At 73.9% G+C, this 57,671-nt stretch carries 11 protein-coding genes (1 of these 11 running past the window's edge); 2 read left to right on the top strand and 9 right to left on the bottom strand.

Annotated elements, in window-relative coordinates:
- The 5 genes from Vau01_RS50545 to Vau01_RS50525 form a co-directional block, all read right to left on the bottom strand.
- Nucleotides 1-620, bottom strand: partial view of a DUF6406 domain-containing protein gene (locus Vau01_RS50545; protein ID WP_204008380.1) — the 5' portion only. It extends 649 nt beyond the left edge of the window; 620 of the gene's 1,269 nt are visible here — the first part of the coding sequence; its start codon is at nucleotides 618-620; its stop codon lies beyond the left edge, outside the window.
- Complete coding sequence (locus Vau01_RS50540) at nucleotides 617-1,195, bottom strand: hypothetical protein (RefSeq protein ID WP_204008378.1); 579 nt, start codon at nucleotides 1,193-1,195, stop codon at nucleotides 617-619. The genes Vau01_RS50545 and Vau01_RS50540 overlap by 4 nt, the downstream gene beginning before the upstream one ends.
- A gap of 11 nt (nucleotides 1,196-1,206) precedes the next feature.
- Nucleotides 1,207-47,286 (bottom strand): C2 family cysteine protease, encoded by a 46,080-nt coding sequence (locus Vau01_RS50535; RefSeq protein WP_204008376.1) that lies wholly within the window; start codon nucleotides 47,284-47,286, stop codon nucleotides 1,207-1,209.
- Between the two features lie 93 nt (nucleotides 47,287-47,379).
- Complete coding sequence (locus Vau01_RS50530) at nucleotides 47,380-47,709, bottom strand: hypothetical protein (protein WP_204008374.1); 330 nt, start codon at nucleotides 47,707-47,709, stop codon at nucleotides 47,380-47,382.
- Nucleotides 47,702-48,064, bottom strand: a complete 363-nt coding sequence (locus Vau01_RS50525; RefSeq protein ID WP_204008372.1) for a YbaB/EbfC family nucleoid-associated protein — start codon at nucleotides 48,062-48,064, stop codon at nucleotides 47,702-47,704. Before Vau01_RS50525 ends, Vau01_RS50530 begins: the two co-directional genes overlap by 8 nt.
- Before the next feature lie 193 nt (nucleotides 48,065-48,257).
- Here Vau01_RS50525 and Vau01_RS50520 point away from each other — a divergent pair, with 193 nt between their 5' ends.
- The gene (locus tag Vau01_RS50520) at nucleotides 48,258-49,382 is read left to right on the top strand and encodes a hypothetical protein (protein WP_204008370.1); all 1,125 of its coding nucleotides are present in this window, start codon (nucleotides 48,258-48,260) and stop codon (nucleotides 49,380-49,382) included.
- A gap of 53 nt (nucleotides 49,383-49,435) precedes the next feature.
- Nucleotides 49,436-51,682 carry a hypothetical protein gene (locus Vau01_RS50515; protein ID WP_204008368.1) on the top strand — a complete coding sequence of 749 codons (2,247 nt, stop codon included), beginning with the start codon at nucleotides 49,436-49,438 and terminating at the stop codon, nucleotides 51,680-51,682.
- A gap of 54 nt (nucleotides 51,683-51,736) precedes the next feature.
- Here Vau01_RS50515 and Vau01_RS50510 read toward each other — a convergent pair whose 3' ends face one another.
- From Vau01_RS50510 to Vau01_RS50495, 4 genes are all read right to left on the bottom strand, one after another.
- On the bottom strand, nucleotides 51,737-53,683 hold the full coding sequence (locus Vau01_RS50510) for a hypothetical protein (RefSeq protein ID WP_204008366.1): 1,947 nt from the start codon (nucleotides 53,681-53,683) through the stop codon (nucleotides 51,737-51,739).
- Nucleotides 53,680-54,912 (bottom strand): type VII secretion protein EccE, encoded by a 1,233-nt coding sequence (locus Vau01_RS50505; protein WP_204008364.1) that lies wholly within the window; start codon nucleotides 54,910-54,912, stop codon nucleotides 53,680-53,682. Before Vau01_RS50505 ends, Vau01_RS50510 begins: the two co-directional genes overlap by 4 nt.
- 126 nt (nucleotides 54,913-55,038) lie before the next feature.
- On the bottom strand, nucleotides 55,039-56,298 hold the full coding sequence (locus Vau01_RS50500) for an SEL1-like repeat protein (RefSeq protein ID WP_204008362.1): 1,260 nt from the start codon (nucleotides 56,296-56,298) through the stop codon (nucleotides 55,039-55,041).
- A gap of 9 nt (nucleotides 56,299-56,307) precedes the next feature.
- A complete protein-coding gene (locus tag Vau01_RS50495) occupies nucleotides 56,308-57,426 on the bottom strand; it encodes a uroporphyrinogen decarboxylase/cobalamine-independent methonine synthase family protein (protein ID WP_204008360.1) in 1,119 nt (372 codons plus the stop codon).
- Between the last annotated feature and the right edge of the window lie 245 nt (nucleotides 57,427-57,671).

Raw genomic sequence — 57,671 nt, 5'->3', positions numbered from 1 at the left:
GCGAGCAGCCCGCCGGTCGCGACGGCGATCACGACGTGGTCGCGGATGAGCCAGGCCGGTGCGCGGCGCGGGCCGAGGCCGAGGTCGACGTGCGGCTCGTCGGGGTGGACGCCGAGCAGCGGACGCACGGGCGACAGCTGGAACCGGAACCCGGGCACGTGCACCGGTTCCGGCGGGGTGGCGCCGTTGTTCTCGGCCAGCCAGCGCCGGTAGACGGGCGGCAGGTCCCGTCCCAGCCGCCGCTCCGCCGCGGCGACGGCGGCCGCGTCGACCGGCCCGGACGGCCGCAGGTCCACCGTCGTCCAGTCCCGGTCGCCGGTGAGCGGCGGCGGCGTGAACGGCGCGGCACCGGGCGGCACCGACCGCACGGTGGCCTCCCACAGGTCGGGGTTGGCGAACCGGACGTCCTCGAACCGCCAGGTCGTGTCGCCGAACTCGACGGTGTCGCCGAGCCCCAGCCACCGCGGTTCGAGGTCGGCGCCGCCGACATGGGCCATGAGCAGCATCCGCGGCGGCGCGTGCTGCATGCTCTGCACGCCGAACGCCACCGCGCCGTCGCTGCTGAACGCGGGCGCCGACGGGCGCAGCGTGACGGTCTCCACCGGGTTCTCCTCCGTCATGAGAGCCTCGTCGACTCGTCGAGCCACTGCCGGACGTCGTCGATCGGGCCCGCACCTGTCAGGTACGGCGCGAGCAGTTCCAGGTCGGGCAGCAGCCACCGGATCTCGTCGAGCGCGTCGGCCTCCGGGTCGTCGGTGCCCGCGTCATCGCCCGCACTGTCGCCCGCATTGTCGCCCGCCGCGCGCAACCGGGCCGCGACGGCCACCGCCTGCCCGGGGTCGAGCCGGAACGTCGCCAGCATGCGCCGGGCGACGCGATCGGGGTCCACCTGCGGGGCCTCGACCGGTTGCCCGGACCGCGCCAGGCTCGACGCCAGCATGGCCAGGCGGCCGGCGGCGTAGTGCCGCGGCATGCCGTCGCGCTCGGCCAGGTCGATCAGGTCGACCACCAGGTCGACGCTGTCGCGCAGGCCCTCCGGTGACGCGGTGTGCGCGGGGCTGGCGTCGAACTCGGCCCGTTCGATGAACGCCAGCCACCAGTGCCCGCGCAGCTCACCCGGTGCGCGGTCGCTGAGCCACAGCCACCGCCGCGCCGGTTCCACCGCCCGCAGTTCGCGGTACAGCTCCTCCGTCACCCGCATGTCCCTCAGTACCCGTACTGCTTGATCGCGCGCATCGGCACCGGCACCCCGGCCAGCGTGAACGCGTCGACGCCCACCTGGAGGTCCGTTCCGCACGGGCAGCTCGGCGTGTAGTGCCCGGTCTGGTTGTTGATCTCGGTGACCATGCCGCCGCGACCGAACATCACCATTCCGGCGCCGAGCACCGCCTCCCCGTTGTTCAGGGTCGGATGCGTGACGACCATGTGGATGAACTCGGCGATGCGCAGCTTGCCGTCCACCGACACCGACCAAATGTACTTTCCACCGGCCCGGACGGCGGCGCGGAACGCCGGAGTGCCGGCCTCGATCGGCTCCACCCCGACGGCGCGGGCGGCGAACGTCTCGGATTCGAGCCTGTCCGGGAAGATGTTGTCGACCGGGCCGCAGTACGGCGGCGGCTCCTCGCCGAACGCGTGGCCAAGCAGGCGCGCCGCCTGCGCCGGCACCGGTGGCGGCGCGGCGGGCGGGTCCATGTCCTGGGTGATCCTGGTGATCGTGATGTGGACGATCGTGGTGTCCAGCTCCGGGTATCTCGGATGCGGCTCCTCGCGCATCTCCAGCGGCGGGAACAACCGGTAGACGTCCGCCGGCATGGTGAGCTTGCGCCAGTGGTCCGACCACGCCACCAGGCCGGGCGCCGTCCTCATGCCGCTGTTCGGGACGTCGTCGGTGTAGAACTCGAACCCGATCGTGCCCTCGCGCAGCGGACCGCGGTGGGCCTCGACCGTCGGGTCCGGCATGCCGCGCACCAACTGCCCCCACAGCTCGCCGGAGTCGTGGATCTTCCGCATGACCGCGCCGTCCTGGTTCTTGTACGCGGTGCGGTGGAACGGCCCGAACAGAGCGGGTGACCCGGGCGGCGCGAGCCACTCCAGCATCCACCGGTTGCCCCGCTCCTCCGCGAGCGCGAGCACCTCCTCGCGGGAGTTGATCCGGTCCGGGGGCGCGTTGAGTTCGGCCGGGAGCTTGTCGACCATGCTCCGGTCGGCGGGAGCCAGCAGGCCGAGCCGGAACTCCAGGTCGTCGGCGTCGCTCGTGGCGGGGTCCAACCCCATGTCCCGGAGGTGACGCGCGACCAGGTCGCCGAACCGGGTCAGCTCGGCGCGGGCCGGATGACCGTACCGACGCGCGCCCGGCACCTCGGCCATCCGCCGGAACTCCGCGACCAGCGTCCGCAGCGCGTCCAAAATGGATTCGTCCGCCGGGCTGAGCCCCTTCGCGGACCGGTCGGCCGGGTCGCCGGTGAGGACGTCCGGCGGCGGCGGGTCGCTCCGCCGGCCCGGCCACCGGATCGCCTCGGTCGGCGGAGACGGGCGGCGCGGTGCCAGGTTCAACCAGCGCATCGCGGCGGACCCGAGCACGTCGAGGTGCACGAACTCGGGATCGAGCAGCTTCACCAGCTCGGCGAACGGGATCGGCGACGTCGGATGCAGCTCCCCCCACGGGTTGTCAAGCACCACGTTCCCGTCGTCGTCGATCGAGACGATCTCGTAGCCGTGCCGGGAGATCAGGCCGTAGGGCGGTGCGGTGCGCGTACCGGCGGCCCTCGTGGTGACCGTCACCGGGCTGCCGGCGGCGAGCAGGTCGCGGATCGTCTGTTCGACGTGCCGCGGTGTGACACCGAGGATGTTCAGGTACGACACGCGCGCCGGTACCCCGGTCAGCGCGGTCAGCAACCGGGCCCGTTCGATGGCGCTGTTCCCCGAACCGATCTCGGCGTATCCGGTCGGTGGCGCCGTCGTCCGGTCGGGAAGCGGCCCGACGTCGGGCTTCTGGCCGCGCAGGCGCGCGTCACGCAGGTACTCGGCGCGCATCCGCGCCCGGTGCTCACGCCAGGTCCGGTTCCAGGCGGCGCGCTGCTTCCGGTCCCAGAGCTGACCGAACCCGGTGAGGCTCTTCTCCAGGATCGGACCCCACGCGGCGTTGTTGTGCGGCCGGCCGTAGAGGACGGTGCCGTGCTCGTCGACCGGGAGGTCCGGGGTCACGACGAACTCGAACATCACGGCGGTCGGAACCACCCGGTTCCCGCGCACCTCGGTCCCGTGCAGCCGGACGGTGTACGTGCCGTCGGCGTTCCCGGTGATCACCCACCGGATGTCGTCGGGCCGCGTGCCGGCGACGGACCGGATCGTCGAGATGTCACCGCAGTCCGAGAGGACGCCCTGGGCCAGGTCGGTCCGGCCGGCCGTCTCCGTACCGAGCGGCATCCGGCGCCCGGACCGGTTCAGCGGATAGCCGTAGGTGGCGTCGAACTCGTCGTTCGGCGCGACCGGCGGCCGGTGGACCGTGAGCCGCACCGGGTCGCCGTCGACGGCCGGAAGCCGCGGCCGCCGCACCGGTCCCCGGATGCCGACGGGCTCCGGCGCCTCGGGTCCACCGATCGCCCGGAACGCGTTCACCAGCACCGCCGGAACGAGGCGCATCGAGCGGCCGTCGCCCACGTGGTAGGGCACGTTCCCGGACAGCAACGCGGCCGCCGCCCCGCGGGCGACCTCCGCGTACGTCGCCTCGGCCCGCCGGCCGTCCTCCCACACCTGTGCCGCCCGGCCCGCCGACGTCGACAGGTCGAAGTCACCGGAGACAGGGCCCAGTTCCACCCGCGGCCAACCGGACACCGCGTACGGGGCGAGGTCGATCACCCCGTTCAGGTCGACGTACACCCCGTGCTGGTGGACGCGGTGCGCGAGCGCCTTGTCGACGAACCCGATCCGGGTGATCGCCACGTGCGACAGCCGGATGACGCGGCCGGCGCTTTCCGGCAGCCGTGGCAGGACCGTCGCGCGGAACTCGCCGTCGACCGCCGCCGCGCGCAGCCGCTCACGCACGTGCTCCGCATCAATGCCGGTGCCGGCTGGTCCGGTGCCGAACACGCGCCGGTAGTCGGCGGCGCGGGCGAGCAGGTTCGGCCGGTCCGACGGGACCGGCGTGGCGAGCACCCGCCGGACGTCGGCGTCGGTGATCGCGGGCAGCCGCAGCGCGTCGAGGAACCGTCCGATGTCGGCCGGCACGACGTCGGCGTCGGGCTCCTTCTCCGTCGCCTGCCTGGTCCGGTACGCCTCGTACCAGTCCAGCAGGTCGGCGAGGGACCGGCGCAGGAGGAGCCGGCCGGCGCGGTCGGCGGTGGCGTAGGAGCCGATCTCCGCCCGGATGTCGTCCGGGTGCGGCGGCATGCCGAGCGCGGGCAGCAGGGCGGTGAGCCGGCCGTACAGGTCGGGCTCGTCGGTGGCCAGTCGCGCGGCGGCGGACGGCGTGAGGCTCCGCAGGAAGCCGTCGGCGAGCACCGCCCCCCGGATGCCGTCGGCCAGCCCGTCGGCGATGGCGAGCAGGGCCGTGGCGTGCCGGGCGAGCCGGTCCGCGCCGCTCGTGAAGCCGTGCATCGACAGCGCCCGGTGCGCCACCGAGAACACGTACGGGTCCGACCGGTTGGTCCACTCCAGCGCGTCGAGCATGGCCCAGGTCGCCGGCGCCAGCAGGCCACGGTCGCGGAGTTCCTTCCGGAACCCGACCGCGCGCGGGTCGGTGCCGTTGATGCCCAGGCGCTCCATGACCTCGACCGCCGTGAACAGCGTCCGCACCCACGGCCAGCCGGTCTGCGGCAGCGCCCGGAACGCCGCGCCCAGGTCGTTGAGCCGCTTCAGGCCGTCGGGGTCCAGGTGCGGCGCGGTGACCCGTGACGCCGGCCCGGCGGGCGCCGTCACGGGCGTGGCCGCCGGCGTCGGGGGACCCGTCAGCGGCGTCTTGATCGGCAGGTCGAGGTGGACGAACTCGTTTTGCAGGAGGACGAGCGCCTCGTCCCACGGGATCGGGGACTTCGGGTGCATGAAGCCCCACGGGTTGCGGAGCGTGACCTTGCCCTCGTCGTCGATCGCGACGATCTCGTACGCGTGACCGGCCATGAGCCCGTACGGCAACGGATCGCCGATCGGGGCACCGTTCAACGTCCGGTTCTGGTAGGACGCCTTGGACCGGGTGGACACGGTCACCGGGCTGCCCGCGGCGAGCAGTTCGCGGATCGCGTCCGGGATCTGGGTGGGCCCGGCCTGCTGGAAGGTGAGCGGCGACGTGCGGGCCGTGATCCCGGTGAGGGCGGTCAGCAGCTCTGCCTGCTCCACACCCAGGCCGCCGCTGCCGATCGTCGCGTACCCGCCGGCGGGCGCGACCATCTTGTCGGGCAGCGGCTCGGCGGTGGGGGTGACGCCCTTCTTCCGCTCCGCCTCCTCCCATGCCTGGCGGTGCCTGAGGCGGGAGGCGCGGTGCCTCGCCTGCCATTCGCTGCGCCGGATCCGGTCCCACAGCTGGGAGGTTCCGATGAAGGCCTTCTCGAGGATCGGGCCCCACGCGGCGTTGTTGCCCGGCCGGGCGTAGGCGAACCCGCCCGCGCCGTTGACCGGAAGGTCCGCGGTGACCGTGATCTCGATCTTCTCGCCGGTCGCGATCGCCCGGTTGCCCTTGATGACGGTCTTGAACAGCCGGACGGTGTAGGTGCCGTCCAGGTTCTCCGTGACCGCCAACCGGATCGTCTCGGGCCGGTGCCCGGCGACCGACTGCATCGTGATGACGAGCCAGCAGTCGCCGAGCGCACCCTGGCTGACGTCGGTGCGCTTCGGCGACCCGGTGCCCAGCGGCATCCGTCCGGACGGACCGTCCAGCGGCTGGCCGTAGGTGGGCTTGAGGTCGTCGGACGGTGCGAGCGGGGGGTGGTGCACCGACAGCCGGATGGTGTCGTCGACGGGCGCGGACGGGTCGTCGTCGGGGCCAGCCGCCGTCGAGGCGGACTGCGACCCGCCACCCGCCGCCACGGGCTGGGACGGGCCCGTCGTCGGCGCCGACCCGGCCTGGGGCTGCGGCGTGCGCGGTCGGGCGTCGACCGGTCGCAGCGCCTGCACCAGCACCGCCGGAACCGGCATCATCGACCGTCCGTCGGCGACGTGGTACATGAGGTTGACGGCCAGCATCGCGGTCAGATGGTCGGCCAACTGCGGGGTGATGTGCTCCGTGTAGGTGGCCTCGGTCCGCTGGATGTCCTGCCAGACCTGCGCGTCCTGGCCGGCGGCCGTCCGCATGTCGAGGTCCTCGTTGATCGGGCCGAGCTGCACCGGTTTCGTGCCCTTGAGCACGTACGGGTTCAGGTCGACGACGCCGCGCAGGTCGACGTAGACCCCGTCCCGCGCGATCCGCATCGCCAGGGCCGGGTCCACCGCAGTGATCTGCGCGAGCTGCGCCGGCGACAGGTGGATCACCTGCCCGGCCTGGTGCGGCATGCGCGGGAGGACGGTCGGCGTCAGCTCACCCTCGACGGCCGCCGCCTGCAGCGCCTCGCGCACCTGCGCGTCGGTCAGCCCCTTCGGGTCGGGTGCGGGCTGGCCGTCGGCGTGGCCGAGGAAGGTCCGGCGGTAGTCCTGGACGCGCGCCGCCGCGGGGGGACCGCCGCCGCCCTTCGGGTCTTTCGGGTCGGTGGCGAGCACGGCCCGCACGTCGGCGGCGAGCATCGGCGGCACCAGCAGCGAGTCGAGGAACGCGCCGACCTCGCCGCCCAGGATCACGCCGCCGTCCCGGAGCGGGCGCAGCGCCTCGTACCGGGCGACGATGCCGGCCAGCGACTCGCGCAGGGCGACCCGGCCGGCGCGGTCGGCCTCGGCGTACCGCCGCGCCGCCTCCTGGATGTGCGCGTCCTTCCACCACACGACGGCGTCCGGCGCCAGCGCGGTGAGCCGGGCGTGCAGGGCGGGTTCGGCGGTGGCGAAGTCCGTCACGGCCGGGCCCAGGTCGGCGAGGAAGCCGGCGACGATCGCCGACCGCCGCACCGGGTCAGACAGGTGCTGCACCGCTTCCAGCATCGCGACGGCGTAGTGGACAGTGCGGCTCGCCTCGTCGGGGAAGCCGTGCAGGCGGTACGCCTGGCGTAGGGCGGCGGCCACGTACGGGTCGTCGTGCGGCTTGCCGTCGAGCTGCTCGATCAGGTCGTCCGCGGCGCCCGTCAACAGGTCGCGCGTCCGGAGGTCCCAGCGCCGTTGCGACGCGTCCTCCTGGGACCCGTGGATCCCCAGCGCCACCAGGAGGCCGGCGGTGTCGAAGAGCGACCGCAGCCACTGCCACGACGCCCGGGGCTGCGTGTGTGCGTCGGCGGCCAGGTTGTTGAGGCCGTTCAGGCCCTCGTGGTCGAGGTGCGACCCCGGCGGCGGTGGCGACTGGGGCGGCTGGGGCGGGGTGGTTCCGCCGGACATGGCCCGGCTCGGCACCGTCAGCGTCCGCAGCGAGATCCCGTTGGCGACCATCGCGTCGGTGACGTCGACGACCGGAACCACCGGAACCCCGGCGAAGATCGCCGCCTGCCGCCGGTGCGGCCCGTCCGCCAGGTACAGGCGGTTCTGGAACCGCACGACGTGCAGCGCCGCCGACGGGCGGGACCAGTCCCACAGGCCGGCCCGCATCTGGTCGGTGAACCGCCGCAGCGTCGGGCTGTCGGCGTCGATCTCCCACGTCGGGACGATGGAGGCCGGCGGCACCCACTCGACCGGCTGGCCCGCGTGACCGCCGGGCTCCTCCAGGACCTGGTCGACGTCGTTGCCCCGGCTGTAGAGCGCCCGCACGATGTCCTTGCCGTCCGGCCGCGTCATGAACAGCCGGATGACCACCTTGACCTCGACGTCCTGCTCGGACACCAGCAGCCAGGCTGACTTCGGCACCAGCCGCTTCGCGGCCTCGGCGAACGCCGACACCGGCGGGTCCGCCGCCCCGTCCGCCAGCGGGTCCGCCCCGCGACGCAGCAGCGCGACGACGAACTCCCGCTGACGCAGGTACGCCGGCAGTTCCCGGTCCAGCCGCAGCCGCGCCATGGCGAGCTTCAGGCTCTCCCGGTCGGTCGCGGCCTCCTGGATCGCGACGACCTGGTCCCACCGGTTGGGCTGCCGGACGTGCTCGGTCTCGTGCACCATCGCGACGAGAACGTCGAGGTACGCCCGGCCGGTCCGGATGAAGACCCGGTCCAGCGACCCCTTGTAGAAGGCGCCGTGCGCGGTCTTCGTGTCCTTCTCCTCGCCCAGCTGCTCCAGCACGGCCTGGCGACCCGCCTGGCCGTCGACGGCCGCGGCGTGCTCGGGGTCGAGCGGAACCGCCCGGGCCGCGTGCCGGATCAGGTCGGCGGCGAAGTCGGCGGGCAGCAGTTCCTCGGCCAGCGCGCCGATGACGGCCTGGTCCACGACGTGCAGGTGGTGGCCGTCGACGCTGATCGCGAAGCGGGCCAGCTGTTCGGGTCCGAGCGGGTCGGCGACACCGGCGCCGTAAGCCGCCGTGTACTCCCGGACCAGCCGGCTCAGCTCGCGCAGGGCCGCGCGCAGCGGTGCCGGGTCACCGGCCCGGCGGGCCGGTTCCACCAGCGCGGAGACGGTGTCGGCCTGGGCCCGGATCGCCGCCAGTGCAACCGCCGCGTCGCCGCCGACCGCGTCGCCGACCGCCGCGCGTTGTACCGCCTCGACCGCCGCCCGGACCAGGTCCGGGATGCCTTCGGTGGTGGGCCGGCCGGGTGCGGGCGCGGGCACCCCACCCGGTTCGAGGACGGCGTCGACGTCGGCCTGCGGTGCCGGTCCGGCCGCGGTCGCGGCGTCGACGGTGTCGGCGAACGACGTGTCGCCGTTGGGGACGGCGGTGTGGTGCCGCCACAGGTCGCGCAGGTCGTGACGGCCCGCGACGGCGGGCGCGACCACGTCGGCCGGCAGCGCCGCCCGGTCAACGGCGAAGCCACCGTCCGGGAACTCCGGCACCAGCACACCGCCGGGCCGGGCCAGGTACCGGTGCACGCCGCCGGGCCCGGTCACCTCCACGAGGACGTCGATGTCGCGCAGCGTCGCCAACCCGAGCGCGGCGGTGATCGGGTCGAGCCCGCCCGCGGTGGCCGGTACCGTGCCGGACATCCGGGCCGCCGGGACGGGAGCATCGTCGTCGACGGCCCAGACCGCCCGGCCGGAACCCGCCGCCTGCTCCGCCCGGAGCTCGTTGAGCTCGTGCTGGAACAGCGTGAACGTGGCCTCGCCGACCGCGGGGTGCGGGAACGGCTCCGTGCTGGTCACCGTCTCCCGGCCGGTGACGCTGTCGATCGACAGCCGCCGCAGCGTGGCCTGGAAGATGACCTTCACGGTCGCCTTGGCGCCGGGACCGGTCTGCGCGTTGTAGCTCTCGTCGCGGTCACCGGCGACGGAGCGCTTCTGCTCGGCGGCGCCCGCACCGCGCGCGGCCCGGCCGATCGCGTTGTCGAGGCCGTACTCGTCGGCGTCCAGGGCGTACCCGCGGGTCGTCGGCGCCGGCCGGGACAGCTCGTCGGCCGCGCCCGTCACCCGCTGTCCGGCGTCGAACTCCTCCAGTTCGACCCCGGGCAGGTTCTCGTCGTCGACGCGCAGGTCCACCAGGATCGCCCGGACCCAGACCTGCAGCATCCGGCCGGGCTCGTCGGGCACGGTCACGTTGACGGTCGGGTGGCCGCCCGGACCCGCCATCCGCTCCAGGCCGGCGAGCCCCGACAGCGCGGACAGCTGGTGGTTGAGCTGGCCCTCCACCCGGGCCAGGTCGGCCTTGCCCAGCTCCCTGCGGAGCACCTGCCGGCTCAGCGCGGCCACGTCGTCGAGCAGGTTGACGTCGGGTGCGAAGAGCCGCGACAACGGCACCGCGCGCGGGTCGAACGGCCGGTTCGGGTCGACCGGCGGCCGGGCGGCGTCGACCATCATGACGGCCGGCACCATGTCGACGATCGTCGTCTCGAACTCGACGACCGACACCGACTCGGCGTCGCGCCCGATCGCCGCACGCGTGGCGGCCCGGCCGCCCCGGGCCAGCTTGACCGTGGTCTGGTTGCCCTTCCGGGTCGCCTCGATCCGCACCTTGAGCGGCCGTTCGACCAGATAGGCGCCGGTCAGCCCGCTGCCGAGCATGCGGATCCGCTGGCCGCTGACCGAACCGGTGCTGGTGCTGCCGCGGCTCGATCCGGCGCTCATCTCCGGGGTGTCCAGCGCCGCGCCGGACGACGCGGCGCTGCCGCCGTACGACCAGCCGGTCATGTCGGCGAGGTCGTGCGTGGCGTACCCGTAGCTCATGTCGTACTGCAGGACGTCGTCGCGGTACCCGATCACGCGGCCGGCGCCGAGAACGGCGTGCATCCCGACGGTGACGCGTTCGCTCAGGTACCGCCCGACCGGCACGTCGAACGACAACCGCTCACCGGCCGGCGACAGCATGTTGTCGAGGCGGTCGACCCATTTCTGGCCGGCCAGCGTGGCGTCCAGGCCCTGCGCCAGCCCGGGCAGCCGCGCGAGCGCGTTCGGCGACACCCGCTCGATCCGGTCGGTGACCAGGTCGACGAACTCGGCCGGCCGGCCGTCGACGGTCAGCGACACCGGTTCCACCGCGCCCTGGCTGCGCACCCCGGCCAGGTAGTCCGGCGGCCGCTTCGCCGCGACCTCGGGCAGCACCGGCGCGATCGGTCCGGTGTGGTCCATCAGCCCGGTCAACCGCGACACCGGTGCGATGCTCCGGTCGACGGCCGGCAGGTCGGCGAACGTCTCGGAGATCCGGTCGGCGAGCCGCTCGGCGAGGCCGTCGGCGGAGACGAAGTTCTCGTCGGGAACGTCGGGACGCGGGTGCCGCCGCACCTCGTCGCGGTAACGCCGCATGACCGCCACGACGGTCAACCGGTCGAGCTGGACGTGCCCGCCCGCGTACCGGCGCAGGGCGTCGGCGACCTGTTCCAGCGGCACCGGGAGCAGGTCCCGCGCGTAGAGGTTCAGCGCCTCGCGCTCCGAGATGGCGTACACCATCGTGCGGTCCCCGACGGTCCGCTCCTCGACCGACCCGTGGTCGAGCAGCCACGGGTTGTGCCGCGTTCCGGTGACGGTAAACGTCACCGGCACCTTGTACACGTACCGCGTCGCGTAGTCGAGGAGCAGGCGCTCCCGCCCGTACATCCGCGCGGTCGAGCGGGACCGGCCCTCCAGCCAGGTGCGTCCGAAGGCGACCCGGCCCGCCCCGTCCGGGTCCTCGGCCGCGGCGTCGACCCCGCCCGGAAGGTCGTATCCGCCGGTGACGAACGCGTTCACGTCGGTGGCCGCCACACCGCCGAAGCTGGCCGAGTGGGTCGACATCGCGGTGGCGCTCTCGCGCATCGACACGAACGCCGCGCCGACGAACTCCGAGGCACCCGCCCGCCCGCTGATCGTCAGGCTCGACCGGCTCGGCGTGAGCCCGCGCGGGTCGACCGCGAGGTCGGTGCGCCGCGGCGAGAAGAACCAGTGCGGCGACCCGACCAGGGACCGGATGTTCGCGAAGGACGCCAGGTGGGCGAAGCTCGCGGCGCCGGGCCGGCTCGCGTCCGGCAGCACCTCCTCGACCGCTTCCCAGACCCCGGACGCGTCGAGGTGCAGGATCCGGGCCCAGCGCAGGGCCTCCATCGGGGTGTCGGCCGGTTCGGTTCCCGTCACCGGCACCGGCGCCCGGAACGGAACCGCCGACGGAAGCAGGTCGACCGGGATGGTGATCTCGACCCGGCCGCCCGACGAGCCGATCCGCCGCTCGCTGCTGTCCTCGTCGAGGTAGTACGCCTCGATCGTGATCGGGACCTGGAACACCGCGGTGTGCCGGGCGTCCAGGACGCTGGCCCGGATGACCATGTCGCCGGCCGACGCCCCGGAACTGCGGGTGCCGGTCTGGCCGGTGTTGGCGTTCAGGCCGCCCGGCATCACGGCACCGGGCGTCGTGTCCTGGTCCATGCCGGCCTGAACCCGGCCGGTACGGGCCCTGGTCTGGCCGCTGGTCTCGGCGAACGTGCCCACCCCGGCATCGGAGAGGTACACGTTCTCGGCCGACGACGTGCCGACGAACCGCTCCTGGCCCATGGTCACCCGCAGGCGCAGCGTCGTGTGCCGGGTGACGCCGCCGCGGCGTTCCGACACGAGCGGCAGGTCGAAGCCGCTGCTCTGGGCCAGCTGGTCGAACCTCGCCGCGAACTGTGCCGGAGCGAGTTCCTGCATGACCGCCATGTTCGCCAGCTGGCTCAGCCGGACCCGGCTGTTGCCGGACAGCGCCGGTTTCCCGTTCTCGAGGGGCGGCAGGACGCCGTCGTCGCGGAGCTTCTCCTCCACGATCTCGCGCAGCGTCTTCGGTCCGATCTCCTTCAGCCGCCGCACGGACGCCGGGCCGGCGCCGGGGATGCCGGTCGGGCCACCCAACCAGTCCGGGAACTGGCCCAGCTTGCCGTCGGGAACGCCCGGAACCGGGTCGTCCCGCAGGACGACGGTGCCGTCGGGGTTCCGCGCGATGATGGCGGCGTCCTCGACGGGTACGCCGAAGTAGTACGCGTCGGGCTCGGTCAGGAGCATCACGACCGAGCCGTCGACCTTCTGCGGCTGTCCGTCGAACGGCAGGTCGCCGGCGATCTCGTCGAGCGGCTGCACGGTGACCGTGTGCTCGACCGTGAACTCGTATCCCTGGGTGTGACCGGCGAACCGCTGCATGTTGGTGCGGCTCGCGGTCTCGCTGGCGGAGATGCCGGACCGGCGGCCGAGGCGCGGCGAGTAGGTGCCCCGCGCGTACAGGTCGACGTCCTCGTGGGGCAGCTTCACCCCGCCGGCGTAGTCGAAGCCGCGGTTGCCGCCGGAACTGGTGCTGCCGGACGCGCTGGCGTAGTTGACCACCCGCCGCTCGAAGTGGTTCAGGTCGCTGGCCCGGCCGATCATGTCGACGGTGCGCACGAGCTCCGTCTTGATCGTCACCAGCGTCGCGGGGCGGCCGTCGACCTGGATGGTCCGCTGGAACCCGACCGGGTCGTTGACGGCGTCGAGCAACCGGGCCGGCAGCTCCTCCAGCACGAACGTGCGGACCTGCTCGCGGACGGTCCCGCGCAGGCTGTCCTGCCCGTACGGGAGCATCTGCAGCACCCGCTCGTTCAGCGCCTCCAGGTTGTGCAGCGCGATGACGCTGTGCTCGGGCAGGTCCGGTTCCGGTACGGCGGTCGGCTGCTCCTCCGCCAGCGAGGTGCGCTCGGCGTCCGGCACCGCCGGCTCGGTGTACGGGTGCGACACCCACAACGACACGCTCGACGCGTCACCCGGCTGCGGCTCGTCGACCCGGTCCCAGCCGCTCCACGTCGCGCCCGGCCCACCGAGCCGGACCTGCGTCTCCCAGTGCCCGCTGGCGTCGTAGACGTCGGACGGGCCGAGGTTGTCGACCACCGCGCCGGTCATGGCGAAGTCGTAGCCCGACCCCTGCACGGCCCACTGCCGGCGCAACTCGCCGCCGAGGTTGACGATCGCGTGGCTCAGCACCGCCCGGGTGACCCCGAGCGCGCCGTCGGCGTCCGGCTGGATCACGGCGACGACGGCGTCGGCGGCCGGGAACACCCCGCCGCCGCCCAGCAGCCGGTTCGCGGTGGCGCCGATCACGTGGCTGCCCTGGGGGAACATCGGGTTCTGGCTCTGCGTCAGCTCCGACCCGGTGGTCGGCGGGTTGAGCAGCTCGACCAGGTCGCGCTGGTGGAACCGGATGCGGACCTCGACGGTGCCGAGGCCGAGCGGGAACACCACGCCGTCGTTGATGACCACCCAGCGCCACTGCGACCGGATCATCCGCCACAGCTCGTCGGGCTGGAGCGTGACGTTCCCCTCGAGCCCGGCGATCGCCTCGTTGATGTTCTTCGTCAACGCCCCGATCAGCGGCGCCTTGCCGGCGGGCACGGCGGCGGCCAGCGCGCGTTGCTCGGGCAGGGCCTCCCGCGTCTTCTCCGCGAAGGCCACGAACGCGTCCCCGGCGGCGGTGGTGACGCCGGTGAGCTCGCTGTCCGGCCACGGCCGGGCGGCCACGTCGGGATCCGCGGCCGTCGTGCCGACGGTGCGGTACCCGGTGGCGGCGGCGCGCGCCAGCGCCTCGGCCTGTTCGTACCGGGCGGCGATCCGGAGGTGCCGCTCGGACTCGTCCTTCGCCCGATCGGCCTTCTGCAGCGCCCGGCGGCGCCGCTCGCCCGCCTGCAGATCGGCGCCGGCCCGCTGTTCGGTGGCCGCGGTTGCGGCGGCCGCGAGCTCGTCGCGCTGCCGCTGCTCGGCGTCGACCGCGCGACCCAGCCGGGCGGCGGCCCGCTCGCCGAGCGCCAGCGCGGCGCGGTCGAGCATGGCCGCGAGCTCGCCGGCCTCCCGCGCCAGGTCGGCGGCCGGCCGGGCCGGGTCGACGGTAAGGCCGAGGACGCGGTGCGCGGCGGCGGTCAGCGACTCGATCCGCAGGTCGGCATGTGTGTCGACCCGCGGGGCCGGTGTCGGGTCCAGCCCGACGAGCATCGCCTGGGCCGCCGCCGGCAACGCGGACCGGTTCCACCGGTCGGCCGGGTTGTCGGTGATGACGCGGCCGGCAAGCTCCCGCGCCGCCGTCCTCGTCTCGGCCGGCAGCGCCGCGGCCTGCCACACCTCGCCGAGCGCGACCAGGACCCGCTCCACCCCGCTCAGGCCAGCGCCGGCGGGACCGCCCGCCAGCGAGCCGAGCGTCGCCGCGGCCTCGGCCCGGATGCCGTGCACGTCGAGGCCGTCGGCGGACCGGGCGGCGAGCCAGTCGCGCACGCGGGTGACCAGATCGGCCGGCACCGTCGCCAGGTCGACGCGGATCACCGGCGCGATCTCGGCCAGTGTCGCCTCGGCCAGCGCGCCCGCCACCTGCCGCCGCGTGACGTCCAGCAGGTTCTCCGGCGGCACCGCGGCGAGCTGCGTCACGGAGAGCCCGGGCAGCAGGTCGGCGAGCACGTGCCGCCACTCGGCCCGCACCAGTGCGGGCGCCGTCGCGTGCCCCCGGGCCAGCACCAGCGCGGCGGCCAGGGCCGGGTCGCGGTGCCACGGCTCGCCGGGCGTCCCGCCGACGAGGTCGTTCACCAGGCGGGTCAGTCCGGCGGCGGCCAGCGCCCGCAGCCGCTCCCCCACCGCCGGCGAGTCGGCCAGCTGCTCGTTCAGCGGCCCGATCGGAACGGTCACCTGAACGCCGGCACCCGTCTCCACCGTCACGGCCTCGCGGAGCGGCACGCGCGACGCCGCGCGGGCCAACCCGCTGTCGACCAGCGCGGGCAGGGCGGCGTCGACCGCGGCCCACACGGTCTGCAGGCGGCGCCCCCGCGCGAACCCGCGCCACGGCGCGTCGTCGGCGGCGAGCGACCGGACCAGCGCGATCGCGGCGGCCGGCTCACCCGCCGTGGCGAGCCCGCCGACCACCCGCTCGAGCCGCTCCGGGCCGACGCGGTCGAGGAGGGCACCGATCCGCTCGTCGTGGTCGAGCGATCCGCTCGGGCCCGCGGCAGCCCGGCGGGCGAGCTCGAAGCGCAGTTCCGCCACGGCGACGAGGTCGGACCCGGCCAGCGCGTCCCGGCGCCGGAACCAGCCGGCGAACCCGGCCGGGTGCCCGCCCAGCGTCGCCACCAGCCCGTTGACGAGCACCGGGCCGGCGACGACGGACCGGTCGGCGACCGGCACCCGGTCGGAGATCTGCACCTCGTGGACCGGCACGCCGTCGGCGGTGGTGTCGGCCGTCGGGCGGGTCAGGCCGCCCGCGGTGACCGACGGGACCGGCCCGGCGGCGAAGCGGAAGGCGGCGACGGGCCGGCCGGTCGCGGTCGACACGGCCAGGAGAACCTCGTCGACGGCGTCGTACCGCAGCGTGTGCCCGGCGACCGTGTCCGGGGCGATCGAGCCGGCCGCGGCCAGCAACGCGGCCCGGTTGGCGGCGACGTCGCGCGGACCGCCGTGACCCGGCAGGCCGTCGGCCGTCGACGTCGGCGGTGCCGGTTCGGCCGCGGGCGGTTCCGCGAGGACGACGTACTCCCAACCGGGGCGGCGCAGTTCGAGGTAGACGTCGCGGGCCGCGGCGGGCAGCCGGTCGGCGCGCACGTCGGACGCGTCGATCAGCTCCCAGCGGGCCTCGGCGCCGGCGCCGACCAGGCCGAGGTGCGCCAGGTGGGCCCGCAGGTCACCGACGATCTCGACCCGTTCGGCCGGCTCGGCGGCGACCAGCCGGTTCACCAGCGACTGCAGGTCGCCGACGCCGCCCAGGTCGTGGTCGCTCAGCCGGTCGGTGCGGCCCGGGGTGCGCGCGCTCGGCTGGAGCAGGTGGTCGTCGGTCGGCTGCCCGCGCCGCGACGCCCGCCGGCCCAGCTCCCAGACCTCGTGGGTGAGGGTGTCCAGGAGGTCAGCGGTGCCCGGGTGCCGGTCGGACAGGGTGACGGTCGCGTCGGACGTGCGCAGCCCGCGGCGGACCAGCGTCGACCGGGCCCGGAGGCCACCGACGTCGCCGGCGCCCACGGTCAGGCGCAGTTCGCCGCCGCGCCACAGCCGCACGGCGAGCCGGACCCCGACCACGGCGCCGCTCGGATCGGTGACGACACCGGTCTCCCGGATCTCGCGGATGGCCGAGTCGCGGATGCCCGCGTCGTTCAGGCGCCCGGTGAGGTGCTGCCGGAACGCGTCGAGCACCGCCGGGGCGTCGGGCGTCGTCCGCCACTGCGCGTCGGCCCGCGTGTACGCCACCCGCGTCGCCGTCACCGCCGGTCCGCCCGGCGCCGGTCCGGGCTGGCCGGGCTGCGCGCCCGGCTGTGGCGCCGGGCCGGGCTGCGGCGCCGGTCCGGGCTGGCCGGGTTGCGCGCCCGGCTGCGGCGCCGGGCCGGGCTGTGGCGCCGGGCCCGGTTGCGGCGCCGGGGCGGGTTGCGGGGTCGGGTTCGGGGCGGCCGTGGCCAGGGCCGCGGCGACGGTGTCCGCGAACCGCGCGGCCTGGTTGGGGACCGCCTGGTGGTGCCGCCACACGTCGCGCAGGTCTGTCCTGGCCGCGTTCGCGGCGTCGACGAGGTGCCGCGGCAGCCCGGCGCGGGCCTTGGCGAAGCCGTCGTCGGGGAACTCGGGGGCGAGCCGGGCGCCGGGGCTGGCCACGTACCGCTGCACCGAACCGTCGGGCTCGGTGACGTCGACCCGCACGTCGATGCCGCGGGCCGAGGCCAGGGCGAGCGCGGCCATGATCGGGTCGGCGAAACCCGGTCCGGCGGCCACCGGGCCGGCGAGCCTGACCTGGCCGCCCGGGAACGCGTCCATCCGCCAGCTCGACGGCGACACACCCGCGGCCTGCCGCGCCCGGTGCGCGTCCAGCTCGTACTGGAACATCGTGATCGTGGCCCGCCCGGTGGCCACGCGGCCGAGCGGCGTCCGGCTGGTGACCGTCTCCCGCCCGGTCAGGTTGGCGACGGACACCCGGCGCACCGTCGCGTGGTAGGTGACGCCCAGCGAGACCGTCGCCCCTTCGCCCTTCTCGAAGATGCTCATCTCGTCGCGGTCGCCGGAGACGATCGAGGTCTGCTCGACGGCGGCCGCGCCGCTCGATCCCCGGACGTCGAAGTCGGCCACGTTGACGTCGGCGATGTTCCAGTCCTGGACGTCCTGGAAGTCCTCACCGGCCGACCGGCTCGGCGGCGACACCCGGACCCGTTCGTTGGACTCGCCGGACGTCCGCTGCGACCGGTCGACCTCCCGCAGTTCGACGTCGGGCCGGTTCTCCTTGATGGACCGCAGGTCGGCGAAGGCCGCCTTGACCCAGATCTGGATCTGCTCGCCGGTCTTGCCCGGAACCTGCAGCGTGACGGTCGGGTGCCCGCCGGCGCCGGCCATCCGCTCCAACCCGGCGGTGCCGGCGAGCGCGGACAGCTGTTCGGCCAGGCTCGCCTCCGCGGCGGCCAGGCCGCCGGCGCCGAACTCCTTCCGCACCTGCTCCCGGATCAGCGCGATCAGGTCGCTGAGGTCGTTGCCCTCGACGGAGAAGATCCGCGGGGTGGGGAACTCGCGCGGGTCGAGGGGCGCGTCCGGCTCGACGACCGGATCCGTGTCGTCGAGCAGCAGGCCGTCCGGCACGAGCTGGACCACGTCACCGGTCAGCGTCGTCACCGACCGGGTGGGCACGGTCGCCCGGGCGAACGGCCGGACCGCGTGCACGGGCCAGTCGTGCGTCGACCGGGTCGCCTCGATCCGGATGTTGAGCTTCCGCCGGACCCGGTCGGTGCCGCTGAACGTGCTCACACCCTGCAGCCGGGTGCGCTGGCCGCTGCTCGAACCGACGCTGGTGTCACCGCGCCCCAGGCCCATGCTGGCCTCGGGCGTGTCGATCGCGGCGCCGTGCAGCGACGAGCCGGCGTTGTACGCCCAGCCGGCGATCTCGGCGAAGTCGTGCTGCGCGAACGCGTACAGCTGGTCGATCAGGCCGGTGTCGGCGCGGCGGCCGATGATCTCCGCGTCGCCGAGCGTGGCGTTGACCCGGACGGTGACGCGCTCGCTGAAGTACCGGCCGATCGGCACCTCGAACGAGAGCAGCAGACCGTCGGGCGAGAGCATGTCGTCGATCCGGCCGACCCAGCGCCGGCCGGCAAGGGCGCCGGCGAGACCCTGCGCCAGGCCCGGCGTGCGGCCCATCGCCCGCGGTGACACCTTCTCGATCTGCTCGATCACCTTCGTCAGCAGCTCGATGGGCTGGCCGTTGTCGTACAGCTGCATCGGCTCCAGCCCGCCCTGCCCGAGCTGGCTGAGCAGGTGCGGCGCCAGCCGCCGGGCCGCCGCCGTCGGGCCGACCGGACTGGTGAGGTCGCCCTTCCCGAACACGTGCAGCAGTGCCCGCAGCCGCAACGCCGGTGCGACGGACCGGTTCATCCAGGGCAGGTCGGAGAACTCCTGGGTGAGCTTCTCGGTCAACCGGCCGGCGAGGCCGTCGGCGGTCTCGAACCCCAGGTCGGGCAGGCCGGGCTGCGGACCGCCGGCGGCGCGCGTCTCGTCGCGGTACCGCTTCATGACGCCGAGCACGGTCAGCCGGTCGAGTTCGAGCTTGCCGCTGGCGTAACGGCGCAGCGCGTCGGCGATCTGCTTCGGCGGCACCGGCAGGTCGCCCTTGGCGTAGAACTCCAGCGCCGTCCGTTCCGGCAGCGTGTACACGACCTTGCGGTCGTTGACGAACCGCTCGATCTTCTTGCCGCGCTCGCTCCACCACCGGTTGTGCTTCTTGCCGGTCAGCTGGAAGTCGACCGGCATCTCGAACTGGTACTGCAGCCCGGTGTGGATGGCGAGCCGCTCGCGGCCGTAGATGCGGGCGGTGGTGCGGGCGCGGCCGGTGACCCACGACCGCCCGAACGTCGGCTTGCCGGTGATGTCCAGCGCCTCCGCGGTGGGCAGGGCACCGCCGGGCACGTCGGCGGCCCACGGGACCTCCGCGCCGAGGTCCTCGGTGGTCACCTGCCCGTAGTTCACCGAGGCGTTGGCCATGGTCAGGTTGATGTCGCCGACGACGAGCGGCGCCGACCCGACGAACGTCGACTCGCCGGTGTACCCCCGGATCGCCAGGCTCGACCGGGTCGGCCCGAAGCCACGGGGATCGGTGACGACGTCGGTGCGGTAGTCGGTGAACATCCAGTGGTTGAACGCGATGAGGCTGCGGACGTTCGAGAACGACGACAGGTGCACGGAACTGGCCGCGCCCGGCTTGCTGGCGTCGGGCAGGACCGCGCGGACGCCGTCCCACATGCCCGCGGCGTCCATGTGCATGATCGTCGCCCAGCGCAGCACCTCGTCGGAGGTGGTGCCGGGCCGCTCCGGCCGGCTGGTGCTCACGGTCGGCGCAGCGGGAACGGTGGTGGGCACCGGTGCGTCGAGGTCGGGCAGCAACGCCGCCGGCAGCACGACCCGCACCTTTCCGATCGATTCGCCGACGAGGGTCTCGTTGCCGTTCTCGTCGACGGAGAACGCCTCCATCTTGATCGGCACCTCGAACACCGCCGACAGTCCACCCTCGATCAGGGTGACCTGGTTGATCACGTCGCCGAGCTGCCAGCCGGCGCTGTTCGGCACCGCCCGGCCGGTGCTGACGCCGATGTTGTCGATCAGCATCGGGTTCGGGATGAGGTCGCCGTTCATGCCCGCGGTGGCCTTGAACGCGTGCGCGCCCGTCATGCCGCCGCCACGGCCGAAGAAGTTCGACCCGATGTCGAGGTTCACCACCGTCTCAGCGGTCGACGTGCCGAGCAGCACCTCCCGGCCGGTGGCTGTCACCCGGGTGCGGATGTTGGTGTGCCGGGTCTGCCGGCCCGGCCGGTCGGACACCAGCGCGAGCAGGACGCCGTCCTGGGCGGCCTGGTCGTACCCGCCCTCGTACCGGCCGGCCGAGATCTCCAGCATCGCGCGGATGTTGGACAACTGGCTCTCCCGCACCTGCGGGAATCCCGACAGGTGCGGATCGCCGTTCACCTCCTGCGGCAGCACGCCGACGCCGCGCAGATACTCCTCGACCTGATCGCGGAGGTCCTGGACGCCGGTCATCTGCTGCACCAGCGCCGGGCCCGCACCGCCGATGCCGTTCAGGCCGATCCAGTCGGGGAACCGGCCGGCCTTGCCCACCGGCGCTCCCGGTCTCGGGTCGTCGCGTAGGACCACCCGGCCGTCGGGGTACCGCATGGGGGTGCCGTCGGGGTTGCGGACCACCGCGGCGGCCTCCACCGGCAGGCCGAACCGGTACGCGTCCGGCTCGGGCAGGCGGAAGACACCGGTGCCCGCGACCGTCCGCGACTGGGCCTTGTGGCGCGGGACGGGGTGCGGCAGGGCGGGGGGCAGCGGCGTGACCGCGTCGGTGGATCCGGAGCCGAACGGCTGCACGAAGACGGTGTGCACGAGCTCCAGCTCGTAGCCCTGGGTGAACCCGGTGTACCGCTGGACGCTCGGGTGGATCGCCGTGCCGCCGACGGCGAGCGAGTGGCGACGGCTGGACCGCGGGCTCCAACTACCGCCACCGCGCGCCGTCACGTCCTCGTACGGCAGCTTGAGGCCGCTGCCGAACTCCATGTTGCGGCTGTCGCCGATACCGAGGCTCCCGGACGCGCCGGAGAACGTCACCCGCAGCCGCTCCAGGTGGTACCGGTCGCTGGCCCGGCCGATCATCTTGGCCGACTTGACCTGCACCACGGTCTTGATCGTCACCATCGCCACGACGGCACCGTCGGCCGTGATCAGCCGGCGCAGCCCGGTCGGTTCGTTGATGGTCTCGTCGAGCCGGGCCGGCAGCTCCTCCAGCACCAGGGTGCGGACCTGCTGGCGGGCCAGGCCGCCGAGCTGGTCGCCGCCCGCCGGCAGCAGTTCCAGGATGGTGTCGTTCAGCTTCTCCAGCCCGGTCATCCCGGTGACGACGTGCTCCGCGAACCGGGTCTCCGTTGCCCGGCCGGGCTCCAGCTTCTCCATGGAGGTCCGCTCGGACTCCTTGACCGCCTCCTCGGTGTACGGGTGCGCCACGAACACCGACATGGTCGACGCGTCGTCCTCGGCGGGCGTGTCGACCCGCGTCCACGGGCTCCACGTCCGGCCCTCGCCGACGCGGACCTGCACCTCCCAGTACCCGTCGCTGTTGTAGAGCGTCGACTCGCCCTTGTTGTCGGCCACCGCACCGGTCAGCGCGAAGTCGTTGCCGGAACCCTGCACCGACCACTGCCGCCGCATCTCGCCGCCGACGTTGGCCGCGACGAACTTGAACACCTCGCGGACGGCGCCGAGGAAGCCGTCCTGGCCGTCCGGGATCGCGTTGGCCACGATGTCGCCGATCGGGATCGGGATACCCGACCCGACGCCGACGTTGCGGTTCGCGGTCGCACCGACGATCCGGCTGCCCTGCGGGAACTGCGGAAGCTGGCCGAGCATCAGCTCGGACGCGATGGTCTCGGCGTCGATCACCTCGGCCAGGTCGCGGTGCTTCCACCGGACCCGGCTCTCCACGGCGCCATGCCCGAGCGGGAACACGACGCCTTCCTCGCCGGCCGCCCACCGGTACTGCGACCGGATCATCCGCTGGAGCTCGTCGGGCTGCAGGGTGACGCCGACGTCGATCTCGTTGTTCTCGCTGAGCTCGTCGATCATGCCGTTAATGCCGGTGGTGAGCGCCTGGATCAGCGGCAGCCGGCCCCGGGGCACCGCGGCGTCGAGCGCGACCCGGAGCGGGGCCGTCTCCTCCAACGCCGACTCGTACGCCTCGAACGCCTTCCGGCCGTTGACGACGCCGGAGACGAGCGCGCCGTCCGGCCACGACCGGGTCGCCGCGGCCGGGTTCTCCGCGGCGGTCTCCAGATCACGGTAGGCCTGGCCGGCGGCGCGGGCCCGGCCGGCGGCGGCCCGGTAGCGGCTCCGGAACCGCATGTGCCGGTTGGCTTCCGCCAGTGCCCGGTCGGAGTCGACGACGGCCGCCCGGTGCCGCTCGTGTGCCTGCAGGTCGGCGTCGGCAGCCGCCTCGGCCGCGGCGTCGGCGGCCGCGGCGTCGGCCTCCCGCTTCTTCGCGAAGGCGGCCTTCGCGAGCTTCTCGCGGGCCTTCTTGCGCTCGTTGAGCGCGGCGGCGGCCCGGTCGAACTTCGCCGCCAGGTTGCCGGCGGCGGTGGCCAGCTCGTCGACCGACCGGGTGTGGTCGGTGATGAGACCGCGGATCTCCTGGACCGCGTCGGCCAGCGGGGTGATCCGCAGGGCCTCGTACAGGTCCTCGGTCGACGCCGGGGGCGGGGTCGCCACGTCGAGCAGTTGCCGCGTCCCGGCCGGCAGCCGGTCGCGGTCTATCACGCCGTCGGCGTTGTCGGCGAGGACCCGGCCCGCCACGTCCTGGGCGGCGGCCCTGGTCTCGTCGGGCAGCCGGTCGTTGCTCCACAGGTCGGTGAGGACGATCATCGCCCGCTCGACGCGCGTCAGCTCCAGGTCGACCCGGCCGGCGACGGAGCCGAGCACGGCGGCCGCCTCGGCGCGCAGGCGGTGGACGTCGACGTCGTCGAGGACGCGGACGATGAGCCAGTGCCGCAGGCGCAGGACCGCCTCGTCGGACAGGGCCGCGAGGTCGATGCCGGCGAGCTCCGCGACCTCGATCAGCGTCGCGTCGGCGCGCGCCACCGGGATCCGCCGCTCGACCGATCTCGGCAGGTGCTCCTGCGTGATGGCGACGAGCTGATCCGGCGTGAGCGCGGTCAGGTGTTCGGTGAGCGAGTGGGTCCACTCGTTGCGGACCGGGGCGGGCGCGGCCGTCGACCCGCGGGCCAGCACGACGGCGGCCGCGAGGTTCGGATCGCCCAGCCACGCCTCGGCGAGCGGGCCACCGCCGCGGGCGGCGATCTCGGTGGCGAGGGCGGCCGCGGCCTGTGCCCGGAGCCGTTCGCCGAGCGCCGACGAGCGGGCCAGCCGCTCGACGATGTCCTGCACCCCGAACTCGATCGGAACCCCGGCGGAGTTGTCGACCTGCACGGCGAAGCGGGCCATGTTCGCCGTCGCCCGGCGCACGAGTCCGGCGTCGACCAGCGCCGGCAGCGCGGCCTCCACCGCCGCCCAGGCATCGCCGTGCCGCTGGATGAGCGCGAACCGCCGCCACGGCGCGTCCGGTTCGGCCAGGCTGCGGACCAGCCCGACGACGGTCTGGTCACCGTCGGCCGGGGTCAGTTCGTCGAGCACCCAGTCGAGGCGGTCCGGGCCGAGCACGTCGAGGATCGCGCCGATCCGCTCGTCGTGGTGGAAGTGCGTCTGCGGCGGCTGGACCGCGCGCTCCCCGAGTTCGAACCGCAGTTCGGCCAGCGCGGCCACCGCGTCGGGCGACGGCGGTTGCGGCCGCTCGGTCGCGTGGCGCCACCGGGCCGCGAAGCCGGTCGGCGCGGCGGGCGGCTCCGGCGGGGCCAGCGTCCCGGCGAGACCGTTGACCGTGACGCGCCAGGCGATCATCTCGCGGTGCTCCGGCGGCACCGTCTCGGACATCCGCACCTCGTGGATGGGGATGCCGTCGGCCGTCACGTCGGTGGTCGGGCCGGTGACACCGGCGGCGTCGTCCGGCACCGGCCCGGCGGTGAACCGGAACGCCGCGACCGGGCGGTCGGGCGCGGCCGGGAGGGCCACCAGCAGCCCGTCGGCCGGCCGGTACTGCAGTTCGTAGCCGGGAACCGGCCCGCCCGTGCCGGCGCCCAGCGACGCGGCGATCTGCCGCAGCATCGAGGTGGCGGCGTTGGCGTCGCGCGGCCCGCCGTGTGCGGGCAGCCCCCGCGCGGTGACCGTCGGCCCCAGTTCCTCGGCCGGTTCGGCGGCGTCCGGCGCCAGCAGCACCGGATGCTCCCAACCGGGCTCGCGCAGGCTCTGGTAGATCGTCCGGGCCGGCGGCGACAACCGCTCGGCGGAGATACCGGACGCGTCGACGAGTTCCCACCGCGCCCGGGCGCCCGGACCGGACAGGCCGAGGTGCGCCAGGTGGGCCTTGATGTCGGCGACGATGCCGGCGCGGGCCGCCGGTTCGGCCGCGACCAGCCGGTTGACCAGCGACTGCAGGTCGCCGACGCCGCCGAAGTCGTGCGGGGACAGCGCGTCGTCGCCGCGTGGCGTGCGCGCCTCGGGGGCGAGCAGGTCCTCCGGCCGGGGGCCGCGGTTCCGGGACCGCCGCGCGTCCTCGCTCAGCTCCCAGATCTCGTGGGTGAGCGTGCCGATGAGGTCGTCGCCGTCGGGGTGCCGGTCGGAGATCACGGAGGACGCGCGGACCGTGCGGCCACGGCGGCTGTGCACGTCCGACCTGGCCCGCAGCGCGCCGACGTCACCGGCGCTGACGTCGAGCCACATCTCGCCGCCGCGCCAGAGCAGCACGGCGAGCTTGACGACGGCGTTGCCGGCCGGGTCGGTGGAGACGCCGGCCACCTGGATGTCGCGGATCACCGAGTCGCGGATGCCGCCGGCGGCGATCTGCTGCCGGATCCGCTGCTCGAACGCGGTGGCGACGGCGGGCGCGTCCGGCGTGGTCCGCCACTCCGCCTCGGTGCGGGTGCGGGCGACGACCGTCGCCGTGATGTCCGGGTTGCCGGCACCCGACGTCGGCGTCTGCGGACCGATCACCGGCGGGGTCCGCGGGCCGGTTTGCGGGCCCGGTTGCGGTCCGCCCTGTGGGCCGGGGCCGGGCTGGTCGGCGGCCCGCGCCCGCTCGGCGGCCGCGCGGATCTTCTCGCCCAGCTCGTGCAGGTACAGCACCCGCTGGTGGGCCTCCCTGCGGTTGGCCGCCTCGTTCGCGGCCCGGTTCCGCTTGCCGGCGACGTACCGGAACGTGCCCTCGCCCAGACCGAACGAGAACTGGTTGATGACCTGCGCGGCGGCGGTGACCAGCAGCAGGGTGATCTCTTCGGTCAGTTCCTTGTCGATCAGCGGCGGACCGCCGGCGGCGACCCCGAGCGCGCGGAGCAGCATGGCGATGCCGTGCTTCTTGATCAGCACCGCCCACACGTCGGCGTCCCGCGGCGTCGTGCCCGAGCCGGCCACCGGCAGCACCGACGGGTCGGCCGTCGGGTCGCCGAGCAGGTCCAGCGCGGCCTCGACGTGGTACAGCGCGTCGCGGTTCCGGTTGGCCGCGTCGATCCGGGCGATGTCGTCCTTGTCGGCGACCTCGTCGTCGCGCTGCCCGGCCCAGCCGTAGCCGACACCGAGGCTGCCCATCAGGCTGACGATGCCGCTGAGAATCGTGAAGCCGACGTTGTCCGGGTCGAGGACGAGGTTCTGGGCGATGAACCCGCCGATGCCGGCGACCGAGGGCACGACCATCCGCGCCACGTACTGCCCGGTCGGCGCCCGGCCCGGCGGCAACTCGCCGGCCGGCGTCCCCGGCCGGGGCTGCCGCCGGGCGATGCGGATCATCCCCTGCACCGCGTCCCGGCTCATCCGGTACGGGCCGAGGGCCGCTTCGCGGAGCAGCCGCCGCCGGCGGCGCCGGTTGCGGACGTCGTCGCGGGCCCGCTGCTCGATCGGCCCGAGCACCTGCTGGGTGGCCACGAGGTCGGCCCGCACCGCCTGCAGGATCTGCACGAGCGCCGCGTGGAACTCCGGCGGCAGCGCCGCCGCGAGGTTTCCGGTGGACGCCAGCTCGCGGATCCGCTCGTACAGTTCCGCCGCGGTGTAGTGCGCCTCGTCGATGGCGGGGTTGCGCTGGCCGTCGGGCCGGTTCTTCGCGGCGTGCGCGCGGTCGGCGCGGGCCTGCTGCTCCGGGTCCTCGGCCTTCCAGTCGGCCACGCCGTACGCGACGCCCTGCATGCTCGGGCCGAGCACGCCGAGCAGCGCGCCGCCGCCGGCGTCGGAGGTCGTGGCCAGCCAGAGGGCCTGACCGGCGGACGAGTAGCCGGCCGCCTTGGTCCGCTTCTCCAGGAACGGCTGCAGCTGCCCCTTCTCGACCTGGGGAGCCTGATCCGGGTCGGCCTGGGCCGCCGGCACCACGGTTCCCGGCGCGGGTGCCGGGGTCGCGGGCGCCGCCGGCTGCGGCCCGGTGACCTGTTCCGCCTGGCGGGCCGAGCGGGAAACCTTCTCGGCGAACAGCGTCGCCTGCAGCTTGCCGTCCTCGCTGGCCTGGATGAGGTTGTTCACGCCCTGCGAGAGGATCTGCGCCCACACCAGCGCCGACTTGCGGTCGGCGACCTCGCCGTTCCAGTACGTCGTCGCGCTGCTGACGAACAGGCCGATGACCCGGCCGTAGTAGTAGACCTTCCGCTCCGGCACCGGCCGGGCGCCCTGCTCCGCCGCCGCGGCCTGCTCGGCGGCCGCCGTGCGCGCCTGGCGCACGGCGCGGACCAGCCGGGTCGGCACGCCGCCCCGCCCGGCGAGCCGGTCGGTGAGGTGCTGGCCGGCCGTGATCGCGTCGCCCTGCCGGCCGGTGCGGACCGCCGGCGCGGTCCGCGACAACGCCTGCACCGTCGCCTCGATCTCGGCGAGGATCATCGGACGCGTCAGGTCGCCGGACGCCCGGTGCAGCGCGTGCAGGAACTTCATCCGGGCGATGAGCCCCTCGACCCACAACGCGTGGTGCCCGGTGACCCCGCTCGCCCGGTGCACGTACTCCGACAGCGCCTGCGTGGCGTGGATGCCGAGCGCGCCACGGCTCGCGTCGGGCCGCAGCCGGAGCCGCCAGCCGGCGCTGTCGTGGGTCAGCATCGCGTAGTTGACGTCGGCCGTCGTCGGCAGGTCGACCGACACGGCCAGCTCGTAGACCCGGTACTTCTTGTCGTCGAGCATGATCCGCAGGATCGGCCGGTCGGTGTCCATCTCGACGCCCTGCGCGCCGACGTGCGACGCCAACTGCGGCGCCAGCTCGCGCAGCGACTCCACCACCGCGTCGGGGTCGGCGTCGATCCGACTCAGCGGGTTGACCAGCCGCGAGACCCGCTCGTCGACCGGCCGCTGCTGGTTGAGGAGCCGGCCGACGACACCGGCCTTGGCCTTGCCCCGGGAGAGCTCGACGGCGTTGCGGCGCTCGGCGAACTTCTCCTGACCGGGCACGAGACCGATGCCGGCCAACGCGTCCTGGATCCGCGCCACCTCGGCCGCGCGCACGGCCGCCAACCGGGCCGCCGCGTCGGTGCGGCCCGCGTCGGTCGCGTCGGCGATCCGGCCGTCGAGCACGGAGATCCGCCGGGCCGCCGTCTCGATGGCGGCCCACTGGCCCAGGCCCTGCCGGATCAGCCTCGGCTTGCCCGACGGAACCGGGGCGTCGGGGGCGAGCACGGAGACCTTGTTCGTGAGCCGGCTGGAGCGCCAGACCCGGAACGGCGCCCGCTCCTCCATGGCGCCACCGGCCAGGGCGGCGGCCACCGCGCCCGGCCCGAGCACGGGATCGGTGAGCACGTCGTGCGGCACGAGCACGGTCACCGAACGGTCGGGGCTGACCGTGCGCCGGTACAGGGTGCCGGGCGGCAGGTCGGCGCCGCGGACCCGCAGCTCGAACGAGCCGCCGTACAGGTGACGCCAGTACCGGCCGCCGGGTCCGCGCCGGGTCGTGACCCGCATCGTGCCGTCGCCGGTGATCTCCGCGTCGTGGATGGCCGGCGTGAGCCCGGCGGCCAGTTCGTTGGCCGCGTCGACCAGCACCACGTTGGCGCGCCACCGGGGCAGCCGCAGCGCGTCGAGGTGGCGGCGCAGCTCCGCCGGCGGTCGCCAGCCGGGGTCGCCGGCCTTCCAGTCCTTGAGCAGGCCGTCGACGAGTTCCCACCGCTGCCGGGCGGCGGCACCGTCGAGGTCCGGGTCGAGACCCAGGTGGGTCCGGATGTTCTCGATGGCGTCCGACAACTGCTGCCGCTGCGCCGGGTCGGTGGCCCGGGTGTACCGGTCGATCGCCTGGATGAGGTCGCGGACGCCCCGGACGTCGCGCCGGGAGAGCTGGGTGGCGCCGCCACGGGTCCAGACCGGCGGACCGCCCACCAGCGCGTCCGGGGCGACGGCCGCCACCGCTCCGGCCGCGGTGCGCGGTGCCGTCGCGTCGACCGCCCGGCGCAGCAGGGTGGCGTGGTCCGGGCTGAGGCCGCGGGCGAACGCGGTGAAGACGCTGGTGTCGCGGTCCAGCCGGAACGGGCCGATCAGCCGGCTGAGATCGGCCTCGATCGCGGCCTGCTCGGCGCGCAGCGCCTGGACCGTCTGCGGCACCCGCCGGTCGGTCCACCGGATCGGGTCACCGTCGAGGTACGCGACGTCGACGGCGTCGGCGCCGACACCGGAGACGAACTGGTCGAGCGGCACCTGGCCGGGCAGGCCACCGGCGAGCGGTCCGTGGCTCCCGTTCTGCGGGTCGAGGCCGAACACGGTTCCCACCGGGCCCGCCGCCGGGCTCGCCACGACGTAGACGTGCCGGCGGACGGGCATGGCGGGATCGGCCGGCGGCGGCTCGGAGACGACGATGACCGCGGCCGTACCCGGCCGGGCGCCGACCCGCTGAACGGCGTCGGCGGCGTGGTTGACGACCTGGCGGGCCGCGACCGTCGGGTCGATGGTGCTCAGGTCGCGCCCCGGCCGGACGAACCCGCTGCCGGGCAGCCGGCGGACGATCTCGGTCCGCACGTCGAGGTTGTTCATCCCGGCGACCCTGACCGCCTCGCCGATCACCCCGCGGAGGTCGACGGTGACCGGGTCGACACCGGCCAGCGCGTCGCCGCCGGGGGTCGGGCGCAGGCCGTACCGGGCCAGTTCGGCCTCGAACAGGTGGCGGACCCGCTCGTGCTGCTCGGCCAGGAGCCGGAACTCCTCCCGCCGGGCAAGCCCCTCGGCACTGAGCCGGGGAGCGCCGGGCCGGCGCACGGTCGCCGGCCGGACAACACTTTCGACCTCGACCGCCACCGCGCGGAGCACCGCCCGGGCCACCGCGCGCTGGTACGTCTCCGGGCTGACCGTGGTCGACACGTCGACCTCGGGCTCGACCCGTACCCGCACCCCTTCCCGGGTGACCGCGTACACGGCGTCGCCGTCCCGGTCGACGCTGGTGAGCCAGCGCCGCAGGTAGGGCAGCGCCCGGTCGATCGCCTCGTGGAACTGGGCGCGGCCCGGCCCGCCGGGGACGGGCGCGCGACCGACGACGACGCCCTCGCGCCGGGCGTGCCGGCGACCCAGCGCACCGCCGGCCGCGCCGACCACCGGCCGGTACCACCGTTCGCGCGGCGTCGCGGTGCCCTCGCCGTCGCCGAGGCCGCTCTCGACGGCCCGGACCAGGGCGGTGAAGGTGGCGCTGCCGGGTGCCAGGTAGGGCTGGTCGTCGGCGGGCAGCCGGACGACGTCGGGGAACCGGGCCGGGTCGGGACCGTGCCAGCGCGACATCCCGGGCACGTCGGAGGCCCGGCGCGCGGCGGCGACCCGAACGTGGGCGGGCAGCCGCAGGTCGGCGACGGCCGCGACGTCCTGGCCGAGGCCGGGGCTGCCGAGCAGCACGATCTGGTCGAACGCGGCGCCACGGTCGGCGGCGTACCGCACCGTCAGGCCGCTGTACCCCTCGCCGATGACCGTGGTGAGCGCGCCGGGTGCCAGGTAGCCGGCGAGCTGGGCGCGCAGGTCGCGGACCAGTTCGGCCCGGTCGACGGCCGGCCGCGCGCTGCGCTGGTCACCCGACCGGAACGGCCGGTCGATCACCGTGACGACGGCGGTCCGGCCGGGCCGCGTCATCGCCTCGTGCAGCGCCCGGGCGGCGTCGAGCACGCCGGGCGCCGCGGCCATTCCGGCGTCGGCCGGCACCAGGATCACGACCGATTCCGCCGTGGTGAGATCGCCGCGGACGTGCACCGCCTGCCCGTCGGCGAGCGACAGGTGCAGGATCCCGCCGTCGCCGCGCGGCATCGCGGTCAACGCGCGGTGCAGGTCGAGTTCCTCGGGGGTGGCGGTGCCGTCGGCGATCCTCGGCGCCAGCGCGCTGAGCGCGTCGCGGGCCCGGATCTCGTTGGCGGTCAGCCGCAGCGGCACCGGTGCGCCGCCGAGGTTGCCGACGGTGCCGGGGTCGGTTCGCGCGAGCCCGTCGGCCAGGCGGCCGTCGAGGGCACCGAAGTATCCGGCGACCCGGGCGGCGGTCGCCGCCGGCCGGTTCGGGTCGATCAGCGGCAGCAGGTTCTCGCGGGCGTACCGGACGGCCGTGTCGATCTCGCCGCCGATCCGCCCGTGCCAGGCCGGCCGGGCGCCCTCGGCCCCCATCGCGCGGGTCCACGCCTCGCGCACCTGCCCGTCGGCCAGCACCGCCCGCCGGTCGGCGTCCTGAAGATTGGCCTGCGCGGCGGTCCGCAACGCGTCGGCGCCGGCCCGGTCGCCGGCCGCGTCGGCGGCGAGCGCGGCGCGGTGGTCACGCAGCGCGTCGAGCAGCGGCGCGGCCAGGTGTGCCTGCCGGCCGGTGAGCGCGTTCAGCCGCGGATCGGCCGGGTCGGCGGCCAGCTCGGCGGCGAGCCGCTGCTGTTCCCGCGCGTGCACCTGGAGCAGCGCCTCGATGCGCCGTTCGAACTCGACCCGGGCGTGGTTGGCCTCGTTGTTGGCCCGGTTCAGCTCGTCGACGACCTGGGTGTGCCGGGCGATCGCCTGGCGGAAGATCGCGCCCAGGCGCGGCTGTTCCGCGGACGGCGTGTCGGGCCGCCCGATGCGGTCGAGGATCGCGGTCACCTGGTCGTCGATCCGTTGCCGCTGCGCGGCGAGGCCGGCCGTGCGCCGGTGCGCCTGCCGGTAGTCGACGAAGCTCTCCACCAGCCGGGCCGGGGTGGCGGCGCCGAGCGCACCGAGGTCGAACGGCTCGACCGCGCCCAGGCCCCGCGTCTGGCGCGGATCGGCCGACCACTGGCCGGCGGCGAGCCGGTCGAGCAGGGCCCGCGCGGGTGCCGGAAGCTGCCCGGGCAGGCCGGTGCGGACCGGGCCGTCCCAGTACCGCTCGGTCAGCATCAGCTCGAAGAAGGCCCGCTCGATCGCGGCGCGGGCCCGGGCGTCGGTGCGCGGCGTGGCGTGCACGGAACCGAGGACGGCCAGCGCGTCGCGGCGGCTCTGCTGCGTTCCGGTGGCCGGCGCGAGCGTCGACGCCCCGGGTTCGACGCCGAGCTGCCGGAGCCGCCCGCCGAGTTCGATCGCGGCGGCGGCCACCAGCGTGGGCACCCCCGTGTTGGCGGCGACGCGGGACAGCCGGTTGATGAGATCGGTGACGGGCTCGATCCGGACCGGACCGTCGTGCGGCACGATCCGGATGCGGTCGCCGTCGATCAGTTCGGCCGTGCGGACCGGGTACCGCTGCGACCGTCCACCGGCGGCGTCGAGCACGTCGCCGACGACGCCGGCGGCGACCTGCCGCCAGAGGTCGGGCAGCAGGTCGGGGGCCGCCGCGTCGGGCAGTTGCCAGGACAGCCGGACCGCCAGGGCCGGCCGCAGGCCGAGCTCCGGGTGCTGGACGAGGTTGCGGAACTCGCGGGCGGCCTCCCCGTTCCAGCCGGCCCGGGCGTGCGCGTGTGCCTGCAGCCACGGGGCGGTGAGCCCGGGGTCGCCCAGTTCCCGCCGCTGCGGGGTCGGCGGAAGGTCGGCGAGCAGCCCGCCGAGTTCGGTGAGGGCGCGCGCCCGGAGCCGGTCGCCGTGCAGGGCGGAGTCGGACAGCCGCCGCACGGCCGGACCGACGTCGATCGTCGTGATCGTGGTCGTCGCGGGATCCGGACCCGGGTCGACGACCCGGATGTAGCGGCCGTTGATCCACTCCAGGGGGTAGCCGAGGGCAGCCGCGTCGGCGAAGCCGGCGTCGATCGCCCGGGTGACGCGGTCGATCTCCGACTGCGGCAGCGCGGCGGTGCGCCAGTCGGCGCCCGGCTCGAGCAGCGGTTGGAGCGTGGCCTCGACCTCGGGTGGCAGGTCGAGCAGCGCCCAGCGGGCCGGCACGTGCCGGGCGTCCGGGTCGGGCCTGGGCATGCTGACGCCGACGTGCTGGGCGCCGGGCCTGGGCACGCTGACGCCGATCGCCTCGAGCAGGAGGCCGAGCTGGCGCTTGATCTCGGCGACGACCGCGGGCGGACCGTTGCGCGAGCTCTCCAGCAGGGTCGCGAGGTCGATGACCTCGGCCCGGTGCGCCTCGTCGTGCGGGCTGAGCCGGCGACCCGGTTCCGTCCCCCGTTCCAGGGCGTCGGGCCAGTCGTTCGGGTCGCCCGCGAACTTCGACCGGAGCCACCCGAACATGCCGCGCGGGGTGGCGACGGCGGCCGCCTCCCGCACCTCGTGCACGACGATGCGCCGGATCCACAGGTCGCGCTGGTGGTAGCCGGGCGCGAGCTCGTCGCCGACGGGGATGCCGTCGGGCACCCGCACGTCGATGATCGGCAGGCCGGCGGCGGTGGTCTCGGTGGTCAACACCCGCTGGCCGCGCAGTTCCACCGCGATCTGGTCCGGGCGGAACCGCAGTGCGTACCGCGCGCCGCGCGGCACGACCACGAGCGAGCCGTCGGCCTGCGGGACCGGCGGATCGACGAACAGGTGCCGCACCGCGATCAGCACCTGCCGGACGGCGTTCATGGTGCCCGTCGGGTCGGACGGGCCACGGCCACCGGGCGCGCCGGGCAGCTCGCGGGCGGTCGTCGACGTTCCGCCCGGTGCCGGGCCGGGGCCGCCGCCGTCGGGCGGCGGCCTCCCGTCGTCGCGGGCCGGTTCCGGCGCCGTGGCGCCGGGCGCCTGCGGCATGTGCGGGTAGAGCTCCTTGGCCAACCGCTCGAGCTGGAACGTGGTCACGCCGATGTTGTTGTCGAAGCCCTTCCGGTCCTGGGCGCCCGACGTGGTTCCCGGCGGGAGGTCGCGCGGATCGATCTGGTCGGTGATGTCCTCGCCGTTGTAGATCAGGACGACGTCGTCCGGGTTCTCGACCGCCTCCCGGAATGCCTCGACGGCGGCGGCCAGCTGCTTCGCGGCATCCTTGTGGCCCTCGCCCTTGCCGCTCTTGACCTGCTCCTGGTGCACGGTCCTGGCCGGCTCGCCATCGGTCTCGCGGGAGATCACGAGGAGGTCGATGTCGGTGACCGACTGGAAGACCCCCTTGCCCTCGATGTACCTGAAGCCGCCCCGCTGCCCCGGCTTGAGCGACGCGTTCGCCTCCTCGACGCTGGCGTACCCGGTCTTCTTCAAGATCTCGACGCCGTCCAGCACCTCGACACCGGGAACGTCGGCGAACTCCCGCTCCAGCCGGTCCTTGACCAGCTTGATCGAGATGCGCTCGATGAGCCGTTTGAGGAGCTGGCGGTCGATCGGCAGGCCGAACCCCTGCTGCCGCACCTTCTCGAAGGCCGGGTTGTTGGTGAACTGATCGATCAGCCACTCACGCAGTTCCGGATCGTTCATCAGGACGTCGGCGAGGTATGTGGCGGCCTCGCGGCGGGCGTAGTCCCACTTCACGAACTCGACGAGCGCCGCGACGTCGCCCGGCGGAACGCCGAACTTCCTGGCGACGTTCTGCAGGTTCGCGCCCTGGAAGTCGACGAACTGTTCGAGGAAGATCCGTTCCTGCTCGGTGAGGTGCGGCTTCGCCGCCTCGATCCAGCTCTCGAGGTCTTCGGCGGGTGCCTGCGCGGGTTCCGCCGGCGCCGCCGCCGGATCGGCCGGTGCCTGGGCCGGTTCCGCGGGCGCCTGCGCCGGTTCGGCCGGCGACTGCGCCGGTTCCGCCGGTGTCGACTCGGCCGGCTCCGGTTCGCTCTCGGCCGACGCGACGATGCGGCCGAGGAAGCGGACGCCGTCGGGGCCGGCCTGCACGGCGACCTGACCCTGCAGGCGGTTGTCGCCCGCCACGCCGCGCCCGGCGGTGGCCGCCTGCTCGATCGCGTTCGCGACCGACGTCGCGCGCTTGCCGAGGTTCGCCTCGATGCGCCCGCGCGCCGTGGCGTCGTCGAGCGCCGACACGTGGATCGGCGTCCCCGGGTACTGCCGCAGCAGCTCCTCGACCTCCACCGGTTCGGCGTTCGGGTCGACGCGGGCCGGCCGCCCGCCGCCGATCGCACCGACGACCCGCGGCGGCGTGCCGGCGGTGGGGTCGTACGCGACGGCGATGATCACCGGCTGCGGTTGACCGCCGATGGTGACGACCAGGAAGCCCACCCGCGGCTCGGTGGACTCGGACAGCTTCTGGAGGAACTCCGCGATCTTCCCGGCGACGGCGGCCGGCGACGTGGCGATCGGCTCGAACGTGCCGCCGCCGAAGCGCTCGCCGATCACCTCCGTGACGTCGCCCCGCCGGGCCGCCGTCGCCGCCCGGATGAGCGTGGTGCGTGCGGCGTCGGCCGGCGACCGGTTCGGCGTGACCCGGTCGGTCGCGCGGTCGAACTGCCAGCCGATCGCCGTCGCGTCGGTCTCGATCGCGTCGCCGAGGTCGCTGAACTCGGCCGCGGCGGCGGCCATCGCCCGCCGGAACGCCTCGATCGGCATCGGACCCGTCGGCGCCGGTGCCACCACCGGTGCCGCCGGGGCCACCGGCGTGCCGGGCTCGGGCTCGGCCGGATCCACCGGCTCGTCCTGGACGGGCGCGTCCGGGTCGGGTTCGAGCGGGTCGGGTTCGAGCGGGTCGGGTCGGAAAGGGTGGGGCTGGAAGGGCTCCGGCAGCTGGGCGACCGCCGCCTCGGCCTCCTGGACGCGCCGGTTGGCCGCTTCGACGTGCCGGCCGGCGGCCGTCCACGACTCCCGCGCGCGCACCCGCTCGGCCTCGGCCTCCCACCGCAGACGCTGCGCCTCACCCGGGCCGGGGGCGACGTCGTCGACCGGCGATCCGGGCGGGGACAGGGCGGCGACGCGCTCCAGCTGATCGGCGCGCGCGTCGAGCCAGGCCGCCTCGTTGGCCGCGCGCCAGGCCTCCACCCAGTGGAACCGCGCGTTCTCCAGGTCGCCCGACACGTTCGCCAGCGCGTCGAGCGCCCGGCCGGGAACCCCGTCGAGGGCGGCGACGCGGTCGGACTCGCGCTGGTAGGCCTCGACCCGCTCCATGAGCACGGGACCGAAGTCGGCCCGGCCCCCGGTGTGGCTGTCGACCAGTTCGTCGAGCTTCAGCCCCGGCAGGGGCGGCCCGAGCGGCACGACCGTGGTCAGCGCCGGTGGCAGCGGATCACCCGCGGGCGGCGCCGGTGACGCGGTGTACAGGTCGCCGGCGGCCGGCGGCAGCGACCCCGCGACCCGGTCGGATCCGGCCGCCGGGTCCGACCGCCGGATCGCCTCGAACCACTCCGCGGCGGCGGCCCTGACGTCGGCGGGGGTGCCCGGGTTCGCGTGCAGTTGGCCGAGCGCCACCAGGGCGCCGCGCCACATCCGTTCGGCCCGGTTGATCGGCTCGCCCTCGCCGGGGAGCCGGCCACGGTCACCGGCGACGGCGTTGGCCAGCGCGCCGGCCTCGGCCGCGGCGGCGGCGATCAGCCGCGGCAGCGGGACGCCGCGCGCCGCCATCGCGCCGATCTGCCGGACGGAGGTGGTGATGTCGACCGGCTTGGTTCCGCCGCCGTGCGGCTCGACCACCATGCGGTCGCCGTCGACGCCCCGCACCGACCGGACCGGCAGCAGCGGATCGGTACCGGCGGCGTTGCGCGCCTGTCCCGCGATCAGCCCGCGGGCCACCTGTTCGTACAGCGGCGTGAACAGGTCGGGCACGTCGGCCGGAAGTTGGTGGGCCAGCTCGATGGCCGCGTCGGCCGGCAGCTGCCGGACCTCCCGCGCGAACCCGGTCGCGAGGTCGGCGAGCGCCGGCCCCGGCGCGGTGCGATAGGCGTGGGCCAGGGCCTGCGCGGTGACCTCCGGTCCACCGGCGCCGATCGCCACGACCTGCTTCGCCAGTTCGACGATCGCGGCGACCTCCAGCGCCGGGCCGTACTCGCCGGTCCAGGCGAGCTCGCGGACCGCTCCGGGCAGGTCGACCTCGATGCCCGGCCGGTCGGCGTCGTCGCCCGGGAACCGGAACTCGATGCCGAGCGGCTCGAAATGCCGGGTGACGCCGCGCAGCGCCGCGCCCAGCCTGGTCTCCTCGGCCGGATGCACCCGGGTACGCCACGGCGCCGCGGGATCCAGCAGCGGGTCGACGACGGTCCGCTCGTCCTCGGTCAGGCCCAGCGCGTCGATCCCGCCGGGCCGTTCGGCGAGATCGAGGACGAGGTGCCCGAGCTGCCGTTCGTACTCGTGCCGCAGCGGCGAGTCCGGCTCGGCGGTGGACCGCCCGTCGATCAGGTACCGCATTTCGGCGAGGTCGGCGGCGTCGTGCGGGGCGAGCGGGGCCGGGCCCGGCCGCTCAGGGGCCGGCTGCCGGCCGGCGATCGCGTCCCGTAGCTGGTTGGCCCGTTCGCCGTGCGTCCGCAGCGCGTCGACCGCGCGGGCCTCGGTGGCCTCGTGGATGACGGTCCGGTCGAGCCAGATGTCGCGCTGGTACCGCCCGGCGTCGAACTCGGTGCCGTCCGGGATGGTGTCGGGCACGGTCACCTGGAAGACCTGCCGGCCCTCCGGCGTCCGCTCCGGCAGCGGGGTCTCGGACCGGTGCGCCCGCAGCCCGCGCCAGACCTTTCCGACGACGAACTCCAGCGCGAAGTCGGCCCCGCGCGGGACGGCGAGGATGGTCCCGTCGCGGCGCACGTCGACGGACTCGAAGAGGCCGGCGTTGCGCTCGACCGCCCGCGCGAGCGCCTTCGCCGTGGTCTCCCAGTTCGCCGGTACGCCGTGCGCCGCCGCGCCGCGCACCTCGAGGGCGGTCCAGTCGGCACTCACCGGCGCGGTGAGCTCGATCTCCACGGGCACCCGGACCGGCCGGCGGAACTCCGACACCTCCGCGGCGACCTGGGCGAGGTCGGGAATGTGCGCGGTCGCCAGCCGCCACTGCCCCTCGGCGACGGTGCTGCCCAGCGGCCGCAGCAGGCTGTCGATCGCGCGGCTGACCTCGACGGCCAGCACGCCGCGCCGCCCGGTGGGTGCCGCCCGGAACTGCGTGATGAGCCGGCCGAGCGCGTCGAGGGCGGCGACGTCGGACGGGTGCGGGCCGGTGCCGGGAACGCCGTCGGGCCCGAGGACCGGCTCGGTGGCCGCCGGCCGGGCGACCACGCCGGCGACGTCGTCCAGCGGGCTGACCGCCGCGGCCGCCTCCGCCCGCTGACGCTCCAGGGCCTGTTTGATCAGGTCGTCCAGCGCGTCGACGTCGACCGCCGCCCGCGCGTTGACGAGCAGCCGCCAGATCGGCGCCTCGGGGGTACCGGCCCGCTCGAACCCGGCGAACGCCGACCAGCCCCGCACGAGTTCGGCCGGGTCGAACTCGTTGATGGCCGGTGCGATCAGCACCTGGTGGTCGCGGCCGAACGTCACGACGGTGCCGAACAGGCCGTTGGTGACGGTCCACTCGCCCTCGGGGCCCTCGTCGATCGCCTTTCGCACGGCGGCGGCGATGTTCGCCCGGATGCTGTCCGGGGTGTTGGCGGCGCGCCGCTCGGCCAGCATCCCCGGGTCGTGCTGGGCCGTGTCGACGATGATCCGGTCGAGCCGCTCCAGGACCAACCCGCGGGCCAGGTCGCGGAGTTGCGGCTCGGTGAGGTCGGCGCGGTTCAGCAGCTCGGGGAGCATCCGCACGACGTTGATCGGCTGTTCGTTGACCGGCTGCTCGTCGGTGCCCGGTAGCCGCACGAGGATCCTCGCGCCGCCGTCGTGCCGGACGCCGAGGACCAGCGGGTGTTGCTTGGCCTCGAGCACGGCACCGAGGTCGTCGAGGGCACCCGCGACGGCCCGGTTCACCCGGTTCGTCTCGGCCATCGTCACCGGCCGGACCTCGGTGTCGGCGCCGTCCGGAACGGTCGTGCTGATGCCGAACGGGTAGTCGACCCCGCGACTGCCCAGCAGTTCGAGCAGGCGCCTGAGTTGCTGGTCCTTGGCCGGGTACGGGCTGCGGTCGTCGAGGTACACCAGGCGGCCGTTGTGCACGCCGATGTACCCGGCGCCCAGGACCGGCCCGCCCCGCGCCATCGAGAAGTGGTTCTCCAGCCGGCTGCCGACCTTGGCGATCGGGTGGTCGCCGTAGCTGACGTGGAGCGAACCGTCCGGCAGCGCCACGAACTTGCCGATGCCCAGGTGGTCGAGCTTGCGGGTGTCCAGGGGCTTTCCGTCGGGGCCGTAGAAGAGCACCCGGCCCGGGTTCTTCGGGTCGGGCCGGACGGTCACGCGGGTGCGGGCCAGGTCGCCGCTGGTGTAGAACTCGACGCCGTCGCGCAGGAACTCGGCCAGCTTCAACGGGTCGGTGGGTGCCAGCCCCGGCAGCAGGTCGGCCAGGATCTTCCGGTCGGCCGCGCCGAGCCGCTCGATCAGCGCGGGCACCGCCACCGGCTTCATCTGCTTCGTGGCCAGGTCACCGATCCAGAAGACGCCGAGCGCACCGAGGAGATCCTCGATGCTGCCGATGTCGGCGAGGGGAACCTGCCCCTTGGCGGCGGCGTAGTCCGTCGCGAGGTACCGCAGGTTGATCAGGATCATCTGCCGGTCGAGGTGCTCGCCCACCGTGCCGCGGTAGACCCCGGACCGCTGGAAGGCCACCGTGGTGCCGATGGCGGCGTTGAGTGCCCGGGCCAGCGCCTCGACCAGTTCCTTGGTGGGCAGGTCGGAGCTCTTCGGAACGGTGATCGTGCCGTTGTGGTCGCCGTGGCTGTACTCCGGCATCGTCACGATGATCGCGTTGTCGGCCCGCTCGTCGGTGCCCTGCTTGACCTGGAACCGGTAGGTGCCGACGCGGTCCCCGCTGCCGTACCGGACGACGATGACCTTCTCGCCGGGACGCTTGCCGTCTTCGAGCGCCGCGCTCTCGACGTCGGTGCCGCTGTGCCCGGAGAGCTTCGCCAGCGCGTCGGAGACGGCCTTCAGCAGCGCCTCTTCGGCCGCCTTGGCCTCCGCCTGCGCCGCTTTCCGCTCCTCGTCGGTGAGCTCGTGGTCGGGGTCGGCGGCCTTCTTCCGCGCCTCGCCGAGCCGGAGGACGGCCTCCATCACCACGGTGGGCCGGATCAGGGCGGCGTACGGCGACCGGTACGCCGTCGTGGCCATCGTGGTGTTGATGAACCAGGTGTGCGTCTTCTCCGACGCGGGCGTCGCCGTCACGCCCTCGGGTAGCGGCGCCGGCGGCTTCCCGGCGGCCTCGATCCGACGGTCGAGCCGCTGCCGGTCGAGGGTGCGGTTGACGATGAGGTCGAACGCACGCGCCATCGCGTCGGCCAGTTCCTCGTCGCTGAGCGCCGACCGGCCCGGCACGAAGACGATGGCCGCCGTTCCGCCCACCTCGCCCTCCGGGATCAACGCCCGGACCTGCCCGTTCTTCGCGCCCTGCTGGGTGACGCGGATCCGGTACATGCGGTCGTTGTCGAGGACGACCCGCACGCTCCACGTGCCGGGGGTGCTGCCGGCCTCGACGGTGACCGACTTGACGTCGCGCCCGCTGACCTTCTTGACCCCCGCCTTGACGGCGTCGACGACCCGCTTCTTCTCGGCGTCCTCTTGTTTCTGCTTGGCCTCGGCTTTCTCCTTGGCCTCGGCCGCGGCCTTCTCCGCCGCGGCCTTCTCCTCGTCGGTCTCGGGTTCCCGGTCGGTCGCCGGTTCCCGGTCGGTCGCGGGTGGCTCGTCGGTCGCCGGTTCCGGGTCGGCCGGCTTCTGCTCGGTGCCGTCCTCCGGTGGGGTCTCCTCGTTCTCCTGCTCGGCCTCGATCTCGATCGTGAATTCCTCGACCGACCCGCCGGGCCGGCCCTCGCTGATGACGCTGCCCTCCCAGTGCGCCGGTGGCGCGCCGCCGCCGTTCTCGCGGATGGCGGGCTCGCGCGGGTGGAGGAAGCCGTCCCAGCCGAGGACCATCCCGCCGTTGAGCAGGTTCCACAGTTCCGGATCGGTGACGAACCGCCAGCCGCCGCCGGGAAGCGGGATGGTGAAGAAGGTCTGGATCAGGTTGCGGAGCAACGGGTCGGTCTGCGCGTCGAAGAGGATCTTCTCGAGCCACTCCCGGGTGATGCGCAGCGGCACCTTCGGGTGGTTGCGGAAGTCCCGGCGGTCGAGCGGACCGGCGTAGGCGGTCGGACCGCCCTGCGGAACCGGCGCCATCATCGGCTGCAGTTCCCGGTGCAGCCGGTCGAGCGCCGACCAGATCTGGCCGGTGACCTGCCGGGTCATCGCGGTGGGATTGGCCGGCGCGTAGCCCGACACCGCGATCACCGCGGGCGCCTGCGGCGTCCAGGTACCGCCGGCGCGGCTCATCGGCGGCAGCACGAGCATCGACTGCCCGGCCGGCAGCGACGACTCGACCGACATCTGCACCGGGGCGGTGAGCCCGTCGGGGTACCGGACGGACATGGTGGTGGCGCCGCTCGCCCAGTTGACCGCCTTCGGCAGCCGCAGGCCGGTGCCGAGGCCGGCGTCGAACATCGCGTCGGTGACCGGCGTGTAGCCGCCGCCGTTGCGGGCCTCGTTCAGGTAGCCGGTGATCGCGCCGGTGACGGCGTCGGACCGGTCCTGCACCGGGTACGGCGGCACCTGCCCGGGCAGGTGGACGAACCGGCGCGGCATCTCGATCTCGTCGGCGCCCGGGTACTGGATCTCGGCCGGCACCGGGTTCGGCACGTAGGCCGGCTCCGGCTGCGTGATGATCTCGTCGGGTTCCGGCCGCGTGACGATCCAGTTGTGGATCTCGTTGAGCTGCGTGACGATGCTGCGCCGCACGAGGCTCGGCACCTGCGACGCCGGCTGCTCGCCGAGGCGGGCGCCCAGCCGCACCCGGACCGGCCCGCTCGGGTGACCGTACGGGGCCGCGCCGAAGATCAGCGCGGGGAAGATCAGTTGCGCCTCGGAGTCGTCGGCGAGGTCGGCCGGTTCGAGGACGACCTCGGCGGACGCGCCGTCGAGGAAGCGGACCAGGGTGGGCTGGTCGTCGCGGGGCACCACGTGGGACGCCCAGCTGCCCGTGCCCAGCGGCGACCGGACCGCGCCGCCGTTGGTGCCGGCCTGCTGCAGGAACGAGTCGATCGCCTGACCCACCGCGACCACCGGCGGCGGAACGTCGGGCCGGAACGGCGTTCCGGGCGCTCCCGGACCGCCCGGTGTGCCCGGAACCCCCGGTACCGGGCCGGGGATCCCCGGAACGACTCCGGGTTCTCCGGGCACCGGACCCGGCGCGTCCGGATCGGCGCCGGGAACCCGGCCCGGGCCACCCGGCTGCGGGAACGTGACCTCGGGCGGCGGCGGGAACGTCACCTCGCCCCGTTCGGGGTCGGTGACCGTCGGCGGATCCGGGAACCCGACCGTCGCGGGCTCGGGGAAGGTCACGCCGGGCGGTTCGGGGAACGTCACCCGGGGCGGGTCGGGGAACCCGACGACGCCCGGTGCCAGTTCGGTGCCGCTGCCCGCCCCGGGCGGGATCACGATGCTGTCGCGGATGCCGCCGATCCACTGGTCCAGGCGTTCGAGCTGGTCGTTGATCAGCTCGGGCACCCGGGCCGGGTCGGTCGATCCGTTGACGGCGATGTCGACCAGCCACCGCTGGTCGGCGGTGCCCGGCACCGCAACGAGGCTGACCCGGGCCGTGATGGGGATCGACGGCGGCAGGTCGGCGACCCGCACCGCCATCGGTAGCCGCGGGCCGCTGTCGAACGTGACCGTGCCGGAGCGCGGGCCGTCGGGCCGGTAGGACTCGACCGGCGCACGCGGGTCGCGGCCCATCTCCTCGAAGACGGCCTCGATCTGCCGGAAGAGGGGACCGGTCGACGACTCGCCCGGGCCCGTGCCGGGCAGTTCGCGTTCCGGTGCGTCGAGCAGCCCCGTGCGGCCGCGGGGCGGCGTCGCCTCGCGGGCCGGTGCGACCTCCGCCGCCGGCTCGCGGTAGCCGGGCGTGAGCTCCTGGTAGATCCGGTCGTAGGCGAGCCCGACCCGGCCGACGACCTCCTGCTTCACCCGCGCCGGATCGAGGCTGCTGACCCGGGTGTCGACGGAGACCTCGATCGGCCGCGGGGTCCGGCCGGTGAGGGCGTCGGTGAGCGACCGGTCCCCCACCTCGACCCGCACCCCGCCCGGCGGGCCGTCGGTCAGTTCGGCCTTGATGGAGACCTGCATCGGCTTCGTGCTGCCGGCGAACTCGACCTCGAACGTGTTCGCGTCGGTGCGCGTCACGTTGGTGACCGACGGCACGCGGCCGGCCCGGCTCGCCGCCGCCTCGTTGGCGATGCCCTGAACGAAGTCGCCGTCGGCGAACCGCACCTGCGACGGCTCGATGATCCGCGACGTGATGGCGAACTCGCGCGGACCGACCCGCGCGGCGTCGAACGTCGCCGGGTTGAACTCACCGAACATCCGGATCGAGCCGTCGGGCGTGCGCAGCACGAGCACGTTGTCGGGGTGGTGCTCGAGCACCTGCACGTTGCCCTGCGGACGGGCGTTCTCGCCCATCATCTCGATCGGCCGGCCCGGTGACGCGTCGAGGACGTTGCCACCGGCACGCATCACCGGTTCCCGCACCGCCAACGCGGTACCGCCGCCGCCACGCTCGGGCTCCAGCGCCGCCGAGGGCCCGCCGCTCGACCGCGCCGCGGCACCGCCGCCGCCCTCGGGCCCGGACCGCGTGGCCGTGCCGCCACCCTCGGTTCCGCCCGTGCGCGGTCCCGCGGTGCCGCCGCTCTCGGAAACGCTCGCGCGCGGTCCCTCGGTGCCGGTCCGCGGTGCGGCGCCGCCCTCGGGTCCCGGCCGTGGAGCCGGACCGTCGGGGCCGGACCGCGGCGGGCCGCCACCGCCGCCGGTGTCCGGCTTCGGTGGACCGTCGGGCCGCTCCGGTGGCACCTCACCCGGCGGACGCTCGCCGCCGGGGCCGTCGCGCCAGAACTTCTCCAGCCGGTACGGCAGTTCGGAGATCGGCTCCCGGATGCCGGGCCCCGCCTCGTTGTAGACGACGCGCACCGCGCCCTTGGGGATCAGCGTCTTGCCGTCGGGGCCGAGGTACGTCTCGGGCACCTCGATGTTCGCCTCGGTGTGGACGAAGTCCTTGCCCTTGACGTGCGGGCGGCCCAGGTCTTCGGCCCGGAACTGGACCTCGACCTTGTGCACCGGGTGGCCGTCCTTGAACGTCAGCACCAGGCCGCCGTCGCCGGTCCGGGTGACCTCCTTCAACGGCCACGAGTCAAGGGGCGACAGGGGATCGTGCCAACTGTGCTCGAACTCGAGCAGCTCGGCGTTCTCGCGCGCCGCCTGTTCGGCCAGCGGGTCGTTGCTGCGCTGCTTCGACTCGGCGGTCTCGATGGGCCGCTCGACCTGCAGCGTGTCACCCTCGACCGTCGGTCGACCGTCGCCGCCGGAGTAGCCGTTCCGCAGCGCCTCCACCTCGGGCGTGCCGCCGGTCTCCTCCGCCGGGTCACGGAACCCGCCGGGCTCGTCCCGTTGCCGCGTAACGGTTTCGCCCGACTCCGGGCGGGGTTCCCGGGCGGCGCCGGCGGGCGCGTTGTCGTTCGGACCGGGTCCGTTCGGGTTGGGGTCGCGGGCGACGGCCCCGGTCGGCGGCCCGTCCTCGCCCGGGTTCTCCCGTCCGCCGGGCGGCCGTTCGCCCTCGCCCGGGCGGCCCTCCTCGCGCAGCGCGGGTGGTTCGCTCCTCGACCCGGTGGGTCCGTCGGATCCCCGGCGCCCCGCGCCGGCCTCCGCCGCCGGTTCGCCGGCCGCCATCTGGTCGCGGATGTTGCCGACCGTCTCGGCGAACGAGTGCGGGCCCTTGCTGACCGAGTTGTCGATGCGTTCGAGCACCCGGGCCGCCTCGGGCCGGCTGATCGGCGTGCGGGTCCCCTCGGAGTTGGCGCGCGAGAACAGATCGCGGGCCGCATCCCGCGCGGCCGGGTCGACGGTCTCCCGCCCGTTGAGGATCGACTCGATCCGGTTGAGCTGCGTCTCGTACCGTTGCAGCGGCGGATCGGACCCGATCCTCCGCGGCAGGTTGAGGTCGCTCACCAGGGCTTCGGCGTCCTTCGCCTTCTCCAGCAACGGTTCCACGTAACGGCTGGCGGCCTCGTTGAGCGCCTGGACCCGGCCCTGGATCTCCCTGGTGTCCATCGGCCGGTGCACGCCGTCGCTGCCGCGCTCGGTGAAGTACTCGACGAACGTGTTGGTGACGTCCTGACCGAACGCCCGCGGGTTGTTGAGCACGTGCCGCACGGTGCGCTGGTCGAGCGGGTAGTCGCCGTTGACCCGTTGCACGACGTCGGCAACGCGAGCCGCCTCGGGGCCGCTGACGCCGGCCATGTCGGCGGCCGGGTTCCGGCCGCTGCCCGCGAAGTCGGGAATCTCGTTCTGGGCCGCGCGCAACTGCTCGGCGATGTCCATGTCGCGCGAGCCGGCTCCGCCCGGGTTGTTCTCGCTGCCGGGCGGCCCTTCCCGCTCCAACGGTTCGAGCGGCTCGACCGGCTTGTCGTTGTCACGCGATCCGGTCTGGCTGGACTCGCGCTCACCCGTCGACCGGCCCTCCGGCGACTGCGGACGCCCGGAGCCGTCACCCGCCCCGTCGCCACGCGCGCCGGCAGCCGGCCCGTCATTGCGAGCGCCGGCAGCCGGCCCGTCATTACGCGCGCCCGGGGCCGGTCCCTCGTTGCGTGCGCCGGAAACCGGTCCCTCGTTGCGCGCGCCCGGGGCCGGTCCCTCGGAACGGCCTCCGGTGCCCTCGCCTGCGCCGGCCCGCGCCTGCGGAAGCTCACTGGCCGGCCGCTGGCCCGGAAGGTCACTCGCCGGACGCTGGCCCGGAAGGTCGCTGGCCGGCCGCTGGCCCGGAACGTCGCCGGTGCCGCCGCGCTGACCCGGAATGTCGGTGCCGCCGCGCCCGGGGCCGTCGACGGTGCCGGTGCCGGTGCCGGTGCCGGCGCCGGCGCGCGGCCCGGCGAGCTGGCTCGCCTCCCGGCTGGTGGGAAAGCCCTGCTCCCGCGGAACGTTCAGATCCGGATCGCGGAGCAGGGTGCCGCCCATGTCCTTGGCGACGTTGATGATGTGGTGGTTGCCCCGGACCGTCTCGACCCGCTCGCCGGCGGCACGGATCGGAGATTCGGTGACGTAGTTGGCGGTGCGGTTGCCCGACTGGAAGTAGCCGCCCGCGTCGCTGAACTCGCCCGAGCCCCGGAAGCCGTCGTAGCGCACCGCCAGCGCGCCGTCGTTCGGCCCGCCCACCCGCTCGATGATGCGCACCTCGCCGGGCAACCGGATGCCCTCGGGCACCCCGCGCTCGGACCCGAACATCGACTTGAGCGCCTGGAAACCCTCGGCCCGCACACCGTTGAACGTGTTGCCGTACGCACCGAACGCCGCACCGATCGCGGCGCCGTGCAGCGCGCCGTCGCCGACCGACGCCCAGGTGAGATTGCCGTGCGCCAGGCCGTCGACGACCGCCAGCGTGGTGCCGGCGACGGTACCGGTGACCGTGTGCATGACGATGCCGCGGCCGCCCATCATGCCGAGGAACGCCGCGGTGTGCGCGCCGCTGGTGCCGACCTGCATCCAGTCGATCGGCCGCGACGGGCCCGGACCGCCCTGCGCGAAGGTCTGCGCCAGCAGGTTGGTGCCGCTGCCGAGCACGAAACCGGCCGCCGCCCGCACCGGGATGCCCCGCGCCCACTCGCCGGCCATCCGCTTGACCACCTGGCCGGCGGTGGCCTGCATGGCCTCGTTCGCCGCGCCGGCGACGATCCGACCGGTGACGTCGCGGGTCCCCGCGACCACCGCCCGCCCGCCGAGCTGGGTGGCGCCCTCGCCGAACAGCCGCGCCGCCAGCTGGGGCGACCGCAGCACCCGCCCGGCCAGCCGTTGCGCGAGCCGGTCGGTGACCGCCCTGTTGACCTGCCGCTGCAGCGCCCGCTCGCCGAGCTGGTACCCGTAGTTCGACCAGCGGGTGGTGCCCCGGGCGACGGTGCGGCCCAGGATCGTGCGTCCCATCCCGCCGGCGCGGAACGGCGCCGACACCCGCGCGATGGCCCGGAACGGTGCGCGGCCCAGCGTCCGCAGGAGGCCCGCACGGGCCGGACCGAGCCCGCGGACCGTTCCGTTGAGCGTCACCCGGCGCAGCACCGGCAGGAACGTCGCCCCCCGCCCGCCCAGCGCACGGACCATTCCCGAGCCGCCGATGCGTCTGCCGACGGTGCCGGCAACCGGTCGGCGCAGCGTCATCGCGGTGATGCGCGGCAGCGCGGCCGCTCCCCGCGCTCCCAGCTGCGTGGCCTTCCGGCCGAGGACCTTCGGGAGGATGGCCTTGATCGCGGTGATGATGCCGCGCTTGGTGGCCTCCTGCGCGCCCCGGGTGAACGCGAAGTCGGCGAACGCCTTCGCCAACCCGGCACCGAAGAAGATGATCGCGATGATGTCGATCACCAGCATGATGGCCAGCAGCACGAGATTTATGACGTACATGTACGTCCCGATCTCCAGCTGCAGGCCGTAGGAGGCCACGTCGATCTGCATGAAGACGGCGGCCTGCGCAATCTCCGCGACGGCCTGGCTGATGTCGTACCAGTACTTCGCGAAGGCGGTGGCCGTGCCGTCGCCGCTCCACTGGCCGGAGATGGTCTGCCCGTGTGGACCGGCGTCTTCGAGGTAGTCGGAGAACAGTTCGGCGAAGTTGCCCCAGTCCTGGGCGAACCGGTAGACGTCTTCGTAGTTGTCCTCGGGGAGCTTCCCGACGATGAGTTCCCAGAACCAGTTCGCCGCGTCGGCGATCCACTCGCCCAGGCTGGCGAAGAACTCGCCGATGTCGGCGAGCGCCTGGGTGCCGTCGTTGGTGTATCCGAACCCGCCGCCGTAACCGATGCCGCCGACCATCAGGTCGCCCCGAGCCTGCGCACAGCGACGGCGCGGCGCTCCCGGTCAGCCCGGAAACGCCGCGTCGCCGGACGCAGGCGGTTCGTCACCCGATCAGGCCGGGTACATCGCCGCGCCGTGGACCGCGTCGGTCCACAACAGTGTCTTCGTCGCCTTCACCACGTCTTTGCCGAGATCGGCGGTGTAGCCCGCGATCTTGTTGGCGTTCTCGTACAGCGTCGTGTTACGGCCCTCGTGGCCGTACGTGCCCTCCCAGAACGGCCCGCCGTACGAGTCCTTGCTGCCGATGGCCGCGCCCTCGCGGCCCTGCAGATAGGTGACCTTGCTCGAGGTCGAACTCTTCAGTTCGCTACCCAACGAGTCGAGCGACTGACCGGCCAGGATGACCGCGCCCACGTCGCGGAACCGCACATAGCTAGGCATCCTTCTTGTCCCCCAGTTCGGAGTCCTGGATCGTCAGCAGGTCGGGCCCGCCCGGGCCCCGGGTCTCGGCCAGCGTCCGGAGGTCCTTCGGCAGCAGCTCGTCGCGCAGGTCGCGACTCTGGCGCTGCGAATCTTCGACCGCCTCGCGAACGGTCTCCATGATCGCGGCGGCGAGCGTCTTCGAGTCGGGGTTGCGGAACACGCGCGGGTCGAGTTCGAGATCGATGAGCTGGCCGCGCGGCCCGACGACCACCTTGATCAGACGGTCCTTCGAACTCGCGGTGCCGCGGATCTCGAGGATGCGCCGCTGGGTCTCGCCGAGATTCTGGCGGGCACGCTGGAGATCGCCGATCATACTGCGCACAACGGACCAGTCAGGACGATCCACGTGGCCCTCCCCCGATGGTCAGCTCGCCAGGTCGTTCCATCAATCTAGCCACGTCAGTCCACGAAGCGAAACTTAAAAGTGCAGCAGAGGTGCTGTTGGTGGAGATCGGTTAAGCTCGACATCGACGGTATCCACGCCATTCGACACACGGGGAGTCGCCATGGCACCCGACGACAGCGAGCCGACGGGCGAATACGTCCCGTCGTCCGAGGCCAACACCACCGGGTCCTTCCTCACCGATCCCAAAGACGGGTCGCGGGTGATGACCGAGGGTGTCGGCGTCAAGGCGAACCTCAACGACATGACGGCCTATTCATCCGATCTGAACCAGATCCAGATGAACTTCGGGCACATGGGCAACGACCTGATCAGGCCCATGGAAAGCCTCATCGAGGGCGCGTTCGGCGGCACCGACAACATGCTCGAGTGGACGCGGTTCATGAACCAGCTGTCACGCCACAACGTCAACCAGTTGTCGACGTACTTCCGCAACACCGCGCTGGGTGTCATGAACGTGGCGATGGCCGCACAGGTCGTGGCGAACGTGTACGCGTCGACCGACACCACGAACGCCGCCAACCTCAACGCGATCCTGTTCGCGTTCGGTGACAAGTCGCAGGCGCCCAGCACCATCCCGAAGGACTTCCTCAAGGAGCTCAAGACCTTCGAGGACCTGCAGAAGGAGAATCCGGCCCCGCCCGGCGAGGTTCTCGACGGCGACCCGGAGAGCAACACGAAGGTCACGCAGGACGGCAACAAGACGATCGTCACGGTGACGCTTCCCGACGGTCGCACGATGCAGACGGTCACCACGCCCTGGTCGACGTACCCGGGTGGCCCGTCGGGCGAGAACAAGACCGTCACGATCAACGGCAAGCAGGTCACCAGCACGAGCATCACCACGGTCAACTCGGTGACGACCGCGACCACCACCACGAGCTTCTACGACGACAAGGGCAACCGGACCGACCAGGTCACCGGGCGTACGAAGACGACCGTCGAGGCGGTCGGCACCGACATCCGGACCAGCACCGAGTCCACGTCCTACACGTACGACGCGGCGGGCCAGAAGAAGCTCGACGAGTCGACCACGCAGTCGCAGGTGCAGGTGGGCCTGGAACGGCCGACCGAGGAAATGATGACCATCGACGACGATCCGGCCATGAAGAAGAAGATGGAGATCGCACCGCCGCCGGAGCCGGACCCCGATGACATCATCCTGGCTCCCGGCCCGCTCGACGGGCAGCAGCACGGCGGAAGCACGTCCGGCGGAGTTGTCGCGTAACCCGTACGGCCTGATCCAACGGCATGCGCGGCTGACGCGGGAAGGAGCGGTCGATGGCTGACAACTGGGGCGCGACGGTCGACACGACCAACTACGGGAACACCGTTCTCGGCCATGACGACTGGACTCCGGAAGACGCCTGGTTCAACCCGATCAACTATTCGACCAGCACCTACACCATCACGATGCTCAAACCGATGGTGATGAACCAGCAGCCCTTCCACATCTCGGCGCTGGCCGACCAGTTCCGCAACGCGGGCAAGCTGCTGAAAGAGCTGGAGACCAACGTCCGGGCGCAGAGCGAGAAGCTCTACAACGACGGCTGGACCGACGGCCTGGCCCGCAACACCTTCATGCAGAAGGGGCCGGGCAAGGTTCTGGCGTACCTGCAGCAGTGGCAGGAGGTGATCGTCAAGAACGAGCAGGGGCTGCGTCACCTCCTCGACCCGATCACCCATTCCCAGAGCGAGATGGACCGGATCTGGAAGGAGTACGAGGCCGCGGTTCAGCAGGCGGGTGACCCCAACAACGTCACCGGCTCGGAACTGAACGGCATCTGGGAGTGGTACGACATGAACCCCTTCAACGACCTTCAGGAGCTCGACAACCTGCTGCTGCAGAAGGTCGACAAGGTCAAGGAGAAGTACGACCAGATGGCCCGCGACCTGGTGCAGACACTGGCCGGGGCGTACTGGGAAGGGTTCATGACCATGCGCGACGGCGTCGGTGCCGCGTACGCGCCGCCGAACGTCATCGCCGCCGCGCCCGGTAGCGAGGTCCCGTGGTTCACGCCGCCGATGCCCAGCATGCCGAACCTGAACACGGCCGGGCTCAATCAGCTGAACGTCAACGCGCAGCAGTTGCAGCAGAACCTCAACGCGCAGCAGTTGCAGCAGTTGCAGAACGGGCTGCAGAACGTCCAGAACCTGCCGGGGCAGCCGCCCAACCCGAACCTCCCGGGCCTCGGGCCCAACGGGCTGCCGACGAACCCGGTCATCGGTACTCCGAATCCCAATCTCAACCAGCCCGCTCTCCCGCCCGGCGTTCCCGCCGGACTGGGTGGGCTCGGGCCGCGGGGGATGCCGGCCGGCCTCAACGCACCCAGCCTGGGAGCGATGCCGGGGGCCCGGGGCGCGGTCAATCCGAACGGGCTCAACGGGCTCTCCGCGCCGCCCGGTCTCGGCAGCGGCCTGTCGCGTGGTGTGTTGGGCAGCCCGCGGGGCGCGAACGGCTTCGGCGCGCTTCCGCCGCCCGGTCGCGGCCTGGGCAAGCGCCAGGGTCCGCGGGAAGGAACGCTGCGCTCGCCGGCCGCCAACTACACGGCCACCGGATCCGGTGCGGGCGGTCCGGGCGCGGTACCGAACTCCCTGGGCCGAACGTCGGGTGCCGGCGGCCGGATGCCGCCACCGGCGTCGGGCCTGGGTCGTCGCCAGCCCGGTAGCCGCGCCACGGGCGTGCCTTCCGTGCGCGCCGGCGGCCTCGGCGTCCCCGAAGCCTTTTCCCGGGGTTCGATGCCGTCGCCGGTGTCGCCGGTGCTCGGTCGGCAGAGCCGCCGGAAGGCACGCCAGGGCACCGACGTCCCGGTCGTACCGCCGGGTCAGCGCGGAACGTTCGCACCGCCCACCGCCACCGCGCCGGTCCTCAACGCCGCCACGGCCCGCGGCGCGGGCGGCATTCCGCCGCCGTCGGGCGTCCCGCCGCAGCGCCGCACCCGCCGCCAGCAACAGCGCATGGCGGCCGCGTTCGCCGCCCTCGCCGGCGGCGGTCCGGGCGGCCCGAACGATCCGGCTCTGCCGGGTCCGCTGGGCGCCCTGCAGGGTCTCGGCGGAAGCGGCATGCCGTTCGCTCCCGGTGGCATGCCGCCGGGTCGCCGCGACACCAGCCGGTACACCGGTCGTCCCGCGGCCAACCTGGTCGGCAACCCCGACTGGCTGGTCGAGACCGGGCCCGACGAGGCGTCGTCCACCGCTCCGGTGCTGCGTAACCAGATGGCGGGCGATCCGGAGACGGGCGCCGGAACGGGCGCAATGCTTCCGCCGCAGGCGGGTGCGACCGCGCCCGTCCTGGGCGGTTCACGGGCGGCGGTCCGCCGGGCGATGGCCGACAACCGCAACCGTCCGGGTGCCCGCCAGACGGCACCGACCGAGACGGAACTCGCCCGCCGCACGCGCGAGACCGAGCCGGAGGCCCGTCCCGGCGAGGAAGAGGCGTTCACGGTCCAGACTCCGGGTGGTCCGGTGCTGGGCAGCACTCCGGCCCGTCCGGAGGAAGCGCCGCGACCGACGATCGGCAACGCCTGAGTCAGCGGGGGCGGCCAAGCCGCCCCCGCTTCGTTCATCAGATCGCGCGGACCCTCAGCGGTGCGGAGCGCCCAGCTGCTTCTCGATGTCGGCCAGCGTCAGCCGGACGAACCGCTCCTCGCCGCCGATGAGCACCGCGAGCGCATCGTCGTTGAGCGTCTGCATCCAGGCGCCGGCCTCCGAACTCAACCGCATCGTCGATGCGATGAGGTCGGCCTCGGCCTTGCTGAGCCGCTGTGCCATGACGACACTCGACTCCTGCAACGTCGGGACGCCGTACGTGGTCAGCTGGCGCAGCACGGTGAGCCGGGTCTGCCACGGGCCGAGCGGCGTCGTCGACGGTGCGCCGGTGAGGCCCACGTCGTAGAGGAGCAGCGCCGGTTCGTGCGCGCTGGCCGGCACGAACACCGTCTGATCCGGTGGGAACGTGGCAACCCGGCCGGCGCGGCCGGTGGCCCACTCGCCGAACCCTTCCCAACGCTCCGGGGTAGCGGTGAAAATCGCGACCCGCGCTCCGAGCGCGAGGGCGCGGAGGGTCAGCAGGTGGAATGCCCACTCGCCGCCGACCAACGCCACCCGGGTCGGCTCCGGGCGGAACATCCGGATCGACGCGGTGGCAGAGTCGAGGTCGTAGCCGAGCACCATGCCGGCGCCCGGCATCGGCATCCCGAGCAACGCCAACGCACCGTCGGACGCGGTGTGGGCGCCCACCCGCAACGTGGGCATGTGCCGCCGCGACCCGACCCGCCCGTTACCGTTGACCCCGGGCGCACCGGTGCCGCCGTAGATGGTCCCCTGCGTCGGCGGACTCGGCGGCGTCCGCACCGGACGCGGTGCCGTGGCCGGCGCCGCCGGTGCCTGTGCAACGGCCGCCGCCGCGGCAGCCGCCTGCGCGGCCTGTTCCGCGGTGCGGGTCCCCACGATCGCCGGCGCACCGATCCGCGACGTCGCCGCGGTATCCACCCCACCGGTCGACTGCGTGGTCTCCCCACCCGGTTGCCGCGACGCCGGTTGGACGGTCGCTCCGGGTTGCTGATACGTGCCTGGCTGCTGAACGGTCGCTCCGGCCTGCGGGACCGCGCCCGGCGGCGGAAGCGCGCCGGGCTGTTGGACCGTGCCGGTCTGCTGGACCGATCTCGGCTGCTGGAGCGTGCCGGGCGGTGGCGCCGCGGACTGCTGACCGGCCGGCTGGGCCGGCGGCATGCCCTGCCGCGGAATGGCCGGCTGCGGCGGGACACCCTGCTGGAGCACCCCCGGCTGACGCACCGCCTGCTGCGTCGCGGCCTGCTGCGGTACGCCCTGCTGCGGGACGCCCTGCTGCGGCACACCCTGCTGCGGGATGCCTTGCTGCGGCACCCCCTGCTGCGGTGCCCCTTGCTGCGGCACGCCCTGGGGGCCACCCTGTTGCGGCACGCCCTGCTGGGGTGCCCCTTGCTGCGGCACCTGCTGTGGCTGTGCGGGACGGGCCACCTCGGGTGGTGCCACGGCGGCGGCGCGCCCAACCGTGCCCGGCCGGGGCATCGCCTGCGCCGGCCCCGACGGATACCCCGCCGGCGGCACCGCTCCCGGCACCGCACCGGGAGGGCCGCCCGGCCACCCCGGTTGCCCAGGCTGTGCCGCGTGCCCCGGATGCGGCGGCTGCCCACCCTGGCCCGGCTGCCCGCCTGGGGCCGGATACCCAGTTTGCCCGGGATGCCCCGATTGCCCCGTATGCCCCGGCTGCGGATGCGCATACCCACCCGGCGGCTGCCCGCCCGACGGCGGCCGCACCTGCCCCGGCACCGGTGCCTGCCCGGGCCCACCGATGTACCCGGGCGCCGGCGGAACCGACGCCCGCCCGCTGCTGGGCGGCACCTGGCCACCCCCCGGCGGGGACGGGTGCGGATACAGGTTCGCCGGCGGTCCCGTGCCGGTGATCCGGACCGGGGTGGCCGCCTCGTCGTCGTCGGGTGGGGGTGGGCGTTCGTCGTCGGGACGGCGGTGGGGGCCGTTGATCGTCACTGGGCACCGCCGCCGGTGGGGGCCGTCGCGTAGGCGGCGGGGACCTGCTCACCGTCGAGGCGGAGGACGGAACCGCCGAACCTGTGGACGATCTCGCGGACGGCGGTGGTGGTGGCGTCGAGGCCGTACTCCTTCGTCGACACGCGGACCAGGCACCGGAAGTCGGTGTACTCCTCGTGCGCGTCGAGGGTGAGGCTGAGGGTGGTGGACGCGGCGGGCACGGCGGCCAACTGCTCCAGCATCGCCGCAGCCTGGTCGGGCTGCGGCCAGTTGCTGACCCAGAACGTCGCGTGCGTCAGGTGCGCCGACCGCCAGTTCTCCCACGTCTCCTTCGGCGGCTCCGCCGTCGGGTCGCGTTCCAGGTCCAGCGAGCGCACCAGGGCGTCGAGCAGGCCGTCGGTGTCGAGGGCCTGGTAGCTGACGCCGTCGCGGCGCATGACCCGGCCCATCCGGCGCACCAGGGCGGCCACGACGGCCGGCGCCTGGTCGATCGGGTCGGACTCGTTGACCCACGCGTCGAGGAACCGCCGCTCGTCGAGCCGCACCGACACCCACACGATGCGGTCGGCCGGCACCGTTCCGTGCTGGCCCAGCAGCTCCTGGTACGACAGCACGCACCGGTTGCGCGCGTCGATGTCGCTGGTGGGCGCCGGCACGCTCTGGACGACCAGCTGCACCACGGATCCGGGCTGGCCCATCTCGCGCAGTACCTGGGCGAGCCGGTCGAGCGGCAGCCGGCCGAACGACCCGGACCGCCCGAACTGCGGCTGCACCACGGCGGCGGCGCCGAACCAGCCGGCCTCGTCGCGGCCGACGCCGACGCGCTCGCCGTCGCTGGCCTCGTACGTGCTCACCCCGAGCCCGGGTACGACCACGTGCAGTGCCGCCAGCCGGGGATCGGGGTTACGGCTCGCGGTGGCGCCCTTGCGGCGACGCAGGCTGCGGGCGAGCATCAGCCGCTCCGTCCACCATCGACCCCGCCGCCGCCAGAACAGCCCCCACATGGCCAGGCCGAAGACGACCGCGGCCGCGATCAGCACGATCCACCCGGCACCGGCCGCGGCGAGCACCCCGACGAGCAGGAGTTCGGCCACCAGCAACTGCGTGATGCTGAGCAGCCCGATATGTCCGGGCCGGCGCCGGCGGAAGAGCACCACGGGGCTCGGCGGCAGCGGCGGAGCACTGCCGACGCGCGCGACCGCGCGGATCTGACCGGTCGCCTCACTCATGGTCGTGGTGTCCCCCGTTGTGGTTGCCGCGCGATGGGCAGACCCCTACGTCTATCCAGCCACCATCCTAGACAGCCACTGCCCCGCCGTCGCATCCGTCAATGCGGACGGACTCGTCGCCGCAGGTCAACGACTGGCCCGCCGGAGCCACGACTGCGCCTCGTCGACCCGGCCGAGCCGCTCCAGGACGTGCGCGAGGTTGTTCATCGCCCCGGAGTCGCCCGTCACCGCACCCTGCCGGAACCACCGCTCGGCCTCCGACCACCGCTCCGCGCGCAGGTATTTCATCCCGAGGTTGTACATGGAGTCACGATTGCCGGCCGCGGCCGCCTTCCGGTACCACTCCTCGGCCTCGTCGCCACGGTCGGTGCGGGCGAGCAGGATCGCGAGGTTGTGCATCGCGTCGCGGCTGCCGCCGGCGACCGCGCGCCGGTACCACCGCTCCGCCTCGTCGAGGCGGTCGGTCTGCTTGTAGAGGACGGCGAGATCGCTCATCGCGGAACTGTTGCCGGCCTCGGCGGCGGCGTGTAGCCACCGCTCGGCGACGGGCACCGACCCGCGCTCCTTGAACAGCAGGCCGAGCATGGCCATGGCGTCGGTGTCGCCGCGGTGCGCGGTGCGCCGGAACCAGCGTTCGGCGTCGTCTCCCTTGCCGCTTGCCCGGAACAGCGCGCCCTCGCTGCGCGCCACCTCGGTACGCGCGCGGGTGGCCCGCTCGCGCAACCGGCGCGCTCCCGCCGCGTCCCCCCGCATTTCCAGAATGTGGGCGAGATTGTCCATCGCCGCGGTGTCGCCGGCCTCCGCGCCCCGCTGGAACCACGCCTCGCTGTCGGACCGGTCGGGCAGGAGACCGGCGATATTGGACGCGTACGGGTTGCCCGCCGTGGCGCCCTGCTCCGCGAACCGCAGCGCCTCGCCGGCGCGCCCGTCGGCGGACAGCAGCACGGCCAGGTGGCGCGACGCGTCGCCGAACTCGGTCCCCGGTTTGCCGTCGGCCGCCGCGAGCGCCCGCCGGAGCCGCTCCTCGGCCTCGCCGGCGCGACCTTCGAGCGCCAGTTCCAGGCCCGCGACGAGATCACCGGCGTCGGCCGCGTCGGGGTTCGCCTCGGTGGTCAGCGACCGCAACTGATCGGCCGCCGGTTCGAGACCGGCCTCGGCCGCCTGCCAGAACAGGTCCCGTGCCTCGTCGACCCGGCCGGTCTGCTTGAGCAGCAGCCCGAGGTTGTGCGCCGCCTTGATGTTGCCGGCCTCGATCGCCCGCCGGTACCACTGCTCGGCCTCGCCGCTACGGGACGACTGGCGCAGCAGCACCCCGAGGTCGTTCATCGCGGCGACGTCACCCGCCTCCGCCGCGGCGCGAAGTTCCCGTTCCTCGATCGGATCCACCGATCGACCCTAGCCCCAGATGGCTGATGCCACCCGTACCACGAGTTCCAGCTTGCGTTTCTGGTCGTCCGCGGTCAGCAGGTTGCCCCGCGCGGTCGAGGCGAAGCCGCATTGCGGGCTCAGAGCAAGGTTTTCCAGGGGGACGTACCGGGCGGCCTCGTCGACGCGGCGGCGCAGGTCGTCGGGCGATTCGAGCACCGGCGTCTTCGACGACACGAGCCCGAGCACGACCGTGCGATCGGACGGCACGAACCGCAACGGCTCGAACCCGCCGGCCCGGTCGGTGTCGAACTCCAGCAGGAACCGGTCGACCTCGACCTCACCGAACAACCGCTCCGCGACCGGCTCGTAGCCGCCCTTGCCGGCCCACGCGCTGCGGTTGTTGCCACGGCAGAAATGCAGACCGACGGTGACGTCCGGATTCGCCGCCCGGGCCGCCCGCACCTGCTGGTTGTCGACCTCGATCGAGCGGGCCAGACTGTCGGTGATGCTGACCCCGCGCGACCGCAGGCCCGCCGCGAACTCTTCGTCCACAATGGACATGTAGCTCAGCGAGTCCAGTTGCACCCACCGCACGCCGAGGCTCACCAGTTCGCCGATCTCCGTTGCCTGCAACGCGGCCAGGTCGCTGATCACGTCACCCGGTGTCGGGTAGACCTGCTCGCTGATCCCCGGCGCCCACAGCATCGCGCCCATCGACGCGCTCATCATCGTCACCTTGAACAGACCCTGGGCGTGCGCGAACATGAACCCGGCCTCGGTCGCGGTGAGATTTACCTTGTGGAACAGCCGGTCCCGGGCGGCGACCAGCTGGAACCGCGTATCCTCCGGGTCGGCGTCGGGTGCGCCGTCACGGTGCCAGCCCAGCCCGGTGTTCGCGTCGACGGGCACCACCCCGCCGAGAGATTCGAGCGCGCCGGCCATCCAGGTCGCCCGCCGCACCTCGCCGTCGGTGAAGACCGGCATCCCGACGTCCCTCAGCATCGCGAGATTGGCCAGCGCCGCCCGGTCCTCGGCGGCGCGAAGCCCGTCGTGGGGAAGCTTTCCCGCGGCGAACGCTTGTCGCGCGGCGAGAAGCTGAGACGGACGCAGCAGGCTTCCCACGTGTTCCGCGTGAATCATGGTCATCCGACGCCCTCCCAGTCGATCGACAAAGATCGATGATAGACGGTTGACCGTCGAGACCCGTCCCGGACTCCCATCGTTGCCGCGGCGACCAGTCGAGTTGATCCCTCGACCGGCACCGAGGCACCTCATGAAACGCGGGACAGGCCGCTCCGCACCGCTCGCGGCCGCACAAACGCCAGCCGCGCGTCGAGCTTGCAGTTGTGCTCGGCTCTCCGGTCGGATGTGTGGGTCATGTCCGGCCGGGG

Source organism: Virgisporangium aurantiacum (assembly GCF_016863635.1).
GTDB classification, from domain to species: domain Bacteria; phylum Actinomycetota; class Actinomycetes; order Mycobacteriales; family Micromonosporaceae; genus Virgisporangium; species Virgisporangium aurantiacum.
This window is presented reverse-complemented; position numbering and strand designations above follow the sequence as displayed.

Excerpts from the sequence above, each read along its gene's own strand:
- Vau01_RS50535 (WP_204008376.1), bottom strand. The coding sequence starts at position 47,286 with ATGGTCGGCGGCATCGGTTACGGCGGCGGGTTCGGATACACCAACGAC.
- Vau01_RS50530 (WP_204008374.1), bottom strand. The coding sequence starts at position 47,709 with ATGCCTAGCTATGTGCGGTTCCGCGACGTGGGCGCGGTCATCCTGGCC.
- Vau01_RS50525 (WP_204008372.1), bottom strand. The coding sequence starts at position 48,064 with ATGATCGGCGATCTCCAGCGTGCCCGCCAGAATCTCGGCGAGACCCAG.
- Vau01_RS50520 (WP_204008370.1), top strand. The coding sequence starts at position 48,258 with ATGGCACCCGACGACAGCGAGCCGACGGGCGAATACGTCCCGTCGTCC.
- Vau01_RS50515 (WP_204008368.1), top strand. The coding sequence starts at position 49,436 with ATGGCTGACAACTGGGGCGCGACGGTCGACACGACCAACTACGGGAAC.
- Vau01_RS50505 (WP_204008364.1), bottom strand. The coding sequence starts at position 54,912 with ATGAGTGAGGCGACCGGTCAGATCCGCGCGGTCGCGCGCGTCGGCAGT.
- Vau01_RS50495 (WP_204008360.1), bottom strand. The coding sequence starts at position 57,426 with ATGACCATGATTCACGCGGAACACGTGGGAAGCCTGCTGCGTCCGTCT.